The organism is Vibrio sp. 947 (assembly GCF_033339115.1).
Lineage (GTDB): Bacteria > Pseudomonadota > Gammaproteobacteria > Enterobacterales > Vibrionaceae > Vibrio > Vibrio alginolyticus.
Genome location: NZ_JAWOTX010000028.1, coordinates 1 through 57,671 on the forward strand (window position 1 = coordinate 1; position 57,671 = coordinate 57,671).

The 57,671-nt window shown below is 44.4% G+C and carries 37 protein-coding genes (1 of these 37 running past the window's edge); 15 read left to right on the top strand and 22 right to left on the bottom strand.

Annotation, left to right across the window (positions count from 1 at the left end; genetic code table 11):
• Window positions 1-98: 98 nt before the first annotated feature.
• Window positions 99-1,646: an arylsulfatase gene (locus tag R7Q39_RS24575; protein ID WP_005376560.1), complete on the bottom strand. Its 1,548-nt coding sequence runs from the start codon at window positions 1,644-1,646 to the stop codon at window positions 99-101.
• A 306-nt stretch (window positions 1,647-1,952) separates the two neighbouring features.
• Here R7Q39_RS24575 and R7Q39_RS24580 point away from each other — a divergent pair, with 306 nt between their 5' ends.
• From R7Q39_RS24580 to R7Q39_RS24590, 3 genes are all read left to right on the top strand, one after another.
• Window positions 1,953-2,339, top strand: coding sequence for a winged helix-turn-helix domain-containing protein (locus tag R7Q39_RS24580; protein WP_005376561.1), 387 nt, complete (start codon window positions 1,953-1,955; stop codon window positions 2,337-2,339).
• A gap of 80 nt (window positions 2,340-2,419) precedes the next feature.
• Entirely contained in the window at window positions 2,420-4,774 is a 2,355-nt protein-coding gene (locus tag R7Q39_RS24585; RefSeq protein ID WP_054701750.1) for a fatty acid cis/trans isomerase, read from the top strand.
• An 18-nt stretch (window positions 4,775-4,792) separates the two neighbouring features.
• Window positions 4,793-4,984 carry a hypothetical protein gene (locus tag R7Q39_RS24590; RefSeq protein ID WP_005376565.1) on the top strand — a complete coding sequence of 64 codons (192 nt, stop codon included), beginning with the start codon at window positions 4,793-4,795 and terminating at the stop codon, window positions 4,982-4,984.
• A 50-nt stretch (window positions 4,985-5,034) separates the two neighbouring features.
• On the opposite strand, the gene torS is transcribed toward R7Q39_RS24590, so the two are convergent.
• The gene (gene torS, locus R7Q39_RS24595; RefSeq protein ID WP_064369292.1) at window positions 5,035-7,998 is read right to left on the bottom strand and encodes a TMAO reductase system sensor histidine kinase/response regulator TorS; all 2,964 of its coding nucleotides are present in this window, start codon (window positions 7,996-7,998) and stop codon (window positions 5,035-5,037) included.
• Window positions 7,999-8,041: 43 nt separating this feature from the next.
• Here torS and torT point away from each other — a divergent pair, with 43 nt between their 5' ends.
• On the top strand, window positions 8,042-9,091 hold the full coding sequence (gene torT / locus R7Q39_RS24600; RefSeq protein ID WP_318076995.1) for a TMAO reductase system periplasmic protein TorT: 1,050 nt from the start codon (window positions 8,042-8,044) through the stop codon (window positions 9,089-9,091).
• Window positions 9,092-9,155: 64 nt separating this feature from the next.
• On the top strand, window positions 9,156-9,611 hold the full coding sequence (locus tag R7Q39_RS24605; RefSeq protein WP_005376571.1) for a methylglyoxal synthase: 456 nt from the start codon (window positions 9,156-9,158) through the stop codon (window positions 9,609-9,611).
• A 77-nt stretch (window positions 9,612-9,688) separates the two neighbouring features.
• On the opposite strand, the gene helD is transcribed toward R7Q39_RS24605, so the two are convergent.
• The gene (gene helD, locus R7Q39_RS24610) at window positions 9,689-11,758 is read right to left on the bottom strand and encodes a DNA helicase IV (RefSeq protein ID WP_318076984.1); all 2,070 of its coding nucleotides are present in this window, start codon (window positions 11,756-11,758) and stop codon (window positions 9,689-9,691) included.
• A gap of 324 nt (window positions 11,759-12,082) precedes the next feature.
• Between helD and yccS the strand changes: the two genes are divergently transcribed.
• The 3 genes from yccS (at window position 12,083) to R7Q39_RS24625 (ending at window position 15,041) form a co-directional block, all read left to right on the top strand.
• Window positions 12,083-14,236: a YccS family putative transporter gene (gene yccS, locus R7Q39_RS24615; RefSeq protein ID WP_005376573.1), complete on the top strand. Its 2,154-nt coding sequence runs from the start codon at window positions 12,083-12,085 to the stop codon at window positions 14,234-14,236.
• 191 nt (window positions 14,237-14,427) lie between these two features.
• A complete protein-coding gene (locus R7Q39_RS24620) occupies window positions 14,428-14,658 on the top strand; it encodes a hypothetical protein (RefSeq protein WP_005376575.1) in 231 nt (76 codons plus the stop codon).
• An 80-nt stretch (window positions 14,659-14,738) separates the two neighbouring features.
• Complete coding sequence (locus R7Q39_RS24625; RefSeq protein ID WP_171342898.1) at window positions 14,739-15,041, top strand: hypothetical protein; 303 nt, start codon at window positions 14,739-14,741, stop codon at window positions 15,039-15,041.
• Window positions 15,042-15,225: 184 nt separating this feature from the next.
• Here the strand turns inward: R7Q39_RS24625 and R7Q39_RS24630 are convergent, their stop codons facing one another.
• Both R7Q39_RS24630 and R7Q39_RS24635 read right to left on the bottom strand, forming a co-directional pair.
• Window positions 15,226-26,460 (bottom strand): cadherin-like domain-containing protein, encoded by an 11,235-nt coding sequence (locus R7Q39_RS24630; RefSeq protein WP_411979165.1) that lies wholly within the window; start codon window positions 26,458-26,460, stop codon window positions 15,226-15,228.
• Between the two features lie 8 nt (window positions 26,461-26,468).
• Complete coding sequence (locus R7Q39_RS24635) at window positions 26,469-33,887, bottom strand: retention module-containing protein (RefSeq protein ID WP_318076985.1); 7,419 nt, start codon at window positions 33,885-33,887, stop codon at window positions 26,469-26,471.
• A gap of 861 nt (window positions 33,888-34,748) precedes the next feature.
• Here R7Q39_RS24635 and R7Q39_RS24640 point away from each other — a divergent pair.
• On the top strand, window positions 34,749-35,000 hold the full coding sequence (locus R7Q39_RS24640) for a YgjV family protein (protein ID WP_005376619.1): 252 nt from the start codon (window positions 34,749-34,751) through the stop codon (window positions 34,998-35,000).
• Between the two features lie 88 nt (window positions 35,001-35,088).
• Here R7Q39_RS24640 and R7Q39_RS24645 read toward each other — a convergent pair whose 3' ends face one another.
• Together R7Q39_RS24645 and R7Q39_RS24650 are read right to left on the bottom strand one after the other, a co-directional pair.
• Window positions 35,089-35,370, bottom strand: coding sequence for a DUF2218 domain-containing protein (locus R7Q39_RS24645; RefSeq protein ID WP_005376622.1), 282 nt, complete (start codon window positions 35,368-35,370; stop codon window positions 35,089-35,091).
• A gap of 41 nt (window positions 35,371-35,411) precedes the next feature.
• Window positions 35,412-37,418, bottom strand: a complete 2,007-nt coding sequence (locus R7Q39_RS24650; protein WP_054574638.1) for a TonB-dependent siderophore receptor — start codon at window positions 37,416-37,418, stop codon at window positions 35,412-35,414.
• Window positions 37,419-37,534: 116 nt separating this feature from the next.
• Here R7Q39_RS24650 and R7Q39_RS24655 point away from each other — a divergent pair, with 116 nt between their 5' ends.
• Both R7Q39_RS24655 and cueR read left to right on the top strand, forming a co-directional pair.
• Window positions 37,535-38,503, top strand: a complete 969-nt coding sequence (locus tag R7Q39_RS24655) for a helix-turn-helix domain-containing protein (RefSeq protein ID WP_053349178.1) — start codon at window positions 37,535-37,537, stop codon at window positions 38,501-38,503.
• An 87-nt stretch (window positions 38,504-38,590) separates the two neighbouring features.
• The gene (cueR, locus tag R7Q39_RS24660) at window positions 38,591-38,977 is read left to right on the top strand and encodes a Cu(I)-responsive transcriptional regulator (RefSeq protein ID WP_005376627.1); all 387 of its coding nucleotides are present in this window, start codon (window positions 38,591-38,593) and stop codon (window positions 38,975-38,977) included.
• A gap of 42 nt (window positions 38,978-39,019) precedes the next feature.
• Here the strand turns inward: cueR and vctC are convergent, their stop codons facing one another.
• The 14 genes from vctC to rbsD form a co-directional block, all read right to left on the bottom strand.
• A complete protein-coding gene (vctC, locus tag R7Q39_RS24665; RefSeq protein WP_318076986.1) occupies window positions 39,020-39,775 on the bottom strand; it encodes an iron chelate ABC transporter ATP-binding protein VctC in 756 nt (251 codons plus the stop codon).
• 2 nt (window positions 39,776-39,777) lie between these two features.
• Entirely contained in the window at window positions 39,778-40,728 is a 951-nt protein-coding gene (gene vctG / locus R7Q39_RS24670; protein WP_318076987.1) for an iron chelate uptake ABC transporter permease subunit VctG, read from the bottom strand.
• On the bottom strand, window positions 40,721-41,656 hold the full coding sequence (gene vctD, locus R7Q39_RS24675; RefSeq protein ID WP_017820306.1) for an iron chelate uptake ABC transporter permease subunit VctD: 936 nt from the start codon (window positions 41,654-41,656) through the stop codon (window positions 40,721-40,723). Before vctD ends, vctG begins: the two co-directional genes overlap by 8 nt.
• A 22-nt stretch (window positions 41,657-41,678) precedes the next feature.
• Window positions 41,679-42,587, bottom strand: coding sequence for a siderophore ABC transporter substrate-binding protein (locus R7Q39_RS24680; RefSeq protein WP_318076988.1), 909 nt, complete (start codon window positions 42,585-42,587; stop codon window positions 41,679-41,681).
• A gap of 163 nt (window positions 42,588-42,750) precedes the next feature.
• Entirely contained in the window at window positions 42,751-43,431 is a 681-nt protein-coding gene (locus R7Q39_RS24685) for a Crp/Fnr family transcriptional regulator (RefSeq protein ID WP_318076989.1), read from the bottom strand.
• 134 nt (window positions 43,432-43,565) lie between these two features.
• On the bottom strand, window positions 43,566-44,297 hold the full coding sequence (locus tag R7Q39_RS24690) for a nucleoside phosphorylase (protein ID WP_318076990.1): 732 nt from the start codon (window positions 44,295-44,297) through the stop codon (window positions 43,566-43,568).
• 10 nt (window positions 44,298-44,307) lie between these two features.
• The gene (gene pnuC, locus R7Q39_RS24695) at window positions 44,308-45,039 is read right to left on the bottom strand and encodes a nicotinamide riboside transporter PnuC (RefSeq protein WP_213967309.1); all 732 of its coding nucleotides are present in this window, start codon (window positions 45,037-45,039) and stop codon (window positions 44,308-44,310) included.
• Between the two features lie 166 nt (window positions 45,040-45,205).
• Window positions 45,206-45,424: a hypothetical protein gene (locus tag R7Q39_RS24700; protein WP_318076991.1), complete on the bottom strand. Its 219-nt coding sequence runs from the start codon at window positions 45,422-45,424 to the stop codon at window positions 45,206-45,208.
• Between the two features lie 114 nt (window positions 45,425-45,538).
• The gene (locus R7Q39_RS24705) at window positions 45,539-46,561 is read right to left on the bottom strand and encodes a substrate-binding domain-containing protein (RefSeq protein WP_025767871.1); all 1,023 of its coding nucleotides are present in this window, start codon (window positions 46,559-46,561) and stop codon (window positions 45,539-45,541) included.
• A gap of 35 nt (window positions 46,562-46,596) precedes the next feature.
• Window positions 46,597-47,514: a ribokinase gene (gene rbsK / locus R7Q39_RS24710; protein ID WP_017820311.1), complete on the bottom strand. Its 918-nt coding sequence runs from the start codon at window positions 47,512-47,514 to the stop codon at window positions 46,597-46,599.
• Window positions 47,515-47,737: 223 nt separating this feature from the next.
• Window positions 47,738-48,616, bottom strand: a complete 879-nt coding sequence (gene rbsB, locus R7Q39_RS24715) for a ribose ABC transporter substrate-binding protein RbsB (RefSeq protein ID WP_005373143.1) — start codon at window positions 48,614-48,616, stop codon at window positions 47,738-47,740.
• A gap of 87 nt (window positions 48,617-48,703) precedes the next feature.
• Window positions 48,704-49,687 carry a ribose ABC transporter permease gene (gene rbsC, locus R7Q39_RS24720; protein WP_005382618.1) on the bottom strand — a complete coding sequence of 328 codons (984 nt, stop codon included), beginning with the start codon at window positions 49,685-49,687 and terminating at the stop codon, window positions 48,704-48,706.
• Complete coding sequence (gene rbsA / locus R7Q39_RS24725; protein ID WP_025767874.1) at window positions 49,684-51,189, bottom strand: ribose ABC transporter ATP-binding protein RbsA; 1,506 nt, start codon at window positions 51,187-51,189, stop codon at window positions 49,684-49,686. Before rbsA ends, rbsC begins: the two co-directional genes overlap by 4 nt.
• A 23-nt stretch (window positions 51,190-51,212) precedes the next feature.
• Window positions 51,213-51,632 (bottom strand): D-ribose pyranase, encoded by a 420-nt coding sequence (gene rbsD, locus R7Q39_RS24730; RefSeq protein WP_005382620.1) that lies wholly within the window; start codon window positions 51,630-51,632, stop codon window positions 51,213-51,215.
• A 473-nt stretch (window positions 51,633-52,105) separates the two neighbouring features.
• Between rbsD and R7Q39_RS24735 the strand changes: the two genes are divergently transcribed.
• Entirely contained in the window at window positions 52,106-54,466 is a 2,361-nt protein-coding gene (locus R7Q39_RS24735; protein ID WP_318076992.1) for an EAL domain-containing protein, read from the top strand.
• Window positions 54,467-54,605: 139 nt separating this feature from the next.
• Here R7Q39_RS24735 and R7Q39_RS24740 read toward each other — a convergent pair whose 3' ends face one another.
• Window positions 54,606-55,181, bottom strand: coding sequence for an imm11 family protein (locus tag R7Q39_RS24740; RefSeq protein ID WP_025767876.1), 576 nt, complete (start codon window positions 55,179-55,181; stop codon window positions 54,606-54,608).
• Window positions 55,182-56,003: 822 nt separating this feature from the next.
• On the opposite strand from R7Q39_RS24740, the gene R7Q39_RS24745 reads away from it, so the two are divergent.
• The 3 genes from R7Q39_RS24745 to R7Q39_RS24755 form a co-directional block, all read left to right on the top strand.
• Window positions 56,004-56,645 (top strand): murein L,D-transpeptidase catalytic domain family protein, encoded by a 642-nt coding sequence (locus tag R7Q39_RS24745; RefSeq protein ID WP_025767877.1) that lies wholly within the window; start codon window positions 56,004-56,006, stop codon window positions 56,643-56,645.
• Window positions 56,646-56,973: 328 nt separating this feature from the next.
• Window positions 56,974-57,432 carry a hypothetical protein gene (locus R7Q39_RS24750; protein ID WP_017633653.1) on the top strand — a complete coding sequence of 153 codons (459 nt, stop codon included), beginning with the start codon at window positions 56,974-56,976 and terminating at the stop codon, window positions 57,430-57,432.
• Between the two features lie 86 nt (window positions 57,433-57,518).
• Window positions 57,519-57,671, top strand: the beginning of a protein-coding gene (locus R7Q39_RS24755; RefSeq protein WP_042522561.1) for a hypothetical protein. 171 nt of this gene lie beyond the right edge of the window; 153 of the gene's 324 nt are visible here — the first part of the coding sequence; its start codon is at window positions 57,519-57,521; its stop codon lies off the right edge, out of view.

Here is a 57,671-nt window from a genome sequence, read left to right on the forward strand (position 1 = left end):
TTTAAAATACAAAACGCCCGATGAAGTACATCGAGCGTTTTAGTTAAAAAGTGTCAACCCATATCAGGACGGGTCAGTGGAACTTCACTTAGCTTTTCTTACTTATTTGGGTTCTCTTTTAGTTTCTCCATCACTTGATCGAGCGAGAAGCTTGCTGCTTTTTGCCTTGGTGGGAACTCTTTAAACGTTTCAAGGAATCTGCCAACGTAAGCTTGCGCAGGAACAAGCATGTAAGCACGGTCTAGCATCCAATCATAGTAAGTGTTAGAAGTGATATCAGCCACTTCGTAAGGATCCATACGCAAGTTGAAGATCTTAGGAACACGAAGTGTGGTGAATGGTTCAGCCCAAATACGCAACGTGCCTTTTGCTCGTTGCTCCATAAAGACCAGCTTCCATTTGTTATAACGAAGTGCAGTTAAGTCTCCATCATCTGAGAAGTAAAAAATTTCTTCACGTGGGGCCTTATCCTCTTTACCAGTCAAATATGGTAGGAAGTTATAGCCGTCTAGGTGAACTTTGAATTTCTTACCATTCGCACTATAACCTTTGAGCAATTTCTCTTTGATATTGTCATCACCCGCGGCAGCAACGAACGTTGGCATCCAGTCCATGTGATGCATGATATCATTCGAAACAGAGCCAGCTTTAATTTTACCCGGCCAACGTACCATCGCAGGAACTCGGTACGCACCTTCCCAGTTGGTATTTTTCTCTCCACGGAATGGCGTTGTGCCTGCATCTGGCCACGAGTTCATGTGTGGGCCATTATCGGTGGAGTAAAAGACGATTGTGTTGTCTTTAATACCCAAATCATCCACTTTTTTCAGCAGCTGACCTACATGATTATCATGCTCGACCATACCATCTGCATACTCGCTGATGCCTGTTTTTCCAGAGTTCTCTTCTTTCACATGAGTACGGAAGTGCATACGAGTTGCGTTCCACCAGACAAAGAAAGGTTTTTCAGCCTTGACTGCACGATCCATAAAGTCGAGTGCCGCATCTAACGTCTCTTCATCCACGGTTTCCATGCGCTTGCGGGTTAGAGGTCCTGTATCCTCAATTTTGCCATCAGCGTACGAACGGATAACGCCGCGCGGACCGAACTTTTTACGAAACTCAGGATCTTTAGGATAATCGACGTTTTCTGGCTCCTCCTCGGCGTTCAAGTGATAAAGGTTGCCAAAAAATTCATCGAAGCCGTGATTAGTAGGAAGGTGCTCATCTTTATCACCTAAGTGGTTTTTACCAAATTGCCCTGTCATATAGCCCATCGGCTTCAGCATTTCGGCAATGGTTGCGTCCTCTTCCTTCAAGCCAAGATCAGCACCTGGAAGCCCCACTTTACTCAAACCTGTTCTAAGAACGGTTTGGCCTGTAATGAAAGTAGAACGGCCCGCTGTACAAGATTGCTCACCGTAATAGTCAGTGAACATCATGCCTTCTTTGGCGATACTGTCTATATTTGGTGTTTTGTACCCCATCAAGCCAAACGTGTAAGCACTGAGATTGGACTGGCCAATATCATCACCCCAAATGACGAGAATATTTGGTTTCTCTGCTGCGATACTGCTACTTGTCGCACCGATTAAAGCGGCGGCAAGAATCGCTAATCGGCGTTTAACGCCATATTTCGCTGTCATATAAACCTCTGTGTGTATTAGAAAAGTGCTTCCTGCAACAGAATGTATAGTTCACAAATAGCGGATAAGCGAATTTACTAAATGAGAATTCTTTCTATCTTCGCCTAACATTACACCGTTATTTGTAGCTAATACGCACTCCAATAGCACTTTAGTTCAGAGCGCCATCGCACCATTCATCACTACTGTTAATCTCAAGTATTAAGATTGTCTACGCATATCACAGTGCTCATAAAGTACCTGATTGCTTTTATATAAATATTAATGATAATACGTTTTACTACTATTAATAATTAAGGTACCCGTGTGCTTGACTCCAAGGTTTCAAATGGAAAAACTTCCCAATGCCAACACAACGGCGTTCACCATAATGATGAGGAGCTATTACTAGATAAGCGCACTCACTCTGTGGTACTCAATTACTTGCCAAACAAGAAATCTGTTCAGTTAACAAGCATTCAATTTAAGCTGCTGCAAACTCTCACTCACCATCAAGATCAAGTACTTAGTAAGCATTTTCTTTACGAAACAGTACTAAAACGTGAATTTACTGAACATGATCGAGCACTCGATATGCACATGAGCAGAATGAGAAAGCGTCTAGTTCACGAAGGCGTTCCAACAGACAGAATTCAGACAGTCCACCGCCAGGGTTACATTTTCAAGCGCTCAGACAATCAACAGAAAAATTAACGCTAATTGGCCCAACTTTTGGTAATTGACCGCTTATTTTGCTTTAATTAATGCAAATTCGAATCACGTAAAATAACTCAATGAATTTGCGCTTAATTTTTACACTTTGCATTGCTACTTTGTTTGCCGGCTGTGCAACCTATGCTGGTCTTAACTATGACCAACTGTTTGGTCCACAGCTCGTGCGTGAACGCACAGTTGACGTGGAAACCCCTCAAGCAAACTTCTTCCAAAGCGAAGTTAAACCCATTATGGATAACCGCTGTGTCGTCTGCCACGCGTGCTACGATGCACCATGTCAACTTAAGCTCTCTTCTGTTGAGGGCATTGACCGTGGTGCGAGTAAAGCACTGGTATATGAAGGAACAAGACTCACAGCCGCAGCACCAACACGCTTATTCGAAGATGCAGAAACAACCCAAGAGTGGCGCGATGCGGGTTTTCATCCGGTTCTCAACGAACGTGATCAAAGCATGGCAGCCAACATTGATGCAGGCCTTATCGCACGTTTGCTACAACAAAAAGAGCGCCACCCATTGCCTGACCAAGTCCAGTTAGAAGGCTTTGACTTTTCGATAGACCGAGAGCAAACCTGTCCGACGATTGAAGAATACGAGCAATACGAAAAGGATAACCCGACCTGGGGAATGCCTTTTGGTATGCCAAACCTATCAAACAGTGAATACCACACACTCATGACTTGGTTGGAAAACGGCGCAATAATGAACGTTCACCGACCTGTTAGTGAGAAAGAGCAAGCGCAAATAGATAAGTACGAAGCATTACTTAACCACTCTGATTTGAAAAATCAGCTGATGGCTAGGTATATATATGAGCATTTATTTTTATCTCATCTCTACTTTTCGGAACTCGATGAAGATCCCCGATTCTTCACGCTCGTCCGCTCTGCTACACCACCAGGACAGCCCGTCAAACGTATTTCAACGCGTCGCCCGTACGATGATCCAGGGGTTGAACGTGTGTTTTATCGAATTATTCCAGAGCAAGGGACCATAGTAGATAAAACTCACATGCCATTCGCGTTAAACAAGCAACGCATAGAGAACTGGAAAACTTGGTTTATTGATGCTGATTACATGGTTAGTCAGCTACCGAGTTATGAACCAGAAGTTGCTGCAAACCCGATGACATCATTCATCGACCTTCCAGTGAAGTCGCGCTTTAAGTTCATGCTAGATAATGCACAAAATACAATAATGGCATACATCAAAGGCCCAGTTTGTCGTGGCCAACTGGCATTGAATGTTATCAATGATCGCTTTTGGGTGTTTTTCCTTGATCCAGATAAAGCAGACATCCCAGAAGTAAATGAGTTTTACCGATCTCAGGCTGATAATCTAAAACTACCGGCAGAGCAAGAAAGTAACACGCTACCTGTTACCAACTGGGTCAAGTACGCGCGTCAACAAGCTCGCTACCTAGAGGCTAAATCTGAGTTCACTAATAACTGGTTTAAAGAAGGTGAAAACCTATCCACCGATGTAATTTGGGATGGTAATGGCACCAACCATAATGCGGCATTAACGATATTCCGCCATTTTGATAGTGCTTCTGTTGTTCAAGGGTTAGTTGGTGAGCAGCCTAAAACAGTGTGGATTCTTGACTACGCGCTACTAGAGCGTATCCACTATTTGCTTGTTGCTGGGTTTGACGTTTACGGTAACTTCGGCCATCAGCTCATGACACGAATGTTTATGGACTTCTTGCGTCTAGAAGGCGAAAGTAACTTTATCTCGTTGTTACCCACCGATATGCGCCATGAACTTCAATCTAGCTGGTATAAAGATCAAAGCCCGCAGTTGAGTGACTTTTTACAACGAAATGTGAAGCCGTTTAACCAACCAACCAGCGTTCAGTATAAGAGTGACGATCCAAAAACGGAGTTGGTGGAGTTGTTGAGCGAACATGTTTCAGATGTGCTTCTGCCTCGCTACGAAATTCAAGACACGGCTCTTTCTGCGAGTAGTGAAAAGCAACTAAAACGTATTGACCACGTTCGTGGTGAAGGCCTAAAAACCGTTCCGCAAATCACTATGCTTATGGTGAGAAGTCAATCAGGGGAAGATGAACTGTTCACCTTACTTCACAACAATGCACACACAAACATCTCTAGCTTGTTTGATGAAGAAAGTAACCGTGACTTTGCTAACGATGATATGACCATTGTACGCGGCGTTGTGGGAAGCTACCCTGCGGCATTTTTCTCGATCAACGAAAACCAAGTAAAAGATTTTGTCGATCAATTTAGTGCCATCCAAAACGAGTCCGATTACGTTAAGTTATTGGATAATTTTGCGATTCGTAGAAGCTCAGAAAAATTCTGGTCATTTAGCGATCGTTTACACAATTGGTACCGTACAAAACAACCGATCGAATTTGGATTACTTGACTATAATCGTTTTGAGAATCGATGATGATTTAAGGGGGTTCTCATGGGTATCCGAGATAACATTGCCGCTCTTGAACAACAGATTTACGTTGCTTGTTCTGAGGGAGACTACGAAACGGTCAATATGCTTGAGCATCAACTCGAATACTTACGTGGCAAAGTGGAACATCCTTTTGATGATGACCCTTATGCCCTAGACACTCGATTCGAGTGGGAAGATGACATGACCGAATAGAAAAAACCTCCGGAAAGCCGGAGGTTTTTTTATTTTCAATGCTCGATGGATTACTTCGCCATTAACTCATCCAGAGCTTGAATTGATGCAGACACTTGAGAAACTAAATCATCTTTAGTCGCATTATAGGTATCTAGAGGTTGAGGCGCGGCTTCAATTGCTTGGCAAGCGTTCATTAGCGCAGTTAGTCCTAAACTTCCTGCACTGCCCTTTAATTTATGGGCAAGGTTCTTTACTTCTTTACTATCATTGTCCTCAGCAGACGCTTGCAGCTTGCTTAATACATCGGTGCTGGTGGCTCTAAACAGATTAATAATGTGCAACATCTTATCTCTGCCCAAGATTTTCATATCGGACTCAATCACGCTCGGATTAATGATAACCACATCGGGTTCCTTTGTTTTAGGTGCTTGAACGACCTTTAATTGTAGCTCTTGTTCTTGAGGCGAAATTTGATCAAACGGGGTACAGTCGGCATTTTGTGGCAACAACAACGGCTTTCCGTCTAGCGCATCCTGAATCAATGCCGCGAGTGCCTCTTTTGCCAATGGCTTAGGCAAGTATCCGTCAAAACCAGCGGCTAGATAGCGCTCAACTTCTTCCGCAAAAACGTGCGCAGACACTGCAATCATTGGCGTGACGGCAAGCGCTTTATTGGCCGGCTTATCACACTCAATCCGCTTTAAGCGTTGGATCAACTCAGTTCCATCACAATCAGGGAGGTTGATGTCGACCAAAGCGATATCAAAATCTTGTGTGCTGATCAGTTGCTCTGCTTGTGAGCCGTTTTCTGCCATCACGACTTGATGCCCCATGCTTTCTAGAAAACCTTCCGCGACCACTCGGTTGACTTCATTATCTTCTACCAGCAAGACCTTTGCTTTCACTTTGCAACGTGCGGTTGCCACGGTTCCTGTTTCAACAGGTTCGCTTTCCTCTAACGGAATAGAGAACCAGAATCGGCTACCATTTCCCTCTTCGGAATCGACTTCTAAAACACCGCCCATCGCTTCAATGATTCGCTTACTGATAGCAAGTCCAAGCCCCGTGCCTCCAGTTTGGCTCATCCCACCTTCAGCTTGCGTGAAGGCATCAAACAACGTTCTCTGGTATTTTTTGGCAATTCCTATTCCAGTGTCTGATACTTCAAATAGGACTTGCGACTCGTCCTCTGGGTTCAGGCTAACGTAGATATCAATTTCTCCTTCGTCAGTGAACTTAATCGCGTTACCAACAAGATTGTTCAGCACCTGACTGATTCTGGTGACATCCCCTTTCCAGTAGCGACTAACATCACTTTCAATATGGTAGGAGAACAGCAGCTTCTTCTCTTGTGCTCGACTGTTCATTAACTGGAAAGTGTCCTCCACCATTTGGTGTAAATCAAAGCCCATGTGACGAATTTCTAAATGCCCCGCTTCAATCTTGGAGTAATCCAGTACATCATTAAGGATCGCGAGCAACGTTTTACCACTACGATTAATGATTTCCGCATAACGCTTTTGAATTGGGTTGAGGCCTGAGTCAATCAACAAGCGTGCTGTCCCCAACACTCCGTTCATTGGCGTTCTTATCTCATGGCTCATCGTCGCCAAGAATGCCGATTTTGCTCGGCTCGCTTGCTCTGCTTGCTTGCGAGCTTTAGCGTGATTCAAAACCTCTTCATTCAAACGGCGGTTTGCTTGTTTTAACTGCGAAGTGCGCTGCTCAACGAGCTCTTCTAAATGCTCTTTATGCTCCTCAAGCTCTCGCTTGGCTTGAGCTTCACCCTCTGCTACCACTTTTAGTGCTTGCGCGGTATTACGAGCCGTGATGATGGCCTGCCCCATATGCGCCAACTCATCTTTGCCTTTCACTTCCAACTCAACCGCTAAGTTACCCTGCGCCACAGACAGCAACGCAGCGGAATATTCAGCTAACCGCTTCACAACAGAAAGGTACACCACACGCCATAAAATCAGCACTAATACAATCAAACCAACAATTGAAATAACGGTTAAAGACCACTGAGCGAATTTCAGTGTGCTGGTCAATTGGTCTACAGCGACGGTAGTGGTTTTGTTTGAATCATCAACCAATTTGTTGACCGTGCCATTAAGCTCTGAGAACAACTCTAATGTCTTTTGCATCAGTTGTTGTGACTGTTCGTTATTCTCGTATTGCTGCATCAGTATAGAAAATACGACCTGACGCTTGCCGAGTTCTATGAGCAGTTGGCTCATTTGCTTAGAGCGCGTAGGATCTTCCACAGCGAGTACACGGCGTTGCATGATTTTGAGGTTGCTATCGAAATCACTTTGAACCTGTTGAATTCGCTCAATATTCGTTAATGTCCGAGCCTCTTCAATCTGATTCAACATTTTAAAGGCCAACAAGTGCAGTTCATGCAATCGCTCAGTCAGATCAAGATCGACCTCCACCAGTGCATCTAGCGCCTGATAAACTTGCGATTTTTTATTCGATTCTAATAAGTCATAAATATGCGTGACGTTAGCAACAGCAATGGTGCTTGTATTCTGAACTTGCGTACGAGTTAGTTGTTCTAGCTCTTCACTGAGCAGACGCATTTCTTCAACACGAGTATCTATCTCTTTTGCAAGCCACAGCTTTTTTTCAACCGAAACACCGAGTTCTGCCAAATTGTCGATAACATTCTGAACGTTATTCTCTAAAGCTTCTAACAATTGAGAATCGAACGACTCGCTCCCAAGCTCCTTGATGTGAGTGAGTAAAGACTCGAGCTGTTCGAACAGCACTCGCCCTGACTCCTTTCTTTCCTGCTCGTTTCTTGCGTTCGACAACATTTGTACAGACGAAATAATACGAGTACTCAACTCAGAGACTTGCCTCGCCTCAATCATGGCGGGAATCGCAGAATCCACGACATTTCTTTCGGTTTTGGCAACCAAAGAAAATCCAGACACACCAATAAGTGCCGATAACATGACCAGTATTGCCATCGCAATGAAAGACAACAAAAGTTTACGACCGATGCTTGCAGTTGCTAGCAGCATATTTTCATGACCTTAATGTTCGTGTTCAGCGACATATTACGTTATATTTTGCAGTGTTTACTTAATCTATGCCAACGAACTTCATTTCATGGTTAAAAATCAACACGCATTTCGCACATTTTTCAAACATTCTGCAGCCACTTTAACCCTCGTTGCTTCTTTGCCAGCGGTTGCCGCAGAGAAAATATGTGCAATATACCCTCACCTAAAGGATTCATACTGGTTGTCAGTAAACTATGGAATGGTGTCCGAAGCGAAAAGAGAAGGTGTCGAGCTACGAGTTCTTGAAGCGGGCGGCTACCCAAACAAAACCCGTCAAGAACAACAACTCGCACTGTGTAACCAATGGGGAGCAGATGCGGTTATCCTTGGGACCGTGGACCCACAGGCTTACGAGCACTCACTTAAAAATTGGGTGGGGAATACTCCCGTTTTTGCTACTGTGAACCAACTCGACTTGGATGAAGAACAAAGTGAGTTGCTAAAAGGGACTGTCGGTGTTGACTGGCATTGGATGGGATACGAAGCGGGTCAATATTTGGCAGCTCGCCATCCAAAGGGGTCAGGAAAAACCAACATTGCCTTACTTTTGGGGCCGCGAACTCGTGGTGGTACGAAACCCGTTACTGCCGGATTTTATGAAGCGATACAAGGAAGTGATATCAACATTGTTGACTCATTTTGGGCAGACAACGACAAGGAGTTACAACGTAACCTAGTTCAACGTGTGATCGATATGGGAAATATAGATTACATTGTTGGCAGTGCAGTGGCGATTGAAGCGGCCATCAGTGAGCTGCGCAGTGCCGGCAAAGCTGAGGAGATCGGTTTAGTTTCTGTGTACTTAAGTCATGGTGTATATCGAGGCCTGTTACGTAACAAAGTGCTCTTCGCACCAACAGATAAAATGGTGCAGCAAGGTCGGCTTTCCGTGATGCAAGCAACGCATTACTTAAAAGGGGAAGCGTATGACAAACATGCCTCACCAACCATCAAACCACTGACTCCGAAGACGCTTCATGATGACACGATCGAAGAATCGTTATCTCCGTCAGAATATAGGCCGACATTCCGTGTTAAGGCTGTTGATTGAAAGACCAAAAACGTGTTCTATTGAGTTACAACAATTTTAAAATCATACAAACGGAAACATCTTGATGCAAAAAACCATTCGTACCATGCCAACCCATAAACATGTGGCTTTGGTCGCTCACGACAACTGCAAACCTGAGCTACTTCGCTGGGTAAAAGAAAACAAAGAAAAGCTACAGAGTCACTTCCTTTACGCAACTGGCACGACAGGACACATGCTGAGTAAAGAAACTGGACTTGCGATCAAGAGCATGATCAGTGGTCCGATGGGCGGTGATCAACAACTAGGCGCTCTCATTTCAGAAGGCAAAATCGACGTTCTCGTTTTCTTTTGGGATCCACTGAATGCCGTACCTCACGACCCAGATGTTAAAGCGCTTCTTCGTATTGCTAGTGTTTGGAATATTCCTGTAGCAACGAACCGAGCCACCGCTAAGTTCCTGTTTAACTCCCCTCTTCTTGAGCAAGAAGTAGACATCGAAGTTCCGGATTACGAAGCCTATCTTGCTGAGCGCATGTAAGCTTTGATGCCAACCAAATAAAGCAAAAGCGATACCAAGTATCGCCTTTGCTGTTTTTAACATTCTAAACGTTGCATTTAACGGGAAGTCACGATGGGATAATCACCATTAACGAGCTCTTGAACGAATGCAGATCCCGCGCCAGTATGCGTGATCCAAACCTTCTCTTTTGCACGTGTAATCGCCACGTAAAATAGCCTGCGCTCTTCTGCGTAAGGGAATTTGTCTTTGGATTCCGTCAACGCACCATCAATGTGAATTTGCTTCTTCTTAGCGGGGAATTGCCCCTCATCCACAGAAAGAATAATCACAAAGTCAGCTTCGCGTCCTTTACTCGCATGGCAAGTCATAAAGCGAATATCGAGATTAGGGAAACGTCGCAACCAATCGTCGAACAAATCGGGCTTATGATAATGGTTACGTCCTAGCAATAAAACTGACTTGGTTTGCTTGGCTTGTTGATTCAAGTGATCCAAGATCTTTTCCACTTGATTGCTCGGCGCGGTATGTACGCTCTTCTGCTTGCGTTGTTTGTGGCTGTTTAGTGTTTTCGGCAACTGCGATGGGTTTTGCTGCACGAATGTATTCGCTACATCACCAATCTGATTGTTGAAACGATAAGTTGTATCTAAGTGATGAACGGTAGAGTGAGCAAAGCGTTCTTTAAAGCCAGTGATAAGATCGACATCCGCTCCTGCAAACTGATAGATCGCTTGCCAATCGTCGCCAACAGCAAATAACGTGGCACCTGCTTGTTTCTGAGTGGATTCACACAGTGCTTCAATCAATGCCAGACGATCTGGAGAGATATCTTGATACTCATCGACCATAATAAAGCGCCATGGCGAGACAAACTTCCCTTTATTCACATAATCTGTCGCACTACTGATCATAGTTGGGAAATCCACTTGGTTGCTTTCTTTAAGCATTTTCTGCCACGCTGTAAAACATGGCCAGCATAAGGCGAGTTCACTATTTAAACGCGTATAGTCTTGGTGGTTTACGAGCTTTTCTTGTACTTGCTTTTTGGTCAACCCTACCGCCGCTAAATGAGACAGCTGCGAATCTAGCCAAGCGATCAGTTTTGGATTTTCTGAATGGCTTCCTAACTCATCATCCCCTTTTAGGTACGCAATCGGCCATTTGTCTAAATGTTTTTGCCAACGTTTAAAGTTGGTGGGTGTCATCCAATGTTTTTTCAACCAGTCTACACACCATGCCGTTCGTTGATTTTCGTCCAACGCTAAAGGGCTAATTTCGACAGGTTGCTCTTCGACTTGTTTAAGAATATACAAGCCCAACTGATGGAATGTGTTGACGCGCACACCGTCTGCCGCCATGCCCACTTTATCTACTAAGCGTTCTTTCATTTCAGTCGCCGCATCACGACCGAACGCTAACATGAGAAGCTCTTCTGCTTGAGCCTGATGGCTTTGCAACAAATAGGCAACTCGTGCGGTTAAAACGCTGGTTTTGCCCGAGCCGGCACCAGCAAGAACCAAGTTGTGGTCGTCGTTGAGTAATACCGCATATTGCTGGGATAAATTCAAAGGAGAGGATTCAATTTGATTAAACAGCACTTCCCAATTTGGACGTTCTGCTTCTAGCCAATCGCGATTACGCTCACCAAGCGCCTCAGAGGTATCAATGAGCCAAGGCTCTATTTGCGACATACGATTCGGCATTCGCATTTTGGCTTCTTCTAGGGTGGTTTTCATCTCGCTTAACTCTTGGTTAAGACTTTCAACCCAGGAGACCACTTGAGAATGCGATAAGTAAGCAGGCAAGTGCTTTAGTTTGTAAAGCTCTTCTTCCCACTTAGGTAGATACTCAGCCAGTTTTCGGCACTGAGTGTTGTGCCACTCTTGATATTGATGAACGGCCTCAAGCGCGAACTTTCGGCATTGTGGCCACGGTAAACCTTGGACTAGCCAGCTTTGTTGTTTGCCTTCGTGTTCATGAGCAAAAAACTGTAAAGAGCTCCATAATAACCCACGCTTTACGCTAACTTTGCCATTCCAGATCGTAAAAGGAATATGTTCTTCACTGCCTATCGAGCTTAATAAAACACTGTTCTCTTTTATTTCGACGTGATGGTACTCATTTTGAATAAAAAACTGTGCTTTGCTAGTGGCAGTAAGCTGCATGAAACGTGCGCCTTTTAGTTTAGAAGTTGTCGATTTATATCATTTTAAGGCGCTAAATTGTAGCAACGGCGAGCTCCTAAGTAAGCTTCTTCTTCTATTCTTTAATAAAATTCACATTACTGTCGATTTAATAACCTAAAGCTGAGGTTATTTGAAGCTGGCTTTACAATCCTCAATACATGACCTGGCAGCTTTAATATAAGTCAATGACATCCCTGCTGATTTTATCAGCAACCACGAATTTTTCTTAAAGTAAATCATAAACGCGCTATAGTGGGTCTGGTAGTATTCCCCCTGTTCTTCATCGGAAACATAAGGCGCATTGTGCAAGCAACTTCTAAATTTCGGCTATATTGGGCAAACAAGACGATAAATTACAGCGTTCTTATCCTCATTACCTTACTGGGTGTGGTTATCCCAACTTGGTACTTCGAGCAAAACACGCTGATAACGCCATTAATATTAGGCGTTATTGCTGCTGCTTTGGCTGAAAGTGATGACAGTTTCACTGGACGCATCAAGGCTCTGATTCTCACCTTTCTCTGTTTTGCGCTTGCTGCTTTTTCAATTGAAATCTTGTTCGATACCCCATGGGCTTTTGCGTTGGGATTATTTATCTCAACCTTCGGCTTCATCATTCTTGGGGCGATAGGTCCTAAGTACGCGAGTATTGCTTTTGGTTCGTTGCTGATCGCTATTTATACTATGCTTGGCGCACATGAAAGCACCAACATTTGGTTTCAGCCACTACTGCTTTTGACTGGTGCCGCCTGGTATTACTTCATGTCCATGATTTGGCAGATATTTTGGCCTCTTCAACCGGTGCAACAAAGCTTAGCCAATGTGTTCTTCCAAATGGCGAATTATCTTGATGCGAAAGCCAAGCTTTTTCACCCTGTGACCAACTTGACGCCACAACCGCTGCGGATTGAAGCTGCAAAATGCAATGCTGCCACGGTTACGGCACTAAACGCTTGTAAAACCACATTACTTAACCGATCGAAACGGGGTCACATTGATGGGCCTAGTGACCGATTTTTAAATATTTATTTCATCGCTCAAGACATTCACGAACGCGTCAGTTCTAGCCATTATCGCTATCAGGATTTAGCGACCGAATTTGAACGTTCTGATGTGCTGTTTCGTTTTAAATATCTTTTGGAGTCTCAAGCCCAAGCGTGTCGTGATATTGCACTAGCCATTCAGCTAGGAAATGAATACTCCCATACCGATCAATCTATTCTGGCATTAGCTGAAGTACAAAACTCTCTTGCTTATCTAGAAGAACAAAAGCAAGGGCACTGGAAACGTCTGCTGATGCAGTTAACATATTTATTCAATAACTTAGCGACGGTAGAAAAACAACTTAATAACATTAACAACCCAGATGTTGAAGGCCTCGAAGAAGATACCCTCGCCGATACCAACCCACACACGCTAAAAGCGATGTGGCAGCGTATATCAGCAAATTTACACAAAGATTCGATGCTGTTTCGGCATGCATTACGTATGTCAATTGCCTTAACGATTGGCTATGGAATCATTCAAATATTCAACATCGACCGAGGTTACTGGATACTCTTAACCACTTTATTCGTATGCCAACCGAACTACAGTGCCACTCGCCAAAAATTGACGGCGCGAGTAATAGGTACATTAGCTGGTTTGTTGATTGGTGTACCATTGCTGACTTTTTTCCCTTCTCAAGAAAGCCAGTTAGTATTTATCGTTATCTCTGGTGTGATGTTTTTCGCCTTCCGGATGAACAACTATGGGTACGCGACTGGTTTTATTACACTGCTCGTCCTCTTCTTATTTAATCAACTAGGTGAAGGTTACGCAGTTGTCCTTCCTCGACTAGCAGATACCCTCATCGGGTGTGTGCTTGCAGTAGGAGCTGTATTAGTTATTTTGCCCGACTGGCAGTCGAGAAGGCTTCACAAAGTTATGTCGGATGCGATAGAGGCGAACAAGCAGTATCTCGATCAGATCATTGGTCAGTATAGAATCGGCAAGAAAGACAATTTGAGTTACCGTATCGCTCGCCGCCAGGCCCATAATAATGATGCCTCACTCTCTTCTGCGATTAGTACGATGCTGGCGGAGCCTGGCAAATATCGCGCAGCTGTTGATGAAAGTTTTCGCTTCCTAACGTTAAATCACGCAATGTTGAACTATATTTCTGCATTAGGCGCGCACAGAACTCGCATCGAAGATGAGTCAATTCATAAACTCGTTTTAGATGCTCACCGTTGTATTCATCAGCATCTGGATGTACTTCATAAACAGCTTCACCAGCATTGTGAGGAGTGTGACCTATCTAATATTGATGATGCTGGACTCGAGCAACGCTTAAACGAATGGCGCGATGAAGACGACAGCTCTGCCCGCATGGTATTGCAGCAACTTCATCTTATCTATCGCATGCTCCCAGAGCTTCATTCACTTGCTAGCAAGTTTGCCGTCAGAGTAAGTTAGTAACATTCAAACCATATGTAAGAGGGAAGCGCTATACCGCTTCCCTTTTTTTCTTTTTACGTTTCCACCTACCCCAAAGTGGGTAATTATGTACCTTCTTAGGAAAAATCTGACGTATCACTTAACACACCTTGACAATATTCGGACAAAAAGCAATCGATCAAATTCTAATCTATTTTGGTTGAATAAATATGTTGTATCCAAAGGATGAAGAATTTCGGGCAACGACGGATAAACCGAATCACGACGAAGGTATTGAGATGAACGCACAACAATTTAATGAACTTAAACAAAAGCTCAGTGATTTAACGGCAAGTCAGTTAAAGTCATTACAAGGTGAGATCAGCGTGAAACTAAATAAAGCGCAAAAACCGGTTCTATCTGGTGAAGAAAGAGAAATGCTTGCCAAACTGTTTGCCTAATCAAGTCATTGATATAAAACACTTGAACGTTTTATAAACTCCACCTATGCTCTCACTATCATAATGTTGGGAGTAGTGATGTGCCTGTATCGGGAATTCAATCTGGACACCACATCGTTCAGATGTCACAACAAATAGCCGAGAAAGCTGCACATGGCATTAGCAATAATGTAAGTAAGGTTAAAGAAGAGCTTTCTGATCACAACATCGATTTAGCTGCGGTTGCGGATGTCGCAATAACAGCCTCAACACCTAGCCTTCCCTCTCAAAAAGTTGAATCTCTCATCAACCTAGCACAAGCCGCTGGTTATAACCGAGTTGGCGCGTCTGTCATAGAGAAAAACAATGAAATCATTGGCAGCTTGCTAGACATCCACGTTTAGGCGATTTAACGTCAAATTATCGCTATTTTAATTTCCAACTATCACTATAACGTCGTAACAAGATAACCCCTTTGCTTCGTTCTTGCTTTCTATTTCGATTCAAATATCTCCTGTTTAAAATCAAGCTTTCCCGAAAAAAATGGGCGGCTTATCAGAGCCGCCCATTTTTATGTTGCATACAGGTTTATCCGTTATCAATAACACCGTTGTTGAGCAATGACTCTACAATCTCGTTGGAGCTGAGACCGCTGAAGTCGATTGAAGTACCTAAGTTTTCCACGACAATAGTCTGTTGAACATTTGCATCCGTCGTAATGTTCAGAGAAACACTTTCCGTCGATGCATCGTAGTCTGCCGAAATGTGACCAAGCAGATCATCCATGTCGATCATTGAGTTATTGAGATCAGAGATAACTTCACGTAAATCGATACTGTCTTCGTTAACAGTGAAGTCAGTAATGGTATCCACTGCCCCTTCATCAACGGAATCTACCGTCCACTTGAAGATATCGCTGCCGTCTCCACCCGTTAAGATATCTGAGCCTAAGCCACCGATAAGCACGTCATCACCATCACCACCCAGAATAACGTCGTCACCGTCGCCACCAATCAAATTGATACCTGTGTCTCCACCGACTAAATAGCTGTCGTCCACTGCGGTTGACTGGTCAATATCGTCGCTATCACTACTCACATCCAAACTAATTTGGACAGGTGAAGACTGCGCTTCATCGCCATTAGATTCCGTTGATATCGCCGTAAGCGAAATATCGTAAGAACCGACATCAATACCACTGTTAGTATCTGTTGCGACAATTTCTAGCGTATCAATTTCATCGCTTGGTACTGTCCAAGTGGTACCATCGAAGCTAATGCCTGATGGAGAAACGCCACTTGTTACCTCAGCACTAGCTGGTACGCCCGTTAGCTCCAAAGACAGCACCTCGTCAATATCAGTAAGCGCCGCCATGATTCCGACAATCGCTAAACCTTGACTGCTCGCGGTTTGGCTAGCCGCAATTTGACGAATGTAATTAAACTGAGGATTGATACTCAATGTAGGTGCATCAGCTACAGGTGTCACATTGATAGTGAAGTCTTGATTCGCTTCCAATGCGGTACCCGATGCATTTTCGAAGTACACGCCGTTGTCTTCGACTTTCACCGATAAAGTGATTGAAGCTGCGTTGACATCTCCTGCATCCACAAATACCCCCTCAGAAGCGTCTGTTGCTCCAAGAACGGAGTTAATATTATCTGGTGTGCCCATTAGGGTGATTTCACCAGCCATCCCCGCCCCAACAGTCACACCACTACCTGCTGGCGGCTCGACACGAAGGTCGCCCTCGGTAACTGTAAGAGTCACGGTCATGCTTTCATTTGCTTGTGCGCCCGCAAAGTCGACGTCACTCACACTAATACCCGTTACTTTCTGGCCATCAGCTTCATTGATCGTATCCGTTACCGACGTTGCAGTGATTTCAGGTGCGTCATTGGTAGCTTCAACATTCAACACTGCTGTGCCCGCGATTGTAATTGGGTCTGGAGCGCCGTTAGTGGTTCCGTCATCTGTGATTTCATAAGTGAAATTAACGTCACCAAAGAAATCTGCTGCGGGTTCAAACGTCCACTCTGTCGCACTCACTTGAGTCAACGTGCCGGAAGTTGGGTCCACTAACGCAACATTATCGACGGTCAAGTTGTCTGACTCAGGATCACTTGCGTTGCTCAGCAACTCAGTAGCCGTAATAGTTACCGAACCACCATCTTCTTCGGTACTACTCAACGTTACCTCTGATGTTACCGGTGCATCGTTCACCTCAGTGACTTCGAAGGTCGCCGTTCCTGACACCGTTTGAGGATCTGAAACACCGTTCGTTGTACCGTTGTCGGTAATGTCGTAGGTCAAATCGACCTTGCCGTTGTAGCCAGGCGCAGGAGTAAATGACCATGTACCTGTTACGTTGTCGAAATCCAATGTGCCGCTGCTTGGATCAACCAACTGGACATTGCTCACCATCAAGGTGTCGTTTTCAATATCAGACGCATTCGCCAACAAATCAGCTTGGGTAATATCAACCGCCGTACTGTCTTCTGCGATATCAGAAAGTGTCACTTCAGACGTCGTTGGAGCATCATTGACTTCCGTTACGTTGAACGATGCGCTGCCGTTAACCGATTTAGGATCGGATGCACCATTTGTCGTGCCATCATCTGTAATGGTGTACGTGATTTCAACTGGACCGTTGTAATCTGGTGCTGGGGTAAATTCCCACTCTCCCGTGCCACTGTTGAAAGTAATGCTGCCCGAATTCGGATCCGTTAACTGAACATTGCTGACCGTGAGGTTATCGTTCTCTACGTCTGTCGCATTCGCAATAAGATCCGCTTCAGAGATGGAGAACACACCACTATCTTCTTCAATATCCGGTAGCGTCACTGGCGTAGTTTCTGGGGTATCATTCACCGCTGTCACTTCAATATTGAAGCTGCTGCTGTTGGTATTTAGGGTGTCATCTACCCCACCAATTACGATACCTTCATTACCTTGGTCATCGACTGTCACGTCCACCTGAACGTCACCAAAGAAGTTCAGGTCTGGATTAAACTCAATCAGACCGTCTGCAATGGCATTGTTTAGATCGGCCACTGTACCTTTCAGTTCAACGGAGTCCGTACCATCACCGCTCACGGTTAGGTTGTAAGTAGCGATGAGCGTTGGATTAAGCTCCAAGATACCGCTGTCGACGTTCACATTGAGTACATATTCAGCATTCGGATCATCGAGTACGGCATCAATATCGGTAATGCTGAAACCATCAAGCAGCATTGGCGTATCTTCTGGTGTTTCCACATCCACGGTATTGACGAACTCTGGACGATCGTTCACTGCTTCAACATCAACAGTGACATCAAACTCCTCTGCGGAGCCCAAGCTTTGACTGCCATCGAGCCCAGTATCAACGGCTTGCACTTTGAAATGCAGCGAACCATCCCATGAGTTATCGTTGCGATCCCCAGAATTAAACACCACTTGATCCAAGTCTTGAGCATTGATTTCTAAGACAAAAACGCCGCCGCCTTGGTCAGTAAACACGGTCCCATCAGGTAATGAAACACTCGCCCCATCAGGGACATTGGAGACCTCAACTCTCAGCGTCTCTGGATCATTTTCCTGGTAGTTTGCACCATCTCCGATGGACTCTTTGTTATCAACCACTAACGCATTTACATTAATAACAATGTCTTCGCCCTCATTACCTGCAGCCGAAGTGTCGGGATTCACATCAACATCATCACCAATAGGATTGACAATAAGCGTAAAGTTGTTGTTTCGTTCCGTTGGAACTTGTAGCAACTCCTCTTGAATGAAGACCGTAATACCTATCTCAGCCTCGCCACTAAAGTGTTTTGGCGGTTTAATTTGGATGTCACTCAGGTCAATGGACGTCTGAGTGAGATCTTTTAGTTGAATACTCCATTCGCCCCCACCGTTGTTCTTAACAACATAATCAGAGGAATTGGATTTAACGATAAAGTCATCAGGAAGCCCCGTTAACTTGAGTGAAACGAAACTCTCAGAACCGTCATTATCGTTCAGGCTGATCGAAACACCAGAGCCCGATTGATTCAGCGAAATTAAAGTATCTTCGTCACCAATCACCGTGATTGGCTGCGTCGGATCGGCACCTGTAATGGTAATGTCATCAACGACTGGCGTAACTTCAAATGTGACATCGTCAGTGAAGGTTCTCACATCTATATTATCGCCAGAGTTATTCAAGATAGACTGATCAAACACAGCTTCATCAGTAATTTCTCCCTCGATATTAATCTTGACGGTATTTTGGCCACCACCTACGGGGTAATTTTCTTTTGGCTTAAACAGAACATTGTCAAGCGCACCAGCTAAAATCTCAGCTTCATTAAACTCAATACTGGTTCCTAAGCTGTTACCATTGGCATCAACAAACTCACCTAATGTTGTGTCATCAAGCTCTAACTTGATGTTCGTTAGTGTTTCTCGACCACCTTGAGTGTTGTTAAATTGATCGGCAAAATCAACACTTAAGTTAAGCTGGATTAAGCCATCTTCGTAACCGACACCATCCGCCGTGGGAACGTCGTTATTTAGATCAGTTACAGGTTGTTTGTTTGCATCCAAGCCGAAAGTACCAACGATATCTACTTTTACATTCGGTGTGACATCGCTATCCAACGGCTGATCCCCGACTGAACTCGGAACGTCTGCAACCGGTAAAACCTGAACTGGAAACTGGACATTATTTTCTTTTTCATCACCGGACTCAGTGTCTTTAGTGACGAACCGAATTGGTAATTCGAAATCACCTGCGTAATCTTCTGCCAAGTGCATCGTCAAACCATCAAGGCCAGTAATATTTCCACTCGCATCGATATGGGCTTGGAACACGTATTTGCCATTGACAAAGTCGATATCCGTCCCCGTAATCACCAAACCAGGAGGAATGCCAGGAGCTGAAGGATCGACGATAATAGTCAAGACATCCTCCACGCCATCTGCATTAATCGCATCAACTTTCGACGTTAACTGAGCACCAAGGTTGATAGAATTATCTTCCAACGCTTGAATTTGGACATCATCAGCCACCTGAATCTCTGCCGCTACACTCATTTGCGGTGTGAGAACGGTAGGAAATTCAAGTGTCACATCCGTTTGGCGCATGACCGTCGCATCTTTTTCGTTGCCCAAATCTTCGCCCAAATCATTCACTTCTGCGTAAATGGTTAAGCCAATTTGAGAGAGACCGCCGTTATCGCCATCGTCGCTGTCATCGTTTGGTGTTAAATCAAGACCAGACGGCGCTTTAATTGAGAAGTTATCTTCATTGGTTACTGTCCAACGACCCCCACCTTCATTTAGTGCACCGACGATAACCAATTGGTTGAGGATCTCAGGGTCCACATTGTGAAATTGAACAACAAGTTGAGTCACCACTTCATCTGAAGACGCATCAAACTCTTGGTATTTAATGATATGAGCGCCAGATTCGCCCCCCATAGAAGTGTTGATCGTAAAGTCAATGTTACCTTGATCATCTGACTTCACGATATCGGTAGCACCACCACCACTTTCAGTGACAAGCAGACGGGTTTGGTCATCTATTGCCCCCGTATTATCCTCTGGCTCAACGATTGGATTAACTTGGACATTCACCGTACCATTGATGGTTTTCTCAGCGATACCTTCACCGGGATTCGAAGCGTCAACATATTCATGGTCAATCTCTTTCACAGTGACGGTCGTGGTCAAGTCAAAGTCAGTACTTGAATCCTGCTCCAACTGGACTTGAACATAGCCACTTTGAGAGATTTTAGCGGAAAAATCTTGCTCTGATTCACCGGCTTGCGGTGAAAGCGTTAGTGTTCCAGAAACAAGCGTTTGTGCCACACTATCTACATAGACCGTGCTGCCTGGAGGAAATCCAGAGATGGTTACATCACTAAAGAATTCATCGGTATCAGGGCTTTGTACGAGCGTCGGTTTCCAATCGATGTCAAAGCGCGTATCTTCATCTCCCTCAGATCGAACAACGTAGTTATCTTGAGCGTCAATAACGGGTTCGACCTTGATCCTTACCTCTCTTTCAATCACACGACTATGACCATCATTTTCGGTAACAATGATCGTCCCTGTAATCGCAATGTTTTCGGTTGAAGAGGCTTCTGGAATAATTTGAATACCGGAATTAAAATTCAGCCCAGTGATGTTTGCTTCGTAAATCGGTTGACCGTTACCATCATAGCCAACAAAGGTGAGGTCAACGCTTGAACCGTCTGAATCTACGACACGAACACCGTCGGGGATGTTGGACAGGATAACAGTAATGGCTTCTGAATCATCCTGTGGTCTATCGGCAACTTCACCTGATACAACCGAGAAGTTGAGGTTTACAACACCATTCTCTTCAATAGTCGTCTCTATCCCGGCCACATCTCCGTCTACGAATCGGTTCCAAACGTTCCCCGCGTCAATTAATACCGTGTCTGGTATGTCAGCAACACCTTTTACACCAACGATGACGGTCTTACTGCCCAGTGACAACACATCTTCTGTCGTACCGGTAGACAATGATGCTGTGTCTTTCACAATGCCTTCGACATTGAAAGTAAAGTCATCATTGCTGTGCAACGGAGGAAGAACTTCGACGTTCGCTAATTCAGACTCTGGCACTTCGTAATAAAGTACATTGCCGCCTGAATCGGTCACTTCTACTATCTGACTTGGGTTTGCTGAGTCCAGCCACACCAGAGTAACCCCATCAATTGAGAAGTTAGAAATGCGCACAAATAACGCTTCAGAACCATCTAAGTCCGCTGATGGTTTCATGGTGATCACTTCACTTAATTGGAGTGGGTCGTGATCAGTGACAGGGTCTACCGTATTTTGAGTTCGAGCGTTATCCTCAAACACATTAATTCGGTTTACAGTAAAACTACCTTTATCCGCAACTGGGTTTACATCAATAATGATGGTTTCGGTTTCTGAGCGAGCGGTATCTTTCCCAAGCAGTGGATTGTTGTGTTCCGTCGTAATAGCGGTGACATCAATTCTGATTTCGCCCGAGAAGTTATCTATCGGATCAACTTGAACTTCATCAATTCGGCTTGCATCCACCAGATAAACACCACCGGATTTTGGTATCGCACTACCATCTGAATAGACTAACTCTGCGTTACCTTCTCCTTGTGTAAAGACAAGCTCGTATACAATGCCTTCAGGGTTACTAGTGTCTTGAGTTTCAGCCGTGATGTTAAGGGCGACATTGTTTCCATCTTCGTCAACCGAGTAGTTAAATTCGCTGCTTGCCGTCCACGTTGCAATATCTGCGACTGCAGCAACTTCAATGTCTAAACGACCATTAATCGTATGATCTGGCGTACCATTGTTAAGAATTTCCACGCGGATACGAGGATCGATACCAGAAGCATCGGTTGATGTATGACGATCTGGTACGAAGTACAAGTTATCTAGCGAGACAAGCTCACCATTGAATGACTGCTCAACATTTGATGCGTCGAGAACAACCGTATTGCCCACAGATGTTAATTCAATGTAGTTGCCACTGCCGTCTCGGTAGTAGAACGTACCGTTGTGAGTATCAGCATCTCGAATAGTGATGTCACCTAAGCTCTCGTTACGGTCGATATCGTGTAAATTGATAACCAAGTCGACTTTCGCAGGGTTAACATCCAGCGTCGACAAGTTGTCCTGAGTATTTGCAGAGTCAACGCCCACAACGACACCATCACGCCCTTGGTCTTCGAACGCAGTAACGGTAGACGTGTCAATTTGCGCATTGCGGTCTCTTATCGAGATATCCACATCGGCATCAGCGATATCGCCATCACCATCGGTTGCAACAACGTTGATGGTGAAATCAATCGAGTCGGTTTCGGTATGGTCAAGATCGTCATTCGGACGGAATGACACACTGCCATCAGTTCGAACAACCAAACGACCGATTTCAGTATCCACTCCGTCAAGAACCTTGTGAACAAATACGACTTGGTCGCTACCGTTCAAATCGACAGAATCAGAATCAACACCGTTTTGCTTAAAGTAAACACCTGAATCATCAGCCGAAAATGAAGTCACTTGTGCGCCGTCAGCACCAAGATCGTCATCACCTTCTACAGGGTCTTGGAATAAGTGAACCGTGCGGCTGCCTTGTCCTTCAACACGCGAAATAGATGCATCGTACAAGGTTGGAACATCATCGGTAATCGTCACTGGTAAGTTAATACCTGCCGTATCGCCATCGACATCGGTCGCAAAGACTGGGAGATCAAGTATGAGTGTATCTTCGCCTTGAGTTGAGTGATCTAGCGCACCCTCAAGCGTAAACTTGTAAGAGCCGTCAGCGTTCAAAACTAGCGTGAACACTGAGTTACCATCAGGTGTTTGACCTTGATAAGTAAAGTTGTTGTTGCTTACCGCGGTTTGAACTAACGTCACCCCAAGACCACCTGAAGTTACTCCTGGTATCGGGTTAGAAGTAAGATCTAACTGGTAAGAGACAACGGTATCTGCCCCTTCCACCGTATCGAAATTGCCCGTTGCTTCTAGGCTGTCTTTGTTGGTTGCCTGAGAGCCGTTGACAAGGTCATCCTCGTCAACAGCCAAAGCATCTGCTGATTTAATTTCGGGAATGTCATCAACTACGGTAATTGGAAGATTCAGTGATGATGACGTGTCACCATCAAAGTCTGTTACTGTAATTGGAATATCAATGACAAGGTTGTTTTCACCTTGAACAGCGTCATGGTCGATTGGTCCCAACAGCTCAAATTGGTAGCTGTCATTATTCGCATCAAGAGACAGCGTGAAAATCTTAGTTGATGTGCCAGTAATAACCGCTTCGTAACTGGTTACTCCACCATTCGTGCCTACTAGATTCAACTCGATGCTGCTGCCGTTCGACGTTAAGCCAGACACGACTGCATCGAGATCTGAAACTTGGTAGCTGACAATCTTGTCTGCACCAGCAACGACTTCAAATCCACCGGTTAATACCGTTGAATCGCTACTTGTCGTGTCTGAGCCACCGGAAAGATCATCTTCATCAACGGTTTGTTGGCTAGAGTCTGTCACTTTCACAATAGCTGGGACATCGTCCACCACGGTGATCGGCAAGGTGATGTTATTGGACACATCGCCATCAAAATCAGTCGCGTTGACTGGGAAGTTAATGACCAACGAGTTTTCATCGTTACCCGCAGGATGATCAAGTGCACCCAACAGTTCAAATTCATAACTGTCTGCTGAACCATTTAGCGTCAGTTTAAAGACGGTGTCCGTCGTACCTTGTACATAAGCTCGGTACTCAATCACACCGTTTGAATTTGAAAACTCAACCAACTCAAGCGGTTGATCACCTGAGGTAAGGCCAGAAACAGGCGATGTTAAACTATCCAACTGGAAGCTAACGATAGAATCGGCACCATCAGTAACGTCAAAGTTGCCACCAATGATATTGGATTCTGGCGTGTCGTCCGAACCTTGGCTCGGAATATCATCCTCATCCACAGACAAGGTACTACCAGAGCTAATAGCATCAATGGTTGGTTTGTCATCTACGATGGTCACTGGCAAGGTCGCAGTGATGGTATCGTTGTCGCCATCCGTGATCTTCACAGGTAGATTCAACAAAATCTCATCAGAGTTAACCGCGTGATCTAACTGACCAGATAACTCAAAGTCGTATTTACCATCTTGATGAAGTGTCAACGTGAAGACCGTCACTCCACCCGGAGATTGCCCCACGTAAACAAGCGCGTCAGCAGTTGAAGCGCCAACGTCTTGAGAAAGCGTAACCTCTTCTCCACCCGATTTCAGATTCGGGATAGGATTTGAGCTGAGATCCAATTCGAAAGCATCAATACCATCTGCGCTAGTGACTTCGAACTCACCTGATACCGTTAATGGCTCTTTCGTTCCATCAGAACCAAGAGGTAAGTCATCTTCGTCGACACGTAGACTTTCAATATTGGTAACAACTGGAACATCGTCCACAACGGTAATTGGCAATGTGAAGGCTGGTGAAGTATCACCATCATTATCTGTCGCCGTCACAGGGAGGTTAATAACAATCTCGTTTTGCTGATTACCATCTGGATGATCAAGCGGCTTCTGTAAATCGAACTCGTAGGTGTTGTTCGTTGCATCCAACGTCAGTTCGAACACCACTTCAGCAGGATTGCCAGCGACACCTTGGTATACGTTCACGCCGTTTGCGCTAGAAGACAGAACTAAGGTGATAGCGTCACCATCTGAAGTCAGCGACGCAACAGGCGTGGTCAGGTCACTTAGCTGAATAGAATCAACTTGGTCAGCACCTTCGGTGATATCAAAAGTACCCGAAATAACAGTATCTTCTGCACTTGCAGCATCCGTACCTGCTGGTAGGTCATCTTCATCAACGGTTTGTTCGCTGCCTGCTAGCAAACCATCAATGGTCGGAACATCATCCACAACCGTAATTGGTAAGGTGATGTTGTTCGACACGTCTCCATCAAAGTCAGTCGCGTTTATCGGTAAATTTATGATCAGTTCATTCTGGCCATCAGCATTTGGATGATCGAGACGAGCGAGCAAATCGAACGTGTAGCTGTCATCAGAGGCATCGAGGGTTACACGGAATACTGGTGTCGTCGTGCCATCAATACGAGCTTCGTAAACTGAAACGCCACCTGCGTTTGATACTTCAACCATAACCAGAGATTGACCACCAGAGGTCAGGCCTTGTACTGGCGTCGTTAGGTCAGAAACGCTGTACTCGACAATGCCATCAGAACCATCAGTCGCGATGAAGTTACCGGCAATGCTGTTCGACTGTGTACCATCAGATCCGATTGTTGGGATATCGTCCTCATCAACCGTTTGCACACTTGTTGCTTCGATTCCACCAAGTGTCGGCTTGTCATCAACGATCTTGACAGGAATTGTCTCAGCAGAGGTATCGCCATCAAAGTCTGTTGCGATGATTGGGAAGTTGAGCGTTAACTCATCACTATCAACAGCATGATCGATTGGGCCTTCAAGCGTGAAGTTATAAGAGCCATCAGTGTTCACTGTCAGTGTAAAGACCGACTCGGTGCCTGCTGTTGCTTGATAGGTAAAGCTGCCGTCGCCATTTGCGGTTTCAGCCAATGTGACTGCCACGCCTTGTGATGTGAGTCCAGCCACTGGTGTTGCTGAAGCATCAAGCTGATAGCTCACTACTCGGTCAGAGCCTTGTGTGGTGGTGAAGTTGCCATCGATTGAAATCGGGCCAGTCTGATCCGAACCAATCGTGCCTAAATCATCTTCATCAACGGTAATCGCATCGACATCGGTAATGGTCGGCTTATCATCCACGATGGTGACTGGGATCGTTTCTGTGGTGGTATCACCATCAAAATCCGTCGCGATGATTGGGAAGTTCAGTGTCAGCTCATCACTGTCTGTCGCATGGTCAATTGGCCCCTGAAGCGTGAAGTTGTATGAACCATCCGTATTCACGGTCAGCGTAAATACGGCTTCAGTTCCTGCTGTCGCTTCATAAGTGTAGCTACCGTCGCCGTTTGCAGTTTCCGTCAGCGTCACTGCCACACCTTGTGATGTCAGACCATCAACTGGTGTTGCAGCAGTATCTAATTGGTAGCTCACTACCCCATCAGAGCCTTGCGTTGTAGTGAAGTTGCCATCGATTGAAATTGGATCTGAGCCATCAGAGCCAATCGTCGCTAGGTCATCTTCATCCACACGGATTGCGTCTACATCAGTGATGGTTGGTTTATCATCAACGATGGTGACAGGTAGTGTTTCCGTCGACGTGTCGCCATCAAAATCTGTTGCGATAATCGGGAAGTCGATTTGTAGACTGTCGCTATTCACCGCATGGTCTAGTGGACCTTGCAGAGTAAAGGTGTAGTCACCGCATGGTCTAGTGGACCTTGCAGAGTAAAGGTGTAGCTGCCATCTGGCTTCACCACCAATTCAAATACGGCATTGCCATCTGCTGTGGCTGTGTAAGTAAAGCTGCCATCACCATTTGTTGTTTCAGCAAGCACGACAGGCTCACCATGAGAGGTCAACCCTGCTACTGGATCTGCTGTTGCATCAAGCTGGTATTTAACAACACTGTCCGAGCCTTCAGTTGTGGTGAAAGAGCCCGACATAAACGCATCATCGTTTTGGTCTGAGCCAATTGAGGCAAGGTCATCTTCGTCTACTGTTAGTGGGACAACGTTATCGATGGTTGGAACGTCATCAGTAATCGTGACTGGAATAGTCGCGGTTGTCGTATCGCCATCAAAGTCTGTTGCAATGATTGGGAAGTTCAGAACCAATTCATCGCTGTTTAACGCGTGATCCACCGGCTCTTCAAGACGGAAATTGTATGTGCCATCAGCATTAACATTCATGGTGAAGACCGGATTGCCATCCGCGGTAGCCACGTAAGTGAAGCTGCCATCAGCATTCGCATTCTCTACCAAAGTAACAGGCTCACCGTGAGAAGTTAAACCTGCGACAGGATCAGCCGTTGAATCAAGTTGGTAGCTCACTACACGGTCTGAACCTTGGGTAGTGGTGAACGCGCCTTCAACAAACACAGCGTCACTTTGGTCTGAGCCAATACCTGATAAATCATCTTCGTCTACAGCCAGAGGCACAACATTATCGATGATTGGCGCATCATCCGTAATGGTGACTGGAATGGTTGCCGTGGTCGTATCACCATCAAAATCGGTGGCAATAATTGGGAAATCAATCGTCAGGCTGTCTCTGTTAGCGGCATGGTCAATCGGGCCTTGCAGCGTAAAGTCGTACGTACCATCTGTTGCGACATTCAACGTGAAGACAGGATTACCGTCAGCGGTCGCCACATAGGTAAAGCTGCCGTCGCCATTCGCGGTTTCCACCAAGGTAATCGCCTCACCTTGAGATGTCAGACCCGCAACAGGATCAGCGGTTGAATCCAGTTGATAGCTCACCACTCGGTCAGAGCCTTGTGTGGTAGTAAACGCGCCTTCAACGAACACAGCGTCAGTTTGGTCTGAGCCCACGCCGCTAAGGTCATCTTCATCGACACTCAACGCATCCACCGCTGTGATGGTCGGTACATCATCAACAATCGTGACTGGAATGGTTTCAGTAACGGTGTCGCCATCGAAGTCGGTTGCGATAATTGGGAAGTTGAGTGTCAGCTCATCACTATCAACCGCGTGATCAATTGGCCCTTCTAGCGTGAAGTTATAAGAGCCATCAGTATTCACTGTCAGCGTAAAGACCGCTTCAGAGCCCGCTGTTGCTTCGTAGGTAAAACTGCCATCACCATTTGCAGTTTCTGTTAGCGTGACAGCCACACCTTGCGAGGTTAAACCGTCAACTGGTGTTGATGTGCCATCGAGTTGGTAGCTCACCACTCGGTCTGAACCTTGCGTGGTGGTGAAGTTACCATCAATAGAAATCGGGTTGCTTTGGTCTGAGCCAATTGACGCTAGATCATCTTCATCAACCGTAATGGAATCCACGTCAGTAATAACTGGCTTATCGTCTACGATCGTCACTGGGATAGTGGCATTTGTGGTGTCGCCATCAAAGTCGGTCGCGATGATTGGGAAGTTCAGTATCAACTCATCACTATCTACTGCGTGGTCGATTGGACCTTCAAGCGTGAAGTTATAGCTACCATCAGTATTCACTGTCAGCGTAAAGACCGCTTCAGTACCCGCTGTCGCCTCGTAAGTAAAGCTGCCATCACCGTTTGCGGTTTCAGTCAGCGTGACGGCCACGCCTTGTGATGTAAGGCCGTCAACTGGTGTTGCAGAAGCATCAAGCTGATAGCTCACCACTCGGTCCGAGCCTTGTGTGGTGGTGAAGTTGCCATCGATTGAAATCGGGTCAGTTTGATCTGAGCCAATCGTGCCTAAATCATCTTCATCAACGGTAATCGCATCGACATCGGTAATGGTCGGCTTATCATCCACGATGGTGACTGGGATCGTTTCTGTGGTGGTATCACCATCAAAATCCGTCGCGATGATTGGGAAGTTCAGTGTCAGCTCATCACTGTCTGTCGCATGGTCAATTGGCCCCTGAAGCGTGAAGTTGTATGAACCATCCGTATTCACGGTCAGCGTAAATACGGCTTCAGTTCCTGCTGTCGCTTCATAAGTGTAGCTACCGTCGCCGTTTGCAGTTTCCGTCAGCGTCACTGCCACACCTTGCGATGTTAGGCCATCAACTGGCGTTGCAGCAGTATCTAATTGGTAGCTTACTACCCCATCAGAACCTTGCGTTGTAGTGAAGTTGCCATCGATTGAAATTGGATCTGAGCCGTCAGAGCCAATTGTCGCTAGGTCATCTTCATCCACACGGATTGCGTCTACGTCAGTGATGGTTGGTTTATCATCAACGATAGTGACAGGTAACGTCTCCGATGAGGTGTCGCCATCAAAGTCTGTTGCGATAATCGGGAAGTCGATTTGCAGACTGTCGCTATTCACCGCATGGTCTAGTGGACCTTGCAGTGTAAAGTTGTAGCTGCCATCTGGCTTCACAATCAATTCAAATACGGCATTGCCATCTGCCGTGGCTGTGTAAGTAAAACTACCGTCGCCGTTAGCAGTTTCAGCAAGCACGACAGGCTCACCATGAGAGGTCAACCCAGATACTGGATCTGCTGTTGCATCAAGCTGGTATTTAACAACGCTGTCTGAGCCTTCAGTTGTGGTGAAAGAACCCGACATAAACGCATCATCGTTTTGGTCTGAGACAATTGAGGCGAGATCATCTTCGTCCACCGTGAGTGGAACAACGTTGTCGATAGTTGGAACGTCATCAGTAATCGTGACGGGAATGGTCGCGGTCGTCGTATCGCCGTCAAAGTCTGTTGCAATGATTGGGAAGTTCAGTACTAATTCATCGCTGTTTAATGCGTGATCGACCGGCCCTTCCAGACGGAAATTGTATGTGCCATCAGCATTCACGTTCATGGTGAAAACCGGATTGCCATCCGCGGTAGCCACGTAAGTAAAGCTGCCATCAGCATTCGCAGTCTCTACCAGAGTAACTGGCTCACCTTGGGAGGTTAGCCCCGAAACAGGATCAGAAGTTGAATCAAGTTGGTAGCTCACCACACGGTCTGAACCTTGGGTAGTGGTGAACGCGCCTTCAACAAACACAGCGTCAGTTTGGTCTGAGCCAATACCTGATAAATCATCTTCGTCTACAGCCAGAGGCAAAACATTATCGATGATTGGTGCATCATCCGTAATCGTGACTGGAATGGTTGCCGAAGTCGTATCACCATCAAAATCGGTGGCAATAATTGGGAAATCAATCGTCAGGCTGTCACTGTTAGCTGCATGGTCAATCGGGCCTTGCAGCGTAAAATCGTAAGTGCCATCTGTTGCTACGTTTAACGTGAATACCGGATTGCCGTCTGCGGTCGCCACATAAGTAAAGCTGCCATCACCGTTGGCGGTTTCCACCAAGGTAATCGCCTCACCTTGAGACGTTAGCCCCGCAACAGGATCAGCCGTTGAATCCAGTTGATAGCTCACCACTCGGTCAGAGCCTTGAATAGTGGTAAACGCGCCTTCAACGAACACAGCGTCAGTTTGGTCTGAGCCCACGCCGCTAAGGTCATCTTCATCGACACTCAACGCATCCACCGCTGTGATGGTCGGTACATCATCAACAATCGTGACTGGAATGGTTTCAGTAACGGTGTCGCCATCGAAGTCGGTTGCGATAATTGGGAAGTTGAGTGTCAGCTCATCACTATCCACCGCGTGATCAATTGGCCCTTCTAGCGTGAAGTTGTAAGAGCCATCAGTATCTACTGTCAGAGTAAATACTGGGTTGCCACCCGCAGTCGCTTCATAAGTGAAACTACCATCACCATTTGCGGTTTCTATCAGTGTGACAGCCACGCCTTGCGATGTTAAACCGTCCACTGGTGTTGCTGAAGCATCGAGTTGGTAGCTCACCACTCGGTCAGAGCCTTGTGTGGTAGTAAAGTTGCCATCAATAGAAATTGGATTGCTTTGGTCTGAGCCAATTGACGCTAGATCATCTTCATCAACCGTAATGGTGTCGACGTCGGTAATAACAGGCTTATCGTCCACGATTGTCACTGGGATAGTGGCATTTGTGGTGTCGCCATCAAAGTCTGTTGCGATGATTGGGAAGTTGAGTGTCAGCTCATCGCTATCTACCGCGTGGTCGATTGGACCTTCAAGCGTGAAGTTATAGCTACCATCAGTATTCACCGTCAGCGTAAAGACCGCTTCACTACCCGCTGTCGCCTCGTAAGTAAAGCTGCCATCAGCGTTTGCGGTTTCAGTCAGCGTAACTGCCACGCCTTGTGATGTAAGGCCGTCAACTGGTGTTGCAGAAGCATCAAGCTGATAACTTACCACTCGGTCAGAGCCTTGTGTGGTGGTGAAGCTACCATCAATAGAAATCGGGTCAGTCTGGTCCGAACCAATCGTGCCTAAATCATCTTCATCAACAGTAATCGCATCAACATCGGTAATAGTTGGCTTATCATCCACGATGGTAACAGGCAATACGATTTGGCTTGTGTCACCATCGAAGTCTGTAGCAATAACGCTAAAATCAAGGGTTAAGCTGTCGCTATTTGCCGCATGGTCAATTGGACCTTGCAGCTCAAAACTGTACGAGCCGTCGGTATTCAAAATTAATGTGAAAACTGCACTGCCATTTGCCGTTGCGCTGTAGGTGTAACTGCCATCTGCATTTTGCGTTTCGGCAATGGAAACGGTTTGACCTTGAGATTGCAGGCCATTTAAAGAATCAGCGTTTACATCCAACTGATACTGTACGACGCCATCAGAACCTTGAGTTGTCGTAAACTGACCTTCGACCAGCGTTGACTGTGATTGGTCAGAACCTACCAAACTTAAGTCATCTTCATCGACGGTAAGAGCGACAACGTCATTAATGGTTGGCACATCATCGGCAATGGTTACCGGTAGAACAAGTGAACTGGTGTCACCGTCAAAGTCCGTTGCGACAATAGTGAAGTCTAGAGTTAAGCTATCGCTACCCACAGCATGATCGATTGGACCTTCAAGGGTAAATGAATAAGAACCGTCAGGGTTCACTTGTAAGGTGAAGATAGCGTCCCCTTCTGCCGTTGCAGAATAGGTAAAGCTGCCATCTGAATTGGTTGTTTCCGTCAGAGAGATAGATCGCCCCTGCGATTCCAACCCATTGAGTGGATCAGTGCCGCTCTCTAATTGATAACTTACAACACGGTCTGAGCCCTGAGTCGTCGTGAAGCTACCTTGCGCGAACACAGAGTCGCTTTGATCGGAGCCAATGCTTGATAAATCGTCTTCATCGACGGCTAGCGCATCAACGCCATCAATCGAAGGAACGTCATCTTGAACTTGAATGACAATTTGCGCAGCTTCTGGTGTGTTCGAACCTTCGGTAATAGAGGAGCGGTCACCATCCGCATCTACCGCGTAAACTGGCAGTGAGAAAGTGAGCGAGTCATCGTTAGCACCCGTATGGTCAAGTTGTTCATACAAGTTGAATTGGTATTCGCCCAATGCAGGTGCATCAATCGCCACATCAAATACGGTAATACGCACACCATCCAGCTCGATGAAGCCTTCGTAAGTACGTACGCCGTTACTCTCGGACGCTAGTTCTAGTTGAACAACCTGCCCTTGAGATTGGAGTTCTCCACCAACATTGAACTCTGTAGGTTCCAACTCATAGTGATCAATGATGTCACTTCCGACCGCTGTCGTGATCGACCCAGTACCACTTGTTACTGCCGCGCCTTCCTGTGAACCTTGGTCAACCCCCGCCTCATCTAAAGACAAGCCCGTCACGTTCTCAATCACTGGGTTATCGCCATCGAGGATGGTCATCGTAAAGGTGTTGCTTGCCGTATCTTGGTCATAGTCGACGATTGTGGTTGGTAAAGAGAGCTCAATCGTATCTTCACCGTTTGTTTGTTCTAACGGCTTAAATTGCTCAAATTGGTAGGTACCATCAGTATTCAGACTGATGGTTAAGACGGTTTCATTCGAGCCAGCAATGGACAAGGTGATAGTACTGCCGTCTTCAGAGAGTACCGCTTCTGTCGCCTGATTATCACTCAGTAGGCCATCGAACTGACTAAGTCCTTCTTGATTAAACGTGACCGTTGCCAATTGATCACTACCAATATCAACAAAGGTGCCAGTAATTGGTGTAGAAGAAGATTCAACGTTTTCAAAAGTAACGTTTTGCGGCGCAGGATCATCGCCATCAATAACGGTTGTCGTAAAATCGATAGGCGCTTGAATGCTGTTACCACCAATATCTGCACCTGTAATATCAAAAGCAATATTGATTTGATCACCGACGATCGATACTTGGCCATCAGCAACAGACGCAACATGGTCAACGCCCTGGCTAATCGTGGTAACGACTTCTAACTCTAAATCACGGCCTACAGATGTCGCTTCGATCTCGATACGAAGCACTTCGTTACCTTCTTGAGTACCGATAATGGCATTTTGCGCTTCGTCATAAACGAACGCCACTGGCTGACCACCAGAGGTAATATCACTGTTAAGCTCAGTCAACAAAGACTCTAAAGAAGACGTTTCGGGTACAAATGAAGCAGTATCAAGTGCGAGATCCCCTGCTTCAACCAGCACACTAGACGAAATGGTTTGCGGGTAGCTTGATAGAGAAATTGAGCCTTCTGTTACGCTAGATTGCAGTGACTGCCCACCATCAGCAAAAATCGTGACATTCAAACCGTCATCTTCGTCGCGATCATCTTCTCCGCTGCGAGTCGCAGACGTTTCAAAAAAAGTAGAAGCGAGTACTTCCGGGTTATTATATTCAACCGTCACGTAGCCAGCATTAGCCGAGCCTTCAGCACCTGCGCCAGCAGCTGTTGCTTCTAAGATAGCGGTAGGGTCAGCTCCGTCTAAAATAGCTTGCTGGATAGCGGCAATATCGTTGGCGTCGAAGTCAGCACTTCCAATAGCCGTTGGGTCAAAAGTCACCAAGCCATTAACTGGAGATTGTACCAATACTGGTTCTAACGGTTCAGAAGAAGGCACAGGAAGACAAGCAACACAATTTGCATCGACCAGATAAAGCTCATTATTTATCTGTACGTCGAGAGAAGCATTATTTTCAGTGATAATAATCTCGCCAGGTCTTAACTCATCCCCCGCTTTTATGACCTTAACGTTTCCATCCAGGCCCAAAACCAAAACTTCACCTTTGACAGCATTTACAATCGCGCTCTGCGGTACCGTGTGCGTACTCATCTGACCTCCGCTAATGGCTTACGTTTCCCATTAACCTTTTTAGATAATTTCTTATTAATTTAGTGCGGCATACTGCACACCTTTATACGATTAAACTAAGTATTGAATCATTAAACAATCGATAAATACCCTACTACCAAGCAACATAAGTAAAACTTACTCGTAGTCACAGAAATGTGACACATGTGCTGACGCGTAGATATCGAATAATTATATGAAATTGATACCTTATTCTGATTAAGTGTAGTTGTTTTAAGAAAAGAAGAGAGATGAAATCATTCAGCTAAACGCCAGACTGCCGGTTGCGATCAATAATGGAAGAAAAGCAATGAGAATGTTGTATACACCGGAGCGTGATGACATCTTAATCAATATCGGTGACGAAAAAAACGTAACGATTAAATATTGAACAACATAAATTGCAGGACAAAATGCAACGATAAAAAAGTGGCTTACGATATGAATCCCCGCACACCACGAGTTCGGTTTTGTTCTGATATACAGCAAAAAAAACACGAGCAAGCTAATAATAAAATACATAAACACAGCACTTGAAAATAATTATCATTTTCAATCATATGTAAATATTCCCTTACTTTCAATGGTGTTTGAGCTATTAATGTCATCGTTATTATCAATCAACACAATAAGTAAAATTATCAGTAATTCCAGTCTTAAACGTTTGCGTAATCGCTAACCTTCTCTTAACCTTGATTTGAGGCTTTTATCACGGTTTTTCCATTGATATAGTGCGTCCATACAACAAAAAAAGACCATTCGAGGCATGGAGCTTCCTCATTAATCTCAAGATGAGAAGAATTGGTACCGACAAAATTCGGCAGATTTTAAGAGGGTCAAAAAATGGACATGAATATGGTTGAGATTTTAGGTTATGCAGCTTCAATCATGGTCGCTATTTCGCTAACTATGAAAGATATTGTTAAGCTTCGTATCCTTAACTTTATTGGTTGTGCGCTATTTACTGCTTACGGACTAATGATTGATTCTTGGCCTGTAGTACTAACTAACGGTTTTATTGCTTGCGTTAACATCTACTTCCTAGCAAAAATGCAGCAGGAAAAAAAAAGCCTAGAGCCTGAGAAAGCGCAATAGCATTCAAACAATAAAAGCCCGCAAATCATAAGATTGCGGGCTTTTGCTTTTAACATTCCCTTTCTATCACAGCATCCTTAAACGAGCGCTAACGAACCCAGCTAAGTGCTAGTGTTTCTCGACGAGAAAACATGTCCACATGCGATGAAATGATCGCCTTCACCGTATTCAGTTTCTCTTCTGAATCCGCCTCACAGGTTATAGTTAAGCTAGATGCACAAAGGTTAAACTCAGCTTTTCCCGTCGGAAATGTCACCAAACCGCTATTTTCATTCCAAGTAGCAGGAACTTTTCGTCCAAAATGCCGACAAAGCGTCACTAAGTATTTGTCAGCGTGTTCGCTATCTATTCGGGTGCTTTCTTTAATCATGAACTTACTCGTTACTTTGAAACGTCCTATGAAGAACCTTGTTAGAATTGATAAGCTGCAGAGAGCTTGAAGTTGCGACCCGGCTCGTAGTCATCAAGCGTGAAGCCACGTGCAGTCCCCGAACGAGACGCATGAGAGCTGTACAACTCGTCAAATACATTATCAATACCAAAGGTCACCGACAGCCCATCAATATCAGACGGCACCCATTGAGCGTATAGATTATGCACATCATAACTTGCTTTCTTTGGCTGACCATCAAAGACGTTGTCTTCCTCTAGAACAAACATTGAGTTCCACCCGAAGATCGTTTCTAAAGCGTCTGACTGGTAATCCAAAGTTAGAGCAATGCTATCACCCATATCAATGCTACGCCCATTGCCCCCAGCAACAGGACCACCAGTATTCTTGTTTTTGGTGTCCGACTTAGAGTAAGAAAGTTTGCTGTTAAACTTGTCGTAACCATAAGAAGCACTTGCTTCAAAGCCTTTAATCTCAACATCACCTAAGTTGTAAATCAGGTAAGTTTGAGTCGCGTTTTGGTACTGATCTGCAATGTAATCATCAATTTCCGTTTGGAATACCGTAATATTCGCCCCAAAGAAATGCTTATCAAAGGTTTTATCAAAACGAACACCACCTTGCGTGTTCAATCCCGTTTCTGGCTTTAACCCATCCTCTAAAAATGCAACGTCTTGGTAAGCAATAAAGGTTTCCATTAGCTCTGGACCTTTAAATAGAGAGCGTGCACTCGCAAACAACGTCCAATCTTGCGTCACCGCCCATTCTGCTGCTAGAGCCCAAGTCACATCATCATAATTACTGTTTCCTGTCTCAGCTTTGCGTTTGTAATCATCAAAGCGCATACCTGCAGTAATAAAGAAGGCATCAGAGAAGAAGAACTGATCTTCTACAAACAGTGCGGTTGAAATCGCCGATTCGTCCATAAACTTACGACTACCGTAGTAACTCGAAGACGTTTTATCCATGTAGTCGAAGCCATAAGTGACTCGATTATCAAACTCACCTAACATAACATCTGACTGGAATTTGCCATTCAAACCAAAGTTTTGGTTTTTGGCGGTGTTCTTTGATAAACGGTTCGAGGGCCAACGAGGCGCCATCACCGTTTCGTCACGTTTAATTTCTGTCTCGGTATTATAAAGAGTGACGTTTCCTTGGTGTTGTTCGCCTCGCAACTCATAACTCAAGGTAACGGTATCGCGGTCATAATCCGTAGGGATAAGTAACTTGCTCGAAAGGCTATTATTTGCACTACCCGACATATCAGGACGCGGACTGTAATCTCCACTGTCTCGGTACATGTCATAAGAGAGCTCAAAACGATGGATGTCATTTAGTTCATACCCCAGCTTAGCCAGAATGTTGTAAACATCACCTGCAGCACCGTAGGTTTTATTGCCATTACCATCTTCAAAATCATCACGCGTAACGTAATGGCCATAGACCATCGCATCAATGTTTTCGGACAAAAGTCCGTACAGTGTCAACGAACCTTGTTGGTTGTCGTTGGATGCATAGCCGCCATAAACACGCGCACCAAACTTTTCATCGTAACGAAGTAAGTCACGAGCGTCTTTCGTTTCAAAGTAGACCGAACCGCCTAACCCGTTTTGAGTCACAGAGTTATTACCTACCTGAATGTCCGCAGATTTGAGAATGTCAGGGTTCAACGTCAAGTTACCAATATGATGGAACATGCTCGCATGCTGAGAAGCACCGTCAAGACGAATGTCCAAATCGGTTTCGCTCAAACCACGAATCGTAATACGTTGATTCACAGAGTGTGTTCCACCAACATCTACACCGGGAATATCGCGCAGTAAATCAGACATATGATCCGCTTGCTTCAGTGACATGTCGTCCGCAAACATCGACTCAGTGTTGCTGGAAACTTTCGTTCCCCATACAACGACCTCTTCAAAATGTGACTCAGTATCTTGAGCTAAAACAGGGGTTGATAGCGCCATTCCCACTGCAAGGCAAAGGCTTGAAAGCTTGATAGGTGAACAAGCAGGGCTTTCCATAACTTCATTCCTAAATATTAATGATAATAATTCTCAGGTATAATAAGCATGAGTTTTATAAATACAAAGGCGATTTGGTTATGCGAAATCGCACAAGTGTTATGAGGAAGTGTCAAATGCAGGAAGTCACAACAAAACGAACTAAAATTGCCAAGATAGCTTTAACCCAAAGACTAAAGGCGACAGAGAAACAATGGATTGTCACGCAAGGCCAACCTTGTCAAACTCAACTGGCCGAAGGTAAGTTCCTATCATATCAGTATAATGATCAAATTTTTGTTCATGGCGGGCGTTGTCTAGAACTTATTGATTCGAATATTGTTTCTACTGCACACGCCTCACTGCTGGTCACTATTCTTTTAGAAGGTAGACTCTCGTTTGGCTACGACGATTTGCAATTTGATTTAGACGCGAGCGACGGCCCTAAGGGTGTAGTGGTGAACTTACTCAAACCTGCAAATTTTCGTCGTTCACTGCTCAAAGATAACCTCATTAATAAGATCAACATATTGGTTAAGCCCCAATGGCTAGAGGCCCGCCTTGAGCAAAATTGTAGTCATCGAGCCTTTTTTAACTCTCATCAGGCGTTTCAACAGTTGGAGCCTAACCAGACGCTATGCGAGTTGGCCGAAACGTTAACAAATAGAGAAACACCGCAAGAGTTCCAAGAAAAGCTAGAGGTCGAAAGCTTGATCTATCAAATATTACATCAAGCCACCAAGCAAATTCCTAAGAATTTCAGTGCTAAAAACAGCAGTATTGAACGACACATTGATGGTCGAATTGAGGATATTGTCAGCTATATTGAAACTCACCTTGATCAAGAACTACGCTTGGAAAAGTTGGCGAGCCAATTCTCAATGAGTGTTTCAAACCTGCAGCGTCGATTTAAACAATCACTTAATATGACCATAAACGGCTACATTCGTTTTCGACGTCTTGAGATTGCTAGGCAACATTTGGAACGTGGCCTAGTGACGATAACAGAAGCCGCCTATGAAGCCGGATACCACCACCCTTCTAACTTCACTTATGCCTTTAAAAAGGCATTTGGTGTGCCACCACATGAAGTGATTAAAGAGTAAGGGGACTCTAGGTAACTGACTGTTATTTAGGAGTGTCTTATCCACAACATCGGTATATACTCGCCTTAAACGTTATGGAGGTTAAACATGAATATTGGTGCCGTCGCGAAGCTCACTGGGCTTTCATCTAAGTCGATTCGATTATATGAAGACAAAGGGATCATATCTCCACCAGCGCGTAGCGACTCTGGCTATCGCGAATATTCAGATAATCATATTCAAGAGCTTAACTTGGTATCACGCGCAAAAAGCGCAGGCTTTTCGTTGCAAGAATGCAAAGAGTTCGTACAACTTGCTCATAACCCCAATCGCAAAAGTAGCGAAGTAAAAGCAAGAACCATGGACAAACTGAGAGAGGTTGAAGAAAAAATTGCACACCTCATGGAGATCAAAACGCAACTTGAAGGTTGGGTTTCTTCTTGTCCTGGAGATGCAGAGAGCCGATGCCCAATCATAGACGAGCTCACCAAGTAAGCCCGCCTATCTATTGATCTCGTTAAAAACGAACTAGCTCGCTTAATGATAAGTACACATGCGCTTACCGTTTAACTCTATGATGTTAAATGGCGTTTCATAGATGTCCTCTAGCGTAGACGCTTGAATAACATCTTCAACCGCACCACTCGCCACAACTTTACCTTTCTTAAGCGCCAATATGACATCTGAGTAACACGCCGCGAAATTAATATCATGAATCACGACCACCATGGCTTTATTCATGTCATGGGCTAACTGCTGCACAACTTTCATGATCTGAAGAGAGTGTTTGATATCTAAGTTATTAAGAGGTTCATCAAGAAAGACATAATCTGTATCTTGTGCAATCACCATAGCAATAAATGCAAGCTGTCGCTGACCACCACTTAATTCATCCAAGTATTTGTCTTGAATATCTTGCAAATCTAAGTAGTCGATCGCTTGTTCTATGACCTCATGATCTTCTTTAGTCAGATTTCCTTTAGAGTATGGGAAACGACCAAAAGAGACTAACTCTTTTACGGTAAACCGCATTGTAATCGAGTTAGCTTGGCGAAGTACTGCCAGTTTTTTCGCTAGCTCTTTTGTGTCCCATTCTGCGATTTCCTTGCAATCAATGATAACACTACCGCTATCTCGCTCCGTTAAGCGCGAGGCCATAGATAACAGCGTGCTCTTTCCCGCGCCATTTGGACCGATAATCGATGTTACCTTGCCCTTTTCAAACTGAGTATTGGCCTCGTCTACGACTTTGTTTGAACCGAAAGCCTTCGTTAATTTGTCTATTACTATCATATTTATACAACTTTGTTTTTCAGCAGCAGGTATAAGAAATACGCACCGCCGATAAAGTTAATTACGACACTCAACGTCGTCTCAAAACTGAACACGTTTTCGATTATCCATTGCCCAGCAAGTAATGAACTGATGGATAGAAACGAACATCCGACCAATAGCGTTTTATGTTGGTAACTTCGGAACATTTCTCGGCTTAAGTTGGTCACTAGTAAACCAAAGAACATGATTGGCCCTACCAAAGCCGTAGAAATAGCAATCAAAACCGCCGAGATAATAAACACATTTCTCGTCACTTTAGGTACATCAACACCCAAACTTTTCGCATTGTCTTGGTCGAGCCAAAACACATCTAAAGTGCGATGCATCCTAAACAACAACCAACATGCAAACATCAAAGCCGGAGCACTAAAGTAAACCAAGTTCACTTTGACATTATTGAAACTGGCGTACAGTTTCGACTGAACAATTGCATATGTGTTTGGGTCCATCAGCAAAGAAAAGAATGACGCCGCATTGGAAAATAGCTGACCAAAGATCAAGCCGACCAATAGCAACATAATCAAGTTCTTGCTGCCTTTTGAAAAGTAAAACCCAAACAGCAGTAGCGAAAACGACACCATTACAATTACTGCAATCGCGAAATTGACGTACAAGTTAAGAACTAAGGTACTCAACCCACCAAAAATCAACACGATCAAAATTTGGGTTAACACATACAGCGCATCAAAACCCATGATACTTGGCGTTAAAATTCGGTTGTGCGTAATGGTTTGAAATACAAGTGAAGACTGAGCAATGGCCACACCCGCTAGCACTATCGCCAATACTTTAGGAACTCTACGAGACAAAAAATATTGGTAGTTGTCAGCCGTTAGCCCAATACCAATAAACAGACACGCGAAAAGAATCGCAATGCCACCTAGCAGCAGGATTTTCGTTGAATCACGCATGTTGCTTACCTCGCAACAACATTGCGATGAATACCACGCCACCCAATATGCTAATCACGATAGAGATTGGCATTTCATGAGGGAAAATAATTAAACGACTCACCAAATCGCAACACAACACTAAAATGGCCCCATACATGGCCGTAAGCGGAATGTTCTTTTTGAGGTTATCGCCATAAAAGTGACTCACGAGATTCGGTACAATCAGCCCTAAGAATGGCAACTGGCCAACAATCATCACGACACTTGCTGACATGATGGACACCAATAGCACTCCAATCGTCACAACCTGCTGATAATTCAAACCCAAGTTAATCGCGAAATCTTTTCCGATACCTACGGCAGAGATCCTTGCGGCAAAAAGATAGCTGAGGATAACCATTGGTACCGCGATGTACAGCAGTTCAAAATCACCACGCAAGATGTTGGCGAAGTTTGCGACTGTCCAAGCATTCAGACTTTGAAGTGCATCATATTTGTAAGCGATAAACGTAGTCATGGATTGGATGACATTGCCGAAAATAATCCCGACAAGAGGCACAAAAACCACGCTCTTAAATTGAATGCGCTGAATAAAGAAAACAAACGCTAGCGTCCCAAATACCGAGATGCCGAATACGAGCCAAAGGTGATTATCATTACCAAAGAAAACCACGCTCAGTACGTAGCCCAGCATGGCACATTCGATCGTACCAGTTGTAGAAGGTGCCGCAAATCGGTTCTGGCTGATTTGCTGCATGACAAGACCCGCAATACTCAAGCCAGCACCAGCAAGCAGTATGGCAAATAAACGTGGTATACGGCTGGTAAAGAAAAGCTCTAATGCTTTCTCATCACCCGAAAAGAGTTGTTGGGGCGTCATGTTTGCCACCCCAACAAATAACGAAACCGTGCTTAAAACCACAAGGGTTAGCAATAACTTCTTCAAAGTTAACCTCTGCTATCTTGGATTACAGTTCAACGGTTTGCTTTATCTCACTGACCATTTTTTCTGTTGCTGTCACACCAGACATCGACAAATACCACGCGTCCACATCTAAATAAGTGATTTTATGATTTTTATATGCCGCAGTCGCTTTGACTAAGTCGTTATCCATGGATTTACGAATATCGTTATCCGGCGTACCTGTCAGAGAATTACGGTCAACCACGAGAATATTTTTCGGGTTAGCTTCACGAATAAACTCATAAGAAATGACATCTCCGTGAGTGCCCGTTTTCACGTGCTCAACCGTTTCCAAGAAGCCAAAGTCGTTATAAATGACGCCAAATCGCGACTGGGCACCAAACGTGCTGATGTTGTCACCCATGCTTAAAATCGTTAATGCATCATTTTTGTTCGATTGGTTGTAGTCACGGATTGCTTTGAATTGAGCATCTAGTGCTTCAATTTTCTGCTCTACTTTTTCTTCGATATTGAAGATCTTACCAATATTGCGCCATTGCGCTTGCGTGCCTTCCCAATAGCCTTGGTTCTCTTTCGCCGCGAAAACAACTGTAGGGGCAATTTCACTCAGCTCTTCATATTTCGCAGACGCTCGCGGACCAACCAAAATCAAATCCGGTTTTTGCATGTAGATGGTTTCAAAATCAGGTTCAAACAAACTACCCGCGGAGGTGTAGTTATCTTTGCTGTATTTTGAAAGGTAACTAGGAAGATTAGAAGAGTTAGATACTGCAACAGGATCGATACCAAAGTTGTCCAGCGCATCTAGCGGGCCAAAGCCAATCACAACCACACGCTCTGGGGATTGTTCTAGCTCTGTTTGACCCATGTAGTGGTCAATCACAACTTTAGCAGCGAAAGAAGGAGAAACAGTAAATAACGACAGCATAGCCGCACCGACGAATTTTTTCATTTTGTTAAGCCTTAATGAGATCTATTATCATACGCGTTCGCAATATAACGCTACTCTTTAATGCATTCAACAAAATTTAAGGTACTTTACATTAGTTACGTTTACTCAAGACTTAGATATATCAAAGACTTATAAAACCCATCAGTTCCAATACCTGGACGTATCATTCATGCGCTTCAATAAACGCTTTGAGTGCCAGCTCATCAATAATCTCCAAACCGTTGTCCGTTTTTGTAATCAATCCCTTTTCAATCAAGTCCTTAACTGCACGTCGATAGACTCGGCCTGAGGTACCAAACCGCTCAGCCTCTTGGTTCACTTTATCAAAGCCACCAAGCAGCTTATCCGTCTGATTACGGACGAGAAGATCATAGGCAATGTTGTAAGTAATGGGATGCAACAAACGATTAGTGTAGATATCCATGGAGTCTTGATAATCCTCAACCAATGCTGAAGCGAAGAACACCATCATTTGGGGATGATTTTGCAGTGCTTCGGTTAGTTTTTGGATACAGATAACATCAACCTGCATATGTTCATCTGCTATCACATTCCATTGACAAGGAGTCTGAGTGAAGAACTCCATTTCACCATAAATATGATAGTCGCAGTTAGCTTCCCCTAATTGAAAACGTCGTCCATTTGCGGCCAATATGTTCATCGAGACTCGACCTACTGGCACAACATACAAGTACTGAAGTTGCTCACCTTGGCGGAGAATTGCTGCCCCAGCATCAAAGTAACGCGAATTTATTTGGCATTGATAAATCAAATCGCGAAAGGTGGCACTCTTTTCTTCAAGGTATGTTTTGAAGCGACCAGTCGGATAAGGGCTGATTTTCATTTTCTGCTCTCTCAGAAAAAGTTACGGACAACTATTTAAGGTGGATTGTACCCCGTAACTCCAAATAAAAAAGCGACAGTGACCTGTCGCTTTACATCTATTCTGTTTATGTGACTTACTGAGATAGAGACTGGCTAACGCTGAGCAACCAAGGCTTCTAATGCCGTAATCGCGGCACTCTTCTCACCTTGCATCATTACTTTGGCTTCATCAACGTACTGACCAACACCTTCTTTCACATCTTGTTGATACAGCACCACGTTGTTTAAAATCGAAGCCACATGAAGGCCTCGTAGTCGACCGACCGTAAACAGCGCAGAGGTTTCCATATCGGCACCTAAGATGCCTTTCTTGTTCCAATGTTGGCATATTGCATCTTCGTCATCGGTATAGAAACTGTCGTGAGAACGCACCACACCAAAATGATAATGCACTTTTTGCATCGACAAGTAACGCTCAACTTCCTTTAACAGTGAAAAGCTTGCGTAGGCTGGATAAGACGAATCGACATACGCTTTAGAGCCGCCCTCATCTCTTACCGCGCCTTCGGCAATGATCAACTCGCCAAGGTGAATGCCTGATTGCATTGCCCCCGCCGATCCAACGCGTACCACATGAGTCACACCGCACTGTTTTAGCTCTTCCACTGCGATGATCATCGATGGCGCACCTATACCTGTACTACATACTGAAACAGGCTTGCCTTTGTAGTTGCCGGTAAACACACGGTACTCGCGGTTTTCCGACACCATTTCTGCATCATCAAATAATGCCGCGATACGATTCGCTCGATCTGGCTCGTCGCATACAATAACGAGGGGAGCGATTTGTGTTTCATCCACTCCGATATGAGGTTGTTTGGCCATTTTTCGTTCCTTACGCAGCAGCGTGCGCTAAGGTTTTATCGCCATTGCGCTTAGCGCTACGAGCCCACTCACGCGTGCCATTGGCAGCGATGAACATAAGAATAGCGTACTGAACAGACATTGCGTAAACACCTTGCGTCGCGTAGATACCCACACTGATAATGTTAATCACAACCCATAGAATCCAGTTTTCGACGTATTTACGTGTCATCAGAATTTGTGCAACAACAGAAAGTACTGTCATGGTTGCATCCCAGAACGGAAACGCGTCAGGTTCAAGCACCGGTTCAGCCAAGCCAGCACCAAAGAGATTCAAGCTATCAACAGCAATGTTTGCTAGCGCAAAGAAAAATGGGTCGATATAGATCGTTAATAATGCGATACATGCAACGCTAATAGAGACAGTAGTAATAAGTTTCTGTTTATTTAACCAGCGAACTTCCAGCGTTTCACCTTGTGCGTTTGGACGGGTCCACGCATACCAGCCGTAAATGTTCGCACAGAAGAAAAACAATTGAAGAAGCAATAATCCGTATAACTGAATTTGAAAAAAGATAACGGCAAAAAGCGTGACATTCAGCAAACCGAATAAGTAGTTGATGGTTTTTTCTTGGCTGGCAAACCAAATGCAAAGCAGTCCAAAAACGGTACCGAAAGCTTCGATCCAACTCATTGCGTAGCCGTCGCCGATCGGAATGTTAACGAGAGTATTATTAATATCGAGTAAGGCAAAGAGGTCCATAACATGTCCTTTATTATTTTGTTTGGAATACGCTTATATTAGAGCGTGATCCCCAACAAAAAGGAGGACACTTGTCCTCCTCTTGATGCACTCGATCATAATTCAGTTCAATGTTTACTTGAAAGCAATAAATGATGCTATTGAACGATGTTGGAAATAGACGTGCCTATGAATCCAAGCCTAGATAGCGTTTTTTGAATGCAGAAGCTGATGCAAATAAAGCTGACGCCAAAAGTGTAATAATAAAGCCAATTGCGTACTCAAATGCTTCATTAACCAGTAGCTGATAGCAGCTCACAAAAAAAATCAATACAACTGTAATAACATTAACTCGGTGAAACCAAGGTTGTTTTACAGATAACTTAGCGTAACCTTTTGATAACATTTAACTAATCCGCCAGACAACAATTAATAGTTTTATTTATAATCAACGACGATAGTAAGGCTTTATCGTATAAAGAGAAACGACTTTTTTAATTTTTTAGCTCAACATCACACGTCATTCAGTGACGTTTGACTTTAACCTCTTGACGCTTTTTCGTTCCACTAGAGTCGGTTCTAATTGTACGACCTGTGCCTCTGTTGACTTTTCATCCAACTTTCGGACAAGAGTCTCAACGGCAGCCTGCCCCAAACGGTACTTAGGCTGATGAATGGTAGTTAGCGATGGCGACATAAATTTCGCGATATGGATGTCATCGTAACCAATAATGGACAGGTCGTCCGGCACTTTAATATCGAGCTCATTTGCGGCGTTAATCACCCCCATCGCCATCATATCGTTAGAGACGAAAATCGAGCTAGGTAATGCGCCACGCTGAGCCATTTTTTTGAACGCTTGATACCCACCCTCACACTCGAAGTCCGATTCAATGATCCAATTGGCATTAAATTCCAAGCCAGCTTCGTTCATTGCTCGCTTATAACCTTCGTATCGCATTTGCGCTTGGTGTTTAATCAAAGGGCCAGTGATGCACCCAATTTCGGTATGGCCGCAATCAATTAAGTATTTCGCCGCTAAGTAACCGCCACGAAGTGAGTTGTCTTGGATTTTATCGCTTGTAAATAGCATCGGCCCCCAGTCCATTACCACAACTGGGATATCTGGGTAACGCTCAAATACATCGATACGCTCTCCTTCTAGCGACGAGCACATCAAGATCAAACCATCGACACGCTTTTGCAATAGCGTATTAATGGATTGACGCATACGTTCGTTATCACCCTCGGTGTTACATAAAATGAGGCTGTAGCCTTTTTGGTAGCAGCTGCGTTCGACGCCTTTTACGACTTCGCCAAAGAATGGGTTGGTTGAGGTTGTCACGAGCATACCAATGGTTTTGGTACGATTGACTTTGAGGCTACGCGCCAACGCAGAGGGCGCGTAGTAGTTAAGCTCTTTTGCGGCATTGTTAACGCGTTCAGAGATCTCTTCGCTCACAAAACGCGTCTTGTTAATAACATGGCTCACTGTTGAAGTGGAAACCCCTGCCAGTTTTGCGATGTCTTTCATCGTCGCCATGTTACTACTCCTATTTTAATGAGGCGTTGTGCGCCTTATTGTTCAGCGAGAAACGCGTCCACCTCTTCGCGGGTTGGAATCGACGTTTGCGCGCCAAAGCGGGTCACAGAAATTGCAGCCGCCGCATGTGCAAACTTAATCGCTGATTCTAAAGGTAAACCTTCTAGGAGACCAGTGACGAATGCCCCATTAAATGTATCGCCCGCAGCGGTAGTATCCGTCGCTTCAACGCGGAAACCCGAGATGATTTCGCCTCGACCGTTTTGGCTTAGCCAAACGCCTTTTGCACCGAGTGTGATCATGACAATTTCTATACCTTTACCATGTAGCACATTCGCCGCTTCTTGCGCGCTTTCGTTGTCTGTTACAGTAATACCTGTCAGAACTTCAGCTTCCGTTTCATTTGGCGTAATCACGTCAATGTAAGACAGTAATTCATCTGACAATTCACGAGCTGGCGCAGGATTCAAAATTACGTTGGTTTTGGCATCTTTCGCTACACGCGCAGCTTTCTCAATGCCGCACATCGGCGTTTCCAATTGCATTAGCAAGTAATCTGCTTGGCGAATACGCTCTAAATCTGGCTCAATCGCTTCTGCTGTCAGTTTGGCGTTCGCTTCAGCTGAAATGCAAATGCTGTTCTCACCACTGTCCGACACTTGAATCATCGCGATACCTGTCGGGCAATTTGGCTGCATCTTCACACCAGTGATATCGATGCCGTCCATTTTGAAGTTTTCGCGAATGTTAATGCCGAATGAGTCGTCGCCCACACAAGCGATAAAACCGATGTCTGCATTTAATCGCGCCGCCGCGACGGCTTGGTTGGCACCTTTGCCACCTGGGATAACTTGATAGTTGCGACCATGCAGCGTCTCGCCTGGGCGAGGGAAAGAAGGCACTTGAAGAACATGGTCAGCGTTTACACTACCTAACACCACTAACTTATTCATACGGTTATCCTCGGTTCTGAATGAACCCTTTTTAAAAACTGTTTAGGAAAATACATTAGATGACTTTAACTTCTCTTCCTGATAAAGGAGTCTCGACAAAAAGCCAAAGGCATCTATACCCCACACTTTGCAGTATTTTGGGTAAGTTTGCCCTCACCTCCTAAACGACAGATATAAACGGAGGAGAGAGCAAAAATTAGGATGATTTATTGGAACTAAAAACTTACTTAGTGACTACTTTTAGTGGTACCGGGATGTACTCTTCTACTTCTTCACCTTTCAAAACTTTGTCAGCCGTTTCAACACCTAAAGCACCGATAAGGTCTGGTTGCTGAGCAATAGTTGCCGCTAGTTTGCCACGGTTAACTGCTGCAATGCCGTCTTCCGTACCATCAAAACCAACGATAACGACATCTTTGCCAGAAGCTTGAACTGCGCGAAGTGCACCTAGCGCCATTTCATCATTCTGTGCAAATACCGCTTGTACATCCGGGTTAGCCGCTAGCAGGTTTTCCATTACGTTTAGACCTTTCGTGCGGTCAAAGTCAGCTGGTTGGCTAGCAAGAAGATCCATATCGCTGCCCTTCACGGCATTCATAAAGCCTTCACCGCGCTCACGCGCTGCCGATGTGCCCGCAATACCTTCAAGTTGAATGACTTTTGCTTTTTCGCCGACTTTTTCCATGATGTAGTGGCCTGCCATTTCACCACCAATTACGTTGTCCGACGCGATGTGACTCACAACTTCACCACGGCTTGCACCACGGTCTAATGTCAACACAGGGATCTTAGAACGGTTCGCCATACGAATTGCATTAGACACTGCATCAGAATCCGTTGGGTTGATAAGAATTGCTTTTACGCCGCGAATACTTAAATCCTCGATGTTCGACAGTTCTTTACTCGGGTCATTTTGCGAGTCCAGTACAATTAAGTCGTACCCCAATTCTTTCGCTTTTGCTTCCGCACCGTCTTTCATCGTTACGAAGAACGGGTTGTTTAGCGTCGAAACCACAATCGCCATGGTATCTTGAGCTTGCGCCGCTACCGATACGGTTGAAGAAAGAAGTGCAGCAGAGATAAGAGTTGCAAGTTTTTTCATCGTTCTAGTCCTTTGTGTAGGGTGAGCCAGTACACATCCCCTGACTCGGTTTGTATTCACTGTTTTATATATACAGATTGTTATGAATTACTTGTTTTTGTTGTCTACCAATACCGCCAGCAAGATAACCACTGCTTTTGCAATCATTTGGTAGTAAGAAGAAACATCAAGTAGGTTAAGTGCATTGTTCAAGAAACCGATGATCAGCGCACCAATCAAGGTACCCATGATACGGCCTTTACCGCCCATCAAGCTGGTACCGCCAAGAACAACCGCTGCGATAGCGTCTAGCTCGTAGCCCATACCCGCTGTAGGTTGCGCCGAAGAAAGACGAGACGTTACGATAATACCTGCAAGCGCTGCTAGCATACCGCAGATGGCGTAGACACCAATCTTCACTCGGTCTACATTGATACCTGATAGGCGAGTCGCAGACTCGTTGCCGCCTAGTGCGTAAACATAGCGACCAAAGCGCGTGTGGTTAAGTAAATACCAAGCCGCTGCGAACACAACCACCATTAACCAAACAGGAACCGGAATGCCTAGCGCGTAGCCAGTACCAAACCATGCGAACGCATCCGCGGTGTCAGTAAAGCCTGTCGAGATTGGTCGACCTTCGGTGTACACCATGGTCACACCGCGTAGTAACGTCATGGTAACCAGCGTAGCGATAAATGCCTGCACCTTACCCTTCGCAATAATGATACCGCTGATCGCACCTAACGCTGCACCTGCGACTAAAGCAGTTGGAACCGCCACCAGCACCGGAACCTCAAGCGCAATCATGCTTGCCGCAAAGGCACCACACAATGCCAATACCGAACCAACACTTAAGTCGATGCCTGCTGTTAAAATAACTAATGTCATACCCACTGCGATAATGGCATTCACGGAGGTTTGACGAAGAATGTTGAGAATGTTGTCGACCGTAAAAAAGTTCGGGTTCAAAAATGACACAACAACGATCAGAAAGATCAAAGCTATCAGTGATTTTTGCTCAATCAGCCACTCTTTTGTGAACAACTTCTTGTTGCCAGTTTCGGTTGGTTTGCTCATGGTATTCGTACTCATGCTGCTTCCTCATTGATCTCTTTGCCTACGGCACAGGCGAGTAATTTTTCTTGATCGGCGTCTTTCGCATCAAATTCGCCGGTGATACGACCTTCATGCATCACTAAAATACGGTCGCTCATGCCGAGCACTTCAGGCATCTCGGAAGAAACCAAGATGATGCTCATGCCTTCGGCCTTAAACTTGTTGATGAGCTGATAAATCTCTTTTTTTGCTCCGACATCAACACCACGTGTCGGCTCATCCAGAATCAGAACTTTAGGTTTCGTCATTAACCCTTTCGCTATCGCAACTTTTTGCTGGTTACCACCAGATAAGTTGCCGATGATTTGATCTCGCGTTGGGGTTTTAATGTTGAATAACTTAATAAAATCTTCCACAGCAATCACTTCGTCGCTGTGTTGAATCTGGAAGCCTTTGGTCAGCTGGTTTAGCGAACAAAGTGACATGTTCTCCTTAACCGAAAGACCTAAAACCAAACCATCGCCTTTGCGATCTTCAGAGATGTAAGCGATACCATTTGCCAAGCCATCTTGCGGGCTAACCGGGTTAATAGTTTTGTTATCAAGATTGATAACACCATGCTCACTAGGTAATGCGCCGTAAATGACTTTCATGAGTTCAGTGCGGCCTGCGCCCATCAAGCCAGAAATTCCAAGAATCTCACCACGCTTGAGAGTAAAGCTCACATCCTGAACGCCAGACCCAGTCAAACCAATGACTTCAAGACAAGTTTCGCCATGTTGGACATCAATACGTGGATATTGCTCTTCTAATTTTCGGCCAACCATCATTTCAATTAGGCCATCTTCATCAGTGTCGGACACCTTGCACTCACCGATAAACTTACCATCACGAAGCACCGTAATATCATCACAGATTTCAAAGATTTCTTTAAGACGATGCGAGATGTATACGATGCCGCATCCTTGAGCACGAAGCTCATTAATCACTTTAAACAGTGATTCCGTTTCGGTATCGGTCAATGCGTCCGTTGGCTCATCCATAATGATGACTTTCGACTCAAACGAAAGTGCCTTTGCAATTTCCACCATTTGTTGTTCACCAAGGCTTAAATCGCCAAGCAATGTTTTTGATGAATGCTTTACATTGAGACGTTTTAAAAGCTTGTCAGCCTCGTCATACATTTTGCCCCACTGGATACGCCCTAAGGATCCAGTGAACTCTCGTCCCAAGTAAATATTTTCGGCAATCGTCAGTTCAGGAATCAGGTTCAGCTCTTGGTGAATAATGCTAATACCAGCTTCCTGTGAATCGCGTGGCCCTTTAAAGGCCGCCGGCTGACCTTGATATTGAATGCTCCCCGCATCCATGTGGTAAATGCCTGTCAACACCTTCATTAACGTTGACTTGCCTGCTCCATTTTCACCCATCAGCGCCATAACACGGCCTGGATAAACATTCAGGCTTGCTTTGTCGAGTGCTTTTACGCCCGGAAACGCCTTCTCAATTTCGCTTAGTTGTAGAATGGCTTGAGTCATAATCTGTCCTCAATATCTCTGGCTTAAAAAACCACGCCCGCTTGGAAAATAACGTTCGCATATGGCGAGCATTCGCCCGTTCTTACGATAGCGCGACTTTGGGCCGTGCGTGCTTTAAACGCTTCATGTGACACGTAGCTCACCTCAATAGATTTGCCCGTTTCTTCACTCTCTTTGCTCAGTTCGTTGAGCAACGCTTCATGCAAAACTGGGCTTGCATCAGAGAACTCTTCCGCAATGATGACCCCTTCGATTTGGGACTCAGATAGAATTACGCGAACAGTATCAAGAAAACTTGGTACCCCATGCGTTAGCGCCAAATCGATTCGCTGAACATGCTCTGGGATTGGTAGACCAGCATCACATATCGTGATCTCGTCGGTGTGGCCTAGCGTCGCCACCAAGTAAGAAATATCTGAGTTAATTAGGGTACTTTTTTTCATCTCATCGACCTTTCGGTTACACGTTCATACAACCATGAGCGCCTGTTTTAAAGTGTTTTCGTTATTAACAGAAAACTCATCGAAACGTTTCGATGAAATAATAATTCGTCATCGCAATTTGACCAGTGTGAGATCGATAAGGTGTGAGAATGATCTGTAATTCAATTGTCATTGAATAGGAAAAGTGCACTTGAGTCACACTTTACCATCGAAACGTTTCGATGACGGTATTTCCCTGTCATTACGGTTAGGTTTTATACAGGGAGGAAGGAAAAGAGACGTCCAACTACTGAGAAAACCTCTAGTTAATAAGCTCGAAACCTTTCACGTCATCACAATTCTTAGATAGCTGCCTGATTTTGGAGAACGCTCACCTTACAATCTGGTTACAATTTGCCAAAACACATCATCCGTTCAGTACCTTACCTGGTACGCGACGTTTGTAGGGACACAAACGGAAACTAAGAACCATAATGAAGTTAAGCAATAGAGTCATTTTGCTTGTCGCGCCAGTGATCTTATTAAGCGCGTTAGTATCTAGCTATATTATTTATAGCATTCAAAAAGTGACGCTCATCAAGCGGGAAGACAGCTATATTCAGTTGCAAATGGAAAAGCTCGCCGGGCAGTTTCGACAAGCGAATATTTTTCTTAATAGTTATGCCTATACGCTCAGTAAAAGTGATGTATTACAAGACTATTTGGTAAATCATAACAACCCCTATCGTGAACGAGTCTTGTTTAACCGATTAGACGAGACCGCTGAAGTATTGAGCCATGGTTACAAAGGCGATGCGAGCATGGCGATCCTCGACGGCAAACAAAACCTTCTCTACTACACAGAAAACAAATATTACGAATCATCGGGCGTGGTCGACCCAAAGGTGTTAGAGTACATATCACGAAGTTTCAATGAGAGAGAGGCTTTCAGTCACACTGGCTTTATTTATAACTCCAGTGGACAAAGCATTCTTCTTCAATATGAGGTCGTCGACAAAAGAACGGGGACTCACCCTTTGAGCTTTGACTCGAAAAATGTGTTTTTTGTGGTAGTTTCCGTATCACTTGAAGCCTTTAACGAGATTAAGCATGACATCGAGTTTGACACACACAGCGTGATTACTTTCGCCGACAAACCCATTTATCTTGATATTCCTCTCGCTCAAACCATTGAGCTGCTGCCGCACTTTTATGCCGTGCTTTCTCCTGCCGAATATTTAATGTGGAATAAAGTCGATAAAGTGTGGCTAGAACTTGCTTTCTCCTTTGGCGTAGCGGCGTTTTTCACCATCACATTAATCATTTTGGTGTTGTACCGCTATGTGTTGCGCCCTGTTTCTCGCCTTGATAAGCAGCTGAACGAACTTGAATCTAATCAACGTGACAATATTGAAAAGCTAGAAACAAACGATGAAATAGGACGCCTCTCTGCACGCTTTTTTGATATGTATGAGGAACTTAATGTCATCTATAAAAAGACAAAACGCCTAGCTGAAACGGATCACCTGACGCAACTCGCCAATCGCCATCGTTTTCATGAGCTTGCCACTCGTGAACTTCTCTCCCCTTCGCAGTTTCTGTGGGTTGTTTACGTCGATCTTGATAACTTTAAATACGTGAATGATAAATACGGGCATGAATTGGGAGATAACTTATTAAAAGTGTTCTCATCACACATCAAGAATGCCTGTCAAAAGTTCTCGCACGATTACAACAGCCCCTGCTTTGCCGCCAGGTTATCTGGTGACGAATTTGCAATTTTGCTGAGCTCAAATCAAGAGGTAAAACGCTTGCCTGATTTGCTTGCATCAGAGTTACTAAAACCGATTAGTAATCTCAGTTCATCTTGGAGTAATTCATTTCCCGTTACGGCAAGCGTAGGTATTGCACAATATCCTCAAGACGGTACTGACATCGCGAAGTTACTCTCCAGTGCCGATGCGGCTATGTATCAAGCAAAACGGGCAGGGAAAAATCAATACGCCTATTATTCAGCCGCTCTCAATATTGAGTCTCAAAGACGAAGTCAACTTGAACGTGCGCTCCGAAAAAGCAATGTAGAGGAAGAATTTCACCTTGTTTTTCAACCCTATATGAACAATCGAAGCAACAAAATTGAGGGGTTAGAAGTCTTGTTGCGCTGGGAAGCCGAAGGTATCGGCCCTATCCCTCCAAAGGAGTTTATTCCAATTGCTGAGCAAGCCGGATTATTTGATAAAATTGACCGCTGGGTTTTCGCCAATGCAACGGCGGAATACCATCAATTAAGGAATATTTTCGGTAAGAATATTGTTCTTTCGGTCAATCTTTCATCAGCAGAGCTAAACTCGATAGAAATGGCAAACTACATCCATGAACAAGCGACACTGCACAGTGTTAAACCAGAATGTATTGAGATAGAAATAACCGAAACCTTTGCCGCAGAACAACAAGGCACGGCTCTACTTGATGAGCTATCAAAACGTGGCTACCGTCTTGCAATTGATGACTTTGGTTCTGGTTACACATCGTTAACTCAGCTCGTTCAGTATCCGGTTCAAAAAATCAAATTTGATCGAGAGTTCCTCGTTACATTGATGAAGACCAACAACGGCCATGTGATCAAACCTATTATTGAGCTATGCCATGCCCAGAATAAAACGGTTACAGCAGAAGGTATTGAACACAATATGATGCATGAATGGCTATCGGCATACCGCTGCGACTATATGCAAGGCTATTTATTTGGCAAACCAATGACTAAAGAACAATTGAGCTTGTGGTGGCAATCGGCAAATGACGACAGTCGATTTGATGCGTCCATGGCCAGCTCAATTAGGGTTTCAAGAACATAAGTTAAGGGGAGACGTACAGCTGTCACAACTGTGGCGGCTGTATTTAGTTATATATGAGCTTCATTGATAGATGCTCAGCTTTTGTTCCCCCATACCTATATCTATGACTTTAGTCGAGTAAATCACTATTTATTCGTTTTTAAACCAGCACTTCCTTGAAATCCAAACCGGTCAAATTCAGCGCTTTGACGCTATCGTACAAGCCACCTTTTTTGTCCGTGCAAAACGTTCTGAGCCCAGCACCTTTTACTCTGAACAAGTCAGATTCATTAACGGCTTCCCTATTCAAAACGAGTTTCTTAAACGGTCTAGCACGACTTAGCTTACCATGACGAAGATTATACTCGGTAGCAGAGGTATCAATGGCATCAATTTGAGTGACAATGTTTAATGCTCGCCAAGGCTTTCCTTGTAGATTTAATGGTAAAAATTCGACATTCTCGCTCAACACATCGAGCTTATCCGCAATAGAAGCGGATACAGCAAGAGTAAAAGATCCCCATGCTGCAATATCAGGCCTGGGTAATGGCTTTTCACCCTTAACGTCTAACCATTCAATATCAATACTTTTCCAACTGGCTTTAACAGACTCTCCATAGAGTTGGATAGGTTTGCTTGCCGTTACTTGAAGAGACATTTCCAATGGCGACTCTCGCAACATTGCAAAATCATTAACATTGGGAGTGACAATAAACACTTTATTAAATGCTGTCATAACCGTCCTTAAATAAATTTGAGCGCTTTCAAACCAAACATAATAAATAGAGTTTACTTTCATGTTCAAAAATTTAATGAATTCAGATCTGGCGTTCTTATCTTTTAATTTCTAAGTTTTATTATTTATATATTTTAATCCACACGATAGAATTATTTTTTAAATTTTTACTATGTACCCTTCCTTATGTAATCGAATAAATTAGAGAATAAACAATAGCACGCATCACTTCACTTTTGTCGAGCTCATCACTCTCACTTAAACGATACATTCACAAGTTCAATTTTTGTACGACTTAGACTTGGCTTTGTCAATCGTGAATTAAAAACAACCGATTCACCGCTGTTTTACTGCCTTTTCTTACCACCCTGTTGTTTATTCATACATTATAAATGCACTTATACACATAACGATTCGGCGTTACGATTTGTTACGAGTTAAATCACAAACTTTTGAGGTATTGGATAAAGCGTAGAAAAAGAAAACACATTGAAATAAAAAGAGTTTCTAAAGTACGAAAAATAAAACGCCGTTTTTATAAATTAGCAACTTCACAAATATCCTTAAACACAGTTTTATTAATTACATATATCAGATATTATTTACGCCGAAGTTTATAGAAACCATCGTTAAACTTCATATTTTATATAAGTTTCAATTAGTTAGTTTTTAACTCGAAAACTTATCGTCAACCCAATATCAAGCACCTAAGCGTGCAATAAGAAACATTGGGAATAGAATTATATTGATGTGCATGTTGTTTTAACGAATGCATGAAGCAATCGGTAAATTTGTAACACCATAGAGTTTTATTTAGCCAAGATGAAAAAGTTAATTTTATTATTTACATGTGCGCTGTTGTCTGTCTCACCTTTTGCTTTTGCAAAACAATCAGATAACGAACCCAGGGATCATTTACGACCAAAGCAAGTTGAACATGTGTTTAAACAAGCCAAGCTAGATGGCATAGTAGACTTTAAGTTGTTCAGTGACGCTTACATCGCTTATCAGAAGACACCCGATAGAAAGAAGTCGGTACTAACGATCATCGACTATAGTAAACCATCAACTGAAAAGCGTTTTTATGTGGTGGATTTAGATAAAAAGAAGCTAATCTACAATACGTATGTTTCTCACGGCGTGAACAGCGGAAAGAAAACAGCGACACAGTTTTCAAATGTCGTGAACTCGCGAAAAACATCATTGGGCACTTTTTTGACTGATACCACTTACTACGGCTCAAATGGCTATTCACTTCGATTAGATGGGCTAAGCTCTGGATTAAACGACAAAGCTCGCGAGCGTTACATTGTCGTGCACGGTGCCGATTACGCAAACCCTTCCTTTATCAAGAAGAATGGATACCTCGGACGCAGTTGGGGTTGCCCTGCTTTACCAAAGAAGTTGTCTCGCGAGATCATTGACACTATAAAAGGCGGCAGCGTTATTTACGCAAGCGCGTAATACCGATGCGACACATATGGGGAAGACAAAAGAAGATTCTATTTCTTCCCCAGTAATAATCCTGTTAGCTTAATCGTCCTTGTGCAACGACTCTCTTTCCATTTTCGCTTACTCGAAAGCGAAAACTATTGTGTTATTCGCTGATATACCTAAGTGCGATCAGAAAACTCTGTTCATCCCCCTTCCATCTCGTTAGTATACGCTGAGTTCATCAGACACTGGCTTTCGTCGTTATCATAGTTCCACTAAGATTCCTTAATCATGGTGGGTAACTGTGGCTTTATATGTTTAGGGTTACTTCTTGCGTTATCTACACCATATATTATTGATGCTTTCTTTGTCCCTGCTCTCAGGGCTCATCACAGCTTCATATGCGCATGAGTGGCACCACACCAAACATTACACTTCCGAGCGCCTACTTAAACTCTCTCAACAAGACGATTTTGAGCTAGCACACACTGATTTTCATGCCTCAGCTTCTCTGAGCTCTTGGGGTTCAGAAAGTTACTACCTACATATAAAGCGCGAGTTGTTCGGGCTTGTCTCCTGTCGCCGAACATCAGCTACTGATGGCGTTTTATCATCAGATTTTACTCCTGATTATTTTTTACTTATTGCTTTCTCTTCTCCACCACTACTGGAGTTGGCAAAACAAGCATCTCGCTTACCTCTAGACAGTTATGGCGGACTCATGAGTCAACGCTCTCTTTATCGCCTCTCAGGAAGAAAGGAAGCGAACTTAATGTACGTCTTTACTCATGGTCGCAACGCCTTCTCTGTTGTTTAACTTTTTATGACATACAGAGAACACGAAAATGTAACGATAAGAGCCAATATGCTCATTGTTACTAGAACCAATTTGAGGTCCATATAATGACAAGAATCGCTACAACCATCGCACTAGCATTACTATTTTCAGCGGGCTCAACCTTTGCAAACACAGAAACTAAGCCAGAAGAAATGAGTAACGACACTCTGTTAGAGTGTGCCAACGTTTCTAACGCACGTATTGCAGTTCCGGAACAC

Bases quoted from the DNA above. Each gene is read 5' to 3' on its own strand.
- R7Q39_RS24735 (WP_318076992.1), top strand. From the start codon at position 52,106: ATGAAGTTAAGCAATAGAGTCATTTTGCTTGTCGCGCCAGTGATCTTA.
- helD (WP_318076984.1), bottom strand. From the start codon at position 11,758: ATGCAGCTTACTGCCACTAGCAAAGCACAGTTTTTTATTCAAAATGAG.
- R7Q39_RS24590 (WP_005376565.1), top strand. From the start codon at position 4,793: ATGGGTATCCGAGATAACATTGCCGCTCTTGAACAACAGATTTACGTT.
- pnuC (WP_213967309.1), bottom strand. From the start codon at position 45,039: ATGGACCTCTTTGCCTTACTCGATATTAATAATACTCTCGTTAACATT.
- R7Q39_RS24635 (WP_318076985.1), bottom strand. From the start codon at position 33,887: ATGAGTACGCACACGGTACCGCAGAGCGCGATTGTAAATGCTGTCAAA.
- R7Q39_RS24655 (WP_053349178.1), top strand. From the start codon at position 37,535: ATGCAGGAAGTCACAACAAAACGAACTAAAATTGCCAAGATAGCTTTA.
- R7Q39_RS24680 (WP_318076988.1), bottom strand. From the start codon at position 42,587: ATGAAAAAATTCGTCGGTGCGGCTATGCTGTCGTTATTTACTGTTTCT.
- torS (WP_064369292.1), bottom strand. From the start codon at position 7,998: ATGCTGCTAGCAACTGCAAGCATCGGTCGTAAACTTTTGTTGTCTTTC.
- R7Q39_RS24745 (WP_025767877.1), top strand. From the start codon at position 56,004: ATGAAAAAGTTAATTTTATTATTTACATGTGCGCTGTTGTCTGTCTCA.
- R7Q39_RS24750 (WP_017633653.1), top strand. From the start codon at position 56,974: ATGCTTTCTTTGTCCCTGCTCTCAGGGCTCATCACAGCTTCATATGCG.
- rbsC (WP_005382618.1), bottom strand. From the start codon at position 49,687: ATGAGTACGAATACCATGAGCAAACCAACCGAAACTGGCAACAAGAAG.
- R7Q39_RS24620 (WP_005376575.1), top strand. From the start codon at position 14,428: ATGTTGTATCCAAAGGATGAAGAATTTCGGGCAACGACGGATAAACCG.
- R7Q39_RS24575 (WP_005376560.1), bottom strand. From the start codon at position 1,646: ATGACAGCGAAATATGGCGTTAAACGCCGATTAGCGATTCTTGCCGCC.
- R7Q39_RS24640 (WP_005376619.1), top strand. From the start codon at position 34,749: ATGGACATGAATATGGTTGAGATTTTAGGTTATGCAGCTTCAATCATG.
- R7Q39_RS24685 (WP_318076989.1), bottom strand. From the start codon at position 43,431: ATGAAAATCAGCCCTTATCCGACTGGTCGCTTCAAAACATACCTTGAA.
- R7Q39_RS24650 (WP_054574638.1), bottom strand. From the start codon at position 37,418: ATGGAAAGCCCTGCTTGTTCACCTATCAAGCTTTCAAGCCTTTGCCTT.
- R7Q39_RS24740 (WP_025767876.1), bottom strand. From the start codon at position 55,181: ATGACAGCATTTAATAAAGTGTTTATTGTCACTCCCAATGTTAATGAT.
- R7Q39_RS24605 (WP_005376571.1), top strand. From the start codon at position 9,156: ATGCAAAAAACCATTCGTACCATGCCAACCCATAAACATGTGGCTTTG.
- R7Q39_RS24585 (WP_054701750.1), top strand. From the start codon at position 2,420: ATGAATTTGCGCTTAATTTTTACACTTTGCATTGCTACTTTGTTTGCC.
- vctC (WP_318076986.1), bottom strand. From the start codon at position 39,775: ATGATAGTAATAGACAAATTAACGAAGGCTTTCGGTTCAAACAAAGTC.
- rbsB (WP_005373143.1), bottom strand. From the start codon at position 48,616: ATGAAAAAACTTGCAACTCTTATCTCTGCTGCACTTCTTTCTTCAACC.
- R7Q39_RS24645 (WP_005376622.1), bottom strand. From the start codon at position 35,370: ATGATTAAAGAAAGCACCCGAATAGATAGCGAACACGCTGACAAATAC.
- R7Q39_RS24700 (WP_318076991.1), bottom strand. From the start codon at position 45,424: ATGTTATCAAAAGGTTACGCTAAGTTATCTGTAAAACAACCTTGGTTT.
- R7Q39_RS24705 (WP_025767871.1), bottom strand. From the start codon at position 46,561: ATGGCGACGATGAAAGACATCGCAAAACTGGCAGGGGTTTCCACTTCA.
- rbsD (WP_005382620.1), bottom strand. From the start codon at position 51,632: ATGAAAAAAAGTACCCTAATTAACTCAGATATTTCTTACTTGGTGGCG.
- vctG (WP_318076987.1), bottom strand. From the start codon at position 40,728: ATGCGTGATTCAACGAAAATCCTGCTGCTAGGTGGCATTGCGATTCTT.
- cueR (WP_005376627.1), top strand. From the start codon at position 38,591: ATGAATATTGGTGCCGTCGCGAAGCTCACTGGGCTTTCATCTAAGTCG.
- rbsK (WP_017820311.1), bottom strand. From the start codon at position 47,514: ATGAATAAGTTAGTGGTGTTAGGTAGTGTAAACGCTGACCATGTTCTT.
- rbsA (WP_025767874.1), bottom strand. From the start codon at position 51,189: ATGACTCAAGCCATTCTACAACTAAGCGAAATTGAGAAGGCGTTTCCG.
- R7Q39_RS24690 (WP_318076990.1), bottom strand. From the start codon at position 44,297: ATGGCCAAACAACCTCATATCGGAGTGGATGAAACACAAATCGCTCCC.